At 65.5% G+C, this 57,671-nt stretch carries 44 protein-coding genes (2 of these 44 running past the window's edge); 18 read left to right on the top strand and 26 right to left on the bottom strand.

The genetic code is table 11. From position 1 onward, the window contains the following. Positions 1-386 carry the start of an MFS transporter gene (locus ACWTPI_RS02515; RefSeq protein ID WP_454730889.1) on the bottom strand. Its footprint begins 961 nt before the window's first position, so 386 of the gene's 1,347 nt are visible here — the first part of the coding sequence; the start codon lies at positions 384-386; the stop codon falls past the left edge of the window. Between the two features lie 178 nt (positions 387-564). Between ACWTPI_RS02515 and pdxR the strand changes: the two genes are divergently transcribed. Further along, a complete protein-coding gene (gene pdxR / locus ACWTPI_RS02510; RefSeq protein ID WP_059410428.1) occupies positions 565-2,055 on the top strand; it encodes a MocR-like pyridoxine biosynthesis transcription factor PdxR in 1,491 nt (496 codons plus the stop codon). 25 nt (positions 2,056-2,080) lie between these two features. Here pdxR and ACWTPI_RS02505 read toward each other — a convergent pair whose 3' ends face one another. The 3 genes from ACWTPI_RS02505 to uvrA (ACWTPI_RS02495) form a co-directional block, all read right to left on the bottom strand. Next, entirely contained in the window at positions 2,081-3,409 is a 1,329-nt protein-coding gene (locus tag ACWTPI_RS02505) for an aspartate aminotransferase family protein (protein WP_029043988.1), read from the bottom strand. After that, complete coding sequence (locus tag ACWTPI_RS02500) at positions 3,402-4,484, bottom strand: phosphotransferase (protein WP_454732437.1); 1,083 nt, start codon at positions 4,482-4,484, stop codon at positions 3,402-3,404. Before ACWTPI_RS02500 ends, ACWTPI_RS02505 begins: the two co-directional genes overlap by 8 nt. A 258-nt stretch (positions 4,485-4,742) precedes the next feature. Then, entirely contained in the window at positions 4,743-10,637 is a 5,895-nt protein-coding gene (gene uvrA / locus ACWTPI_RS02495) for an excinuclease ABC subunit UvrA (protein ID WP_454730888.1), read from the bottom strand. 282 nt (positions 10,638-10,919) lie between these two features. On the opposite strand from uvrA (ACWTPI_RS02495), the gene ACWTPI_RS02490 reads away from it, so the two are divergent. The 3 genes from ACWTPI_RS02490 to ACWTPI_RS02480 all read left to right on the top strand — a co-directional run bounded on the left by ACWTPI_RS02490 (position 10,920) and on the right by ACWTPI_RS02480 (position 14,687). Then, complete coding sequence (locus ACWTPI_RS02490; protein WP_454730887.1) at positions 10,920-12,545, top strand: thiamine pyrophosphate-binding protein; 1,626 nt, start codon at positions 10,920-10,922, stop codon at positions 12,543-12,545. A 57-nt stretch (positions 12,546-12,602) separates the two neighbouring features. After that, positions 12,603-13,562 (top strand): LysR family transcriptional regulator, encoded by a 960-nt coding sequence (locus ACWTPI_RS02485; protein WP_020204811.1) that lies wholly within the window; start codon positions 12,603-12,605, stop codon positions 13,560-13,562. A 141-nt stretch (positions 13,563-13,703) separates the two neighbouring features. Beyond that, a complete protein-coding gene (locus ACWTPI_RS02480) occupies positions 13,704-14,687 on the top strand; it encodes a Bug family tripartite tricarboxylate transporter substrate binding protein (protein WP_059410424.1) in 984 nt (327 codons plus the stop codon). 63 nt (positions 14,688-14,750) lie between these two features. Here the strand turns inward: ACWTPI_RS02480 and ACWTPI_RS02475 are convergent, their stop codons facing one another. After that, entirely contained in the window at positions 14,751-15,299 is a 549-nt protein-coding gene (locus ACWTPI_RS02475) for a molybdopterin-binding protein (RefSeq protein ID WP_156173677.1), read from the bottom strand. 279 nt (positions 15,300-15,578) lie between these two features. Between ACWTPI_RS02475 and ACWTPI_RS02470 the strand changes: the two genes are divergently transcribed. The 4 genes from ACWTPI_RS02470 to ACWTPI_RS02455 all read left to right on the top strand — a co-directional run bounded on the left by ACWTPI_RS02470 (position 15,579) and on the right by ACWTPI_RS02455 (position 20,051). Next, the gene (locus ACWTPI_RS02470) at positions 15,579-17,198 is read left to right on the top strand and encodes an MFS transporter (RefSeq protein WP_029043991.1); all 1,620 of its coding nucleotides are present in this window, start codon (positions 15,579-15,581) and stop codon (positions 17,196-17,198) included. A 158-nt stretch (positions 17,199-17,356) separates the two neighbouring features. Next, complete coding sequence (locus ACWTPI_RS02465; protein ID WP_020204815.1) at positions 17,357-17,569, top strand: hypothetical protein; 213 nt, start codon at positions 17,357-17,359, stop codon at positions 17,567-17,569. 492 nt (positions 17,570-18,061) lie between these two features. After that, a complete protein-coding gene (locus tag ACWTPI_RS02460; RefSeq protein ID WP_020204816.1) occupies positions 18,062-18,865 on the top strand; it encodes a family 1 encapsulin nanocompartment shell protein in 804 nt (267 codons plus the stop codon). 148 nt (positions 18,866-19,013) lie between these two features. After that, the gene (locus tag ACWTPI_RS02455) at positions 19,014-20,051 is read left to right on the top strand and encodes a Dyp-type peroxidase (protein WP_454732436.1); all 1,038 of its coding nucleotides are present in this window, start codon (positions 19,014-19,016) and stop codon (positions 20,049-20,051) included. 58 nt (positions 20,052-20,109) lie between these two features. On the opposite strand, the gene ACWTPI_RS02450 is transcribed toward ACWTPI_RS02455, so the two are convergent. From ACWTPI_RS02450 to pcaC, 3 genes are all read right to left on the bottom strand, one after another. Beyond that, entirely contained in the window at positions 20,110-21,084 is a 975-nt protein-coding gene (locus ACWTPI_RS02450) for a tripartite tricarboxylate transporter substrate-binding protein (RefSeq protein WP_029043992.1), read from the bottom strand. A gap of 181 nt (positions 21,085-21,265) precedes the next feature. After that, a complete protein-coding gene (locus tag ACWTPI_RS02445) occupies positions 21,266-22,129 on the bottom strand; it encodes an NAD(P)-dependent oxidoreductase (RefSeq protein WP_454730886.1) in 864 nt (287 codons plus the stop codon). A 10-nt stretch (positions 22,130-22,139) separates the two neighbouring features. Beyond that, positions 22,140-22,517, bottom strand: coding sequence for a 4-carboxymuconolactone decarboxylase (gene pcaC / locus ACWTPI_RS02440; RefSeq protein WP_020204820.1), 378 nt, complete (start codon positions 22,515-22,517; stop codon positions 22,140-22,142). Positions 22,518-22,640: 123 nt separating this feature from the next. Between pcaC and ACWTPI_RS02435 the strand changes: the two genes are divergently transcribed. Then, positions 22,641-23,315: a GntR family transcriptional regulator gene (locus ACWTPI_RS02435; RefSeq protein ID WP_020204821.1), complete on the top strand. Its 675-nt coding sequence runs from the start codon at positions 22,641-22,643 to the stop codon at positions 23,313-23,315. Between the two features lie 64 nt (positions 23,316-23,379). Here the strand turns inward: ACWTPI_RS02435 and ACWTPI_RS02430 are convergent, their stop codons facing one another. The 4 genes from ACWTPI_RS02430 to ACWTPI_RS02415 form a co-directional block, all read right to left on the bottom strand. Then, positions 23,380-24,411: a porin gene (locus ACWTPI_RS02430; RefSeq protein WP_454732435.1), complete on the bottom strand. Its 1,032-nt coding sequence runs from the start codon at positions 24,409-24,411 to the stop codon at positions 23,380-23,382. A gap of 145 nt (positions 24,412-24,556) precedes the next feature. After that, complete coding sequence (locus ACWTPI_RS02425; protein ID WP_454730885.1) at positions 24,557-25,558, bottom strand: Bug family tripartite tricarboxylate transporter substrate binding protein; 1,002 nt, start codon at positions 25,556-25,558, stop codon at positions 24,557-24,559. A gap of 31 nt (positions 25,559-25,589) precedes the next feature. Further along, complete coding sequence (locus tag ACWTPI_RS02420) at positions 25,590-25,757, bottom strand: hypothetical protein (protein WP_454730884.1); 168 nt, start codon at positions 25,755-25,757, stop codon at positions 25,590-25,592. Next, positions 25,754-26,983, bottom strand: a complete 1,230-nt coding sequence (locus ACWTPI_RS02415; protein WP_020204824.1) for a CaiB/BaiF CoA transferase family protein — start codon at positions 26,981-26,983, stop codon at positions 25,754-25,756. Before ACWTPI_RS02415 ends, ACWTPI_RS02420 begins: the two co-directional genes overlap by 4 nt. Before the next feature lie 195 nt (positions 26,984-27,178). On the opposite strand from ACWTPI_RS02415, the gene ACWTPI_RS02410 reads away from it, so the two are divergent. From ACWTPI_RS02410 to ACWTPI_RS02390, 5 genes are all read left to right on the top strand, one after another. Beyond that, positions 27,179-28,135, top strand: a complete 957-nt coding sequence (locus ACWTPI_RS02410; protein ID WP_020204825.1) for a LysR family transcriptional regulator — start codon at positions 27,179-27,181, stop codon at positions 28,133-28,135. Positions 28,136-28,335: 200 nt separating this feature from the next. Beyond that, positions 28,336-29,589 carry an alkyl sulfatase dimerization domain-containing protein gene (locus ACWTPI_RS02405; protein ID WP_454730883.1) on the top strand — a complete coding sequence of 418 codons (1,254 nt, stop codon included), beginning with the start codon at positions 28,336-28,338 and terminating at the stop codon, positions 29,587-29,589. Between the two features lie 10 nt (positions 29,590-29,599). Next, the gene (locus ACWTPI_RS02400; RefSeq protein WP_454730882.1) at positions 29,600-30,613 is read left to right on the top strand and encodes a Bug family tripartite tricarboxylate transporter substrate binding protein; all 1,014 of its coding nucleotides are present in this window, start codon (positions 29,600-29,602) and stop codon (positions 30,611-30,613) included. 21 nt (positions 30,614-30,634) lie between these two features. Further along, entirely contained in the window at positions 30,635-31,933 is a 1,299-nt protein-coding gene (locus tag ACWTPI_RS02395; RefSeq protein WP_454730881.1) for a DUF1254 domain-containing protein, read from the top strand. A 754-nt stretch (positions 31,934-32,687) separates the two neighbouring features. Then, positions 32,688-33,449, top strand: coding sequence for a hypothetical protein (locus tag ACWTPI_RS02390; RefSeq protein ID WP_454730880.1), 762 nt, complete (start codon positions 32,688-32,690; stop codon positions 33,447-33,449). On the opposite strand, the gene ACWTPI_RS02385 is transcribed toward ACWTPI_RS02390, so the two are convergent. From ACWTPI_RS02385 to ACWTPI_RS02370, 4 genes are all read right to left on the bottom strand, one after another. Continuing rightward, on the bottom strand, positions 33,446-33,868 hold the full coding sequence (locus tag ACWTPI_RS02385; RefSeq protein WP_454730879.1) for a hypothetical protein: 423 nt from the start codon (positions 33,866-33,868) through the stop codon (positions 33,446-33,448). The two genes, ACWTPI_RS02390 and ACWTPI_RS02385, sit on opposite strands and share 4 nt — an antisense overlap. Positions 33,869-34,092: 224 nt before the next feature. Next, positions 34,093-34,563, bottom strand: a complete 471-nt coding sequence (locus ACWTPI_RS02380; RefSeq protein WP_454730878.1) for a toll/interleukin-1 receptor domain-containing protein — start codon at positions 34,561-34,563, stop codon at positions 34,093-34,095. A 793-nt stretch (positions 34,564-35,356) separates the two neighbouring features. Beyond that, complete coding sequence (locus ACWTPI_RS02375) at positions 35,357-36,070, bottom strand: caspase family protein (protein WP_454730877.1); 714 nt, start codon at positions 36,068-36,070, stop codon at positions 35,357-35,359. 19 nt (positions 36,071-36,089) lie between these two features. Next, positions 36,090-36,944, bottom strand: coding sequence for a hypothetical protein (locus tag ACWTPI_RS02370; protein WP_454730876.1), 855 nt, complete (start codon positions 36,942-36,944; stop codon positions 36,090-36,092). Between the two features lie 179 nt (positions 36,945-37,123). Between ACWTPI_RS02370 and ACWTPI_RS02365 the strand changes: the two genes are divergently transcribed. Together ACWTPI_RS02365 and ACWTPI_RS02360 are read left to right on the top strand one after the other, a co-directional pair. Then, positions 37,124-40,183: a DEAD/DEAH box helicase gene (locus ACWTPI_RS02365; protein ID WP_454730875.1), complete on the top strand. Its 3,060-nt coding sequence runs from the start codon at positions 37,124-37,126 to the stop codon at positions 40,181-40,183. A 111-nt stretch (positions 40,184-40,294) separates the two neighbouring features. Next, the gene (locus ACWTPI_RS02360) at positions 40,295-41,245 is read left to right on the top strand and encodes a DUF4238 domain-containing protein (protein WP_454730874.1); all 951 of its coding nucleotides are present in this window, start codon (positions 40,295-40,297) and stop codon (positions 41,243-41,245) included. A 538-nt stretch (positions 41,246-41,783) separates the two neighbouring features. On the opposite strand, the gene ACWTPI_RS02355 is transcribed toward ACWTPI_RS02360, so the two are convergent. The 3 genes from ACWTPI_RS02355 to ACWTPI_RS02345 form a co-directional block, all read right to left on the bottom strand. After that, entirely contained in the window at positions 41,784-42,653 is an 870-nt protein-coding gene (locus ACWTPI_RS02355) for a hypothetical protein (RefSeq protein ID WP_454730873.1), read from the bottom strand. Between the two features lie 18 nt (positions 42,654-42,671). Next, positions 42,672-43,382 carry a hypothetical protein gene (locus tag ACWTPI_RS02350; protein WP_454730872.1) on the bottom strand — a complete coding sequence of 237 codons (711 nt, stop codon included), beginning with the start codon at positions 43,380-43,382 and terminating at the stop codon, positions 42,672-42,674. Between the two features lie 148 nt (positions 43,383-43,530). Beyond that, entirely contained in the window at positions 43,531-43,758 is a 228-nt protein-coding gene (locus ACWTPI_RS02345; RefSeq protein WP_454730871.1) for a hypothetical protein, read from the bottom strand. An 822-nt stretch (positions 43,759-44,580) separates the two neighbouring features. On the opposite strand from ACWTPI_RS02345, the gene ACWTPI_RS02340 reads away from it, so the two are divergent. Beyond that, positions 44,581-44,928 carry a helix-turn-helix domain-containing protein gene (locus tag ACWTPI_RS02340; protein WP_454730870.1) on the top strand — a complete coding sequence of 116 codons (348 nt, stop codon included), beginning with the start codon at positions 44,581-44,583 and terminating at the stop codon, positions 44,926-44,928. Positions 44,929-45,151: 223 nt separating this feature from the next. On the opposite strand, the gene ACWTPI_RS02335 is transcribed toward ACWTPI_RS02340, so the two are convergent. From ACWTPI_RS02335 to ACWTPI_RS02310, 6 genes are all read right to left on the bottom strand, one after another. Next, positions 45,152-45,634, bottom strand: a complete 483-nt coding sequence (locus tag ACWTPI_RS02335) for a hypothetical protein (protein WP_454730869.1) — start codon at positions 45,632-45,634, stop codon at positions 45,152-45,154. Continuing rightward, complete coding sequence (locus ACWTPI_RS02330) at positions 45,627-47,708, bottom strand: integrase (protein ID WP_454730868.1); 2,082 nt, start codon at positions 47,706-47,708, stop codon at positions 45,627-45,629. Before ACWTPI_RS02330 ends, ACWTPI_RS02335 begins: the two co-directional genes overlap by 8 nt. Continuing rightward, on the bottom strand, positions 47,698-49,233 hold the full coding sequence (locus ACWTPI_RS02325; protein WP_454730867.1) for a site-specific integrase: 1,536 nt from the start codon (positions 49,231-49,233) through the stop codon (positions 47,698-47,700). The genes ACWTPI_RS02330 and ACWTPI_RS02325 overlap by 11 nt, the downstream gene beginning before the upstream one ends. Beyond that, positions 49,233-50,516 carry a tyrosine-type recombinase/integrase gene (locus ACWTPI_RS02320; protein ID WP_454730866.1) on the bottom strand — a complete coding sequence of 428 codons (1,284 nt, stop codon included), beginning with the start codon at positions 50,514-50,516 and terminating at the stop codon, positions 49,233-49,235. Before ACWTPI_RS02320 ends, ACWTPI_RS02325 begins: the two co-directional genes overlap by 1 nt. 131 nt (positions 50,517-50,647) lie before the next feature. Then, positions 50,648-51,199 (bottom strand): single-stranded DNA-binding protein, encoded by a 552-nt coding sequence (locus ACWTPI_RS02315; protein ID WP_454730865.1) that lies wholly within the window; start codon positions 51,197-51,199, stop codon positions 50,648-50,650. A 230-nt stretch (positions 51,200-51,429) separates the two neighbouring features. Next, complete coding sequence (locus ACWTPI_RS02310; RefSeq protein WP_454730864.1) at positions 51,430-52,698, bottom strand: MFS transporter; 1,269 nt, start codon at positions 52,696-52,698, stop codon at positions 51,430-51,432. Between the two features lie 411 nt (positions 52,699-53,109). On the opposite strand from ACWTPI_RS02310, the gene uvrA (ACWTPI_RS02305) reads away from it, so the two are divergent. After that, positions 53,110-55,974, top strand: coding sequence for an excinuclease ABC subunit UvrA (uvrA, locus tag ACWTPI_RS02305; protein ID WP_059410413.1), 2,865 nt, complete (start codon positions 53,110-53,112; stop codon positions 55,972-55,974). A gap of 824 nt (positions 55,975-56,798) precedes the next feature. On the opposite strand, the gene ACWTPI_RS02300 is transcribed toward uvrA (ACWTPI_RS02305), so the two are convergent. Then, positions 56,799-57,671, bottom strand: the 3' portion of a protein-coding gene (locus ACWTPI_RS02300; RefSeq protein WP_454730863.1) for a Na/Pi cotransporter family protein. It continues 807 nt past the right edge of the window; 873 of the gene's 1,680 nt are visible here — the last part of the coding sequence; the start codon falls outside the window, past its right edge; the stop codon is at positions 56,799-56,801.

Raw genomic sequence — 57,671 nt, 5'->3', positions numbered from 1 at the left:
CCCACGGCGACGCCCTGGACCAGCCGCAGGATCACCAGCAGGACCGCCGCCGAGATGCCGATGGCGTGATACGACGGCAGCAGCCCGATCAGCGTGGTCGACACGCCCATCAGCAGCAGCGTGATGATCAGCGCTTCGCGGCGGCCCACCTTGTCGCCCAGGTGGCCGAACAGGATGGCGCCGAAGGGCCGCGCCACGAAGCCCACGGCGAAGGTGCCCAGCGACGCGAGCGTGCCCATGAAGTGGTCCTTGGTGGCGAAGAACACGTCGCCGAACACCAGGGCCGACGCGGTGGCGTAGCAGAAAAAGTCGTACCACTCGATGGTGGTCCCGAAGAATGCGGCTGCGGCCGCCCGGAATGGCTGCCGCGTCGTTGTCGTACCCATGTTCTGTCTTCCTTCGTGATTGGTGGTGCCCGTTGCGTCCACACTCGCGGCGCGAGCCGCCGCCGCGAGTCACCGCCGGATGACTGGATCTGTTCGGATGGGTAGGCGGCGATTGACTATAGCAATCGATGGCTATAGCCTATATATCCAAATACGTTTATTTGATGAGGCCATTTCGATGCGCGCCGTGCTGCTTACCGACCTGCTTTCGCAAGCGCTTTCGAGGTCGGGGGAGGAACCGATGCAGCGCCAGATCTACCAGGTGGTGCGGCGCGCGGTGCTCGACCACACGCTGGTCGCCGGGCAGAAGCTGCCCTCCTCGCGCGCGCTGGCGCAGGACCTGGGCATCTCCCGCATCACCGTCTCGCTGGCCTACGACCGCCTGATCGCGGAGAACTATCTCAATGCCAGCAGCGGCAGCGGCACCTTCGTCGCGCCGACCAGCGTGCGGCCGCTCGGCGGCGCGTCCGAGGCGAGCCACGCCAGGCACACGATGGCCCTGTCCCAGCGCGGGCGCATGCTGGAGGACCTGCCCGGCGGCCTGAGCCAGTCCAGCGGCGCCTTCGTGCCCGGCGTGGCCGATGCCTCGATGTTCCCGTTCCACCTGTGGCGGCGGCTGGTGTCCCGGCACATCGGCAAGGGCGACCTCTCGCTGTCGGGGTACGCGGCCGACGGCGGCGGCTTCGCGCCGCTGCGCGCGGCGGTGGCGAGCTACCTGAAGATCTCCCGCTCGGTGGCGTGCGAGCCGGAGCAGGTCATCATCACCTCGGGCACGCACCAGTCCATCGACCTGTGCGCGCGCCTGCTGGCCGACCCCGGCGACATGGCCCTGGTCGAGAACCCGTGCCACTGGGCGTTCCCCACGGTGCTGGCGTCGGCCGGGCTCAGCATCGGCGCCGGCACCGTGGACGAGCACGGGCTGTCGCTGGAAGCGAGCCACGCGCCGCGCCACACGCGCCTGGTCGTCACCAGCCCGTCGCATCACTATCCCACCGGCGTGGTGATGCCGCTGGCGCGCCGGCTGGAGCTGCTGCAGAGCGCGCGCTCGCGCAACCTGTGGGTCATGGAGGACGACTACGACAGCGAGTTCCGCTACGACGGCGCGCCGCTGCCCTCGCTGCAGGGGCTGGACAGCGATGCGCGGGTCATCTACGTGGGCACCTTCAGCAAGGCGATGTTCGCCGGCGTGCGCCTGGGCTACCTGGTGGTGCCCGCGCACCTGGCGCAGACCTTCTCGATGGCCAGCGCCAAGCTCTACCGGCCCGGCCAGCTCCATGCGCAGGCGGCCCTCGCCGACTTCATCGACGAAGGCCACTTCTCCCAGCACATCCGCCGCATGCGGCTCGAATACGCCGAGCGGCAGAACACGCTGCGCGCGTGCCTGACGCGCCGGCTCGGCGGCGCGATCAGCCTGTCGGAGGCGCGCGCCGGCCTGCACCTGTTCATGCGCATGGACCTGAAGACGGGCACCGGCGCCCTGGTGGAAGCGGCCCGGGCGAAGCACATCGTGCTCGGCGCCCCGCGCTTCGTGGCGGCGCGCCCGGACCTGGAAGACCGCTCCGTGGTGCTGGGTTTCGGCGGCGTGCCGCTCGCCGAGATCGCCCCGGGCGTGGAGCGGCTCGCCCGGGTGGTGGAGCAATGCGGCGCGAAGAAGCGCGCGCCGGCCTGAACGCTGAACGCCGGACGCCGGACGCTCAGGCCGCGCGCAGGGCGTGGTCGGCGACCTCCAGCAGCAGGTCGGCGTTGGCGCGGCTGAACGGCAGCAGCGGCCGGATCTTCAGCACGTTGCCGCGCGGGCCGGTGGTGCTGATCAGCACGCCGTTCTCGCGCATCGCGTTGACCACGCGGCCGGCCTCGTCGGCCGCGGCCTGCTTGCCCGCGCGGTCGCGCACCAGCTCCACGCCGATGAACAGGCCCGCGCCGCGCACGTCGCCGATCAGGTCGTGCCGGCGCGCCAGCTCGCCGAAGCCCTGCCGGATGTAGTCGCCGATCGCGGCCGCGTTCTCCTGCAGCCCGTTCTTCTGGATCACGTCCAGCGTCGCCCGGGCGGCCGCGCAGGACACCGGGTTGCCGCCGAACGTGTTGAAGTAGCGCGCCTCGCGGCCGAACGCCGCGATCACTTCCGGCCTGGCCACCAGGCCCGAGACCGGATGCCCGTTGCCCATCGGCTTGCCCATCGTGACGATGTCGGGCACCAGGCCGTGGCGCTGGAAGCCCCACATCGCGGTCCCCGTCCTGGCAAAGCCGGCCTGCACTTCGTCGGCGATGAAGATGCCGCCGGCGCGGCGCATTACCTCGACCGCCTCGCGCAGGAAGCCGGGCGGGTCGGCGAACACGCCGTCGCTCGAGAACAACGTGTCCACGATCAGCGCGGCCGGCCGGATGCCGTGCCGGAGCATGTCGTCGATGGCGTGCTGGACGTCGCGCGCGAACCGCGCCCCCACGGTGTCCGGGTCGCCGAAATAGCTGTCCGGCGCGGGCACGGCGCGCACGTCCGCGCCGAGCGGGACCGACTTGCCCAGCGACGGCGAGATCGCCGCGACGGCGGCGGTGACGCCGTGGTAGGCCAGCTGCGTCACCACCACGCCGGTGCCGCCGGTGTGGCGGCGGGCGATGCGCAGCGCCAGGTCGTTGGCTTCGCTGCCGGTGCAGGCGAACATCGCCTGCGAAAGCTCGGCGGGGAAGGTGGCCAGCAACTGCTCCGCGTAGTCCAGCACGCCTTCGTGCAGATAGCGCGTGTGGGTGTTGAGCGTGGCGGCCTGCCGGGCGATGGCCTCGACCACCTCGGGGCGGCAGTGCCCGACCGATGCCACGTTGTTGTAGGCGTCAAGGTAGGCCTTGCCGGTGTTGTCGTACAGCCAGACGCCCTCGCCGCGGACCATGTGCAGCGGCTCTTCGTAGAAGAGCCGGTATGCCGGCCCCAGCAGCCGCTGCCGGCGCTCGATCAGCGCGCGGTCGATGTCGCCCAGCGTGCCCGACCGCGCGGGGTCGAAGGCGTTGAGCATGGCCTTGTCTTTACTCATGGTGGTTCTCCAGTTCGCCGCCGATCGCCTCTAGCACGGTGTGTTCAGCCTGCCCGCGCGGCAACGCGGCCAGGCGATGAAGGCCGGTCCACGACAGGGCATTGTTGCGCAGGATGTATGCGCTGTTCTCGGGATGCTGCCGCGCGCGCCAGCCGGTGATCAGCACCGTGATCAGCAGCCGCGCGGCGATGAGGTCGGGCAGCACGCCGGCCTCCGCCTCGGTCAGCGGGAGGACGCGGTGGTAGGCCCGGATGCAGTCGAGCGCCGTCGCCAGCGGGTCGGGCGCGTCGGCGAGCTGGTAGGCGCACGCCACGGCGAGGTCGTTGACCAGCGGCGCCTCCACCATGTCGCCGAAATCCAGGATCGCGGTCACGCGCTCGGTGTCGTGCTCGTCCACCAGCACGTTGTAGGCGTTGAGATCGTTATGGATGACCTGCCGGCGCAGGCCCGCGACCCGCTGCGCGGTGGCCTGCTCGTAGTGGTCGAGGAACCGCGTGGCCAGCGCGCGGCGCGGGCCGTCTTCGACCAGGGCCAGCAGCGGACGCAGCTGGGAGACGTGCTGGATGTCCCACAGCAGCCGGTGATTCGAATGCGCGTGGGAAAAGCCCGCCAGGGCCTGGTCGAAGCGCGCCAGGGCGCCGCCGAGGGCCCGGCGCTGCCTGGCGCTGCGCGCCACCTTGTACAGCGGCACGCCGGGCAGGAAGGTGATCAGCCGCACCGCCTGGCGCAGCCCGCCGGCGCCCACCTCGCGCCAGTGGATGCTCTCGCCGCTCCTGGTCGGCAGGATGCCCGGCACCGGCAGCGCCGGCTGTGCACGCATCAGGTGCAGCTGCGCCTGGGTCTGGAAATCCGTTACCCCGGGGTCCTCGGCCGGGTGCGTGACCTTGAGCACGTAGGTGCCGCCATCGCGGCCGTCGAGCCGGAAATTCTGGTCGCGCTCGCTGCTCAGCACCGTCGCGCGGCTGTCGATGCCATACACCTCCGCGGCCAGCGCCTGCACCTGCCGGAGGTCGAGCTTGGGTGTCGACACGGCAAACAGCCCGTCGCCGCCGAGCGGATCCGGCATGCCATGCATGCCGCCTGCCTGCGCCTGCGTTGCCGCCTGGCGCTCAATCGCCTGCCTCATATCTGGATCTATCCGTAGAGTGACCGTGCGCACAACTATAGGGCGCATTGGCGTTACTTTGGATAGCCATTTCCGAGTATTCCATATGGCCACTTTGGCCGCTTTCCGGCAATCCGCCGCCGCGCCGCTCAAGTTGGTGCAGGCGGGCAGGCGGGCGCGGCCCAGGTTGGTGCACGGCGCGGCGCGCCCGCGCCGCCGCGCCGGCCCCTAGGACACCGCGACTTTCCGCGGCCGCGCGGCCTGCGTGCCGGCCGGCGCGGCGACTGCCCGCCCGCGCGCCAGCACCGGCGCCAGCGCCGCCCCGGTATGGCTGGCCTTGACCTTCACCAGCCCTTCCGGATCGGTCGCGGCGACGATGGCGCCGCCGGCCACGCCGCCCTCCGGCCCGAGGTCGATGATCCAGTCGGCCTCGGCGATCACGTCGAGGTCGTGCTCGATCACCACCACGCTGTGGCCGCCGTCGGCGAGCCGGTGCAGCACGCGGATCAGCTTGGCCACGTCGGCCATGTGCAGGCCCACGGTGGGCTCGTCCAGCACGTAGAGCGTGTGCGGCGCCTGCTGGCCGCGCCGCGTGATGTCGTCGCGCACCTTGGACAGCTCCGTCACCAGCTTGATGCGCTGCGCCTCGCCGCCGGACAGCGTGGGCGAGGGCTGGCCCAGCGTGAGGTAGCCCAGGCCCACGTCCTTCATCAGCTGCAGCGGATGGGCGATGTTGGACATGGCGGCGAAGAACTCCACCGCCTCGTCGATCTCCATCGTCAGCACGTCGCCGATGTTCTTGCCGCGCCACGTCACCGCCAGCGTCTCGGGGTTGAAGCGCTGGCCGTGGCAGACGTCGCACGGCACCTTCACGTCGGGCAGGAAGCTCATGCCGATGGTGCGCACGCCCTGGCCTTCGCAGGCCGGGCAGCGGCCGTCGCCGGTGTTGAACGAGAAGCGCGAGGCGGAGTAGCCGCGCGCCTTGGCTTCGAGCGTCTGCGCGAACAGCTTGCGGATGGTGTCCCACACGCCGATGTAGGTGGCCGGGCACGAGCGCGGCGTCTTGCCGATCGGGGTCTGGTCCACTTCCAGCACGCGGTCGATGCTCTCGAAGCCGGTGACGGCGTCGCAGCCCTGCCAGTCGTGCGCGACGTCGAGCTTGCGGCGCGGCTCGGCGCGCGCGGCGCTGCGCGTGCGCGCGGCATTGGCGGCATCGGCGCCGGCGGCCTTGCGCGCGCGGCGCGTGGCCGGCGACGACATCACCGAGCGGCCCACCGCGTCGAGCAGGTTGGTCATCAGCACGTCGCGCGCGAGCGTGGACTTGCCCGAGCCGGACACGCCGGTGATCGCCACCAGCCGCCCGAGCGGGATGCCGGCGGTGACGCCGCGCAGGTTGTGCAGCGAGGCGCCGTGCACGGTCAGCCATTGCGCCGGCACCGCCTCGCGGCCCTTGCCTTCGGGGCGCACCGCGCGGCGCGGCTGCAGCGGATGCAGGATCGGGTGCGCGAGGAACTGGCCGGTCAGCGAGTCGGGGCTGGCCGACAGCGCCGCCACCCCGCCCTGCGCCACCAGCGTGCCGCCGCGCTTGCCGGCGCCGGGGCCGATGTCGATGATGTGGTCGGCGCGGCGGATGGTGTCCTCGTCGTGCTCCACCACCACCAGCGTGTTGCCCTTCTCGCCGAGCTTGCGCAGCGCGTCGAGCAGGATCTGGTTGTCGCGCGGGTGCAGGCCGATGGTGGGCTCGTCGAGCACGTAGCACACGCCCTGCAGGTTGCTGCCGAGCTGCGCGGCGAGGCGGATGCGCTGCGCCTCGCCGCCCGAGAGGCTGGGCGCGGCGCGGTCCAGGCTGAGGTAGCCCAGGCCCACTTCCTCGAGGAACTGCAGGCGGCTGCGGATCTCGCTGACCACGTCGCGCGCGATCTCGGCGTCGCGTCCGGCCAGGCGCAGCGTCTGCACCCAGCGGTGGGTGTCGGACACGGTCCACCGCGCCACGTCGGTGATGGCGTGCGCGTCGAACGTGACCGCGCGCGCCACCGGGTTCAGGCGCGTGCCGCCGCAGTCGGGGCACGGCAGGTCGGCCACGTCGTCGGGCTCTTGCTGCTCGGACGGCAGGGTCTGCTCGCGGCCGCGGTTGTCGTCGGCCATCACGGTGTCGTCGAAGGCGGCGCGCTGCTCGCGCGTGAGCGTGAGGCCGGTGCCAACGCAGCTCGGGCACCAGCCGTGCTTGCTGTTGTACGAGAACAGGCGCGGGTCCAGCTCGGGATAGCTGGTGCTGCACACCGGGCAGGCGCGCTTGGTGGAGAACACCGTGGTGGCGCCGATGCCGCGCGTGCCGCCGTTGCCCATCGCGTGGCCGAGGCCGTCGAGCGGCGCCAGCAGGTGCATCACGCCCTTGCCGGCTTCGAGCGCCTGGCCGAGCAGCGCGCGCAGCGCGGCCTCGTTCTCGGCCGAGACCTTGATGTCGCCGACCGGCAGCTCGATGGTGTGCTCGCGGAAGCGGTCCAGGCGCGGCCACGGATCGACCGGCAGGAATTCGCCGTCCACGCGCAGGTGCGTGTTGCCGCGCGCCTTGGCCCACTTGGCGAGGTCGGTGTAGACGCCCTTGCGGTTGACCACCAGCGGCGCCAGCAAACCCACGTGCTGGCCCTTGTAGTCGCGCAGCAGCTGCGCGGCGATGGACTCGGGGCTCTGCGAAGTGACCGGCGTGCCGTCGTGGATGCAGTGCTGGATGCCCAGCTTCACGTACATCAGGCGCAGGAAGTGCCAGACCTCGGAGGTGGTCGCCACCGTGCTCTTGCGCCCGCCGCGCGACAGGCGCTGCTCGATCGCCACCGTGGGCGGGATGCCGTACACCGCGTCCACCTCGGGCCGCCCGGCCGGCTGCACGATCGAGCGCGCGTAGGCGTTGAGCGATTCGAGATAGCGGCGCTGCCCTTCGTGGAACAGGATGTCGAAGGCCAGCGTGGACTTGCCCGAGCCGGACACGCCCGTGACCACGTTGAACTTGCCGTGCGGGATGTCGACGTTGAGCGCCTTGAGGTTGTGCTCGTGCGCGTTGACGATGCGCACCACGTCCACGCCTTCCACCGCGCGGCGCTCGCGCGCGGCGCGCAGCGCGGCCTGCAGCGGCACGCCTTCGTCGTCGAGCGCGAAGGCGTGGCCGATGGCGCGGTCGTAGTGCAGCAGCGCCTGCCCGGTGTGGGACGCCGCGCACTGCCGCACGTCCTGCGGCGTGCCCACGCACAGCACCTCGCCGCCGGCGTCGCCGCCCTCGGGGCCGAGGTCGATGATCCAGTCGGCCGCGCGCACCACATCGAGGTTGTGCTCGATCACGATCAGCGAGTGGCCGCCGTCGAGCAGCTTGCCGAACGCGCGCATCAGCTTGGCGATGTCGTCGAAGTGCAGCCCGGTGGTGGGCTCGTCGAACATGAACAGCCGGCCTTCGTGCGGCAGCGGCTTGTTGCGCGACGCCATGCCGCCGTGCGCGGTCTCGGCCAGGTAGCCGGCTAGCTTGAGGCGCTGGGCCTCGCCGCCCGACAGCGTCGGCACCGGCTGGCCCAGCTTGACGTATTCCAGGCCCACGTCGACGATCGGCTGGAGCACGCGCAGCACCGCGGCGTCGCCGGCGAAATACGCCACCGCCTCGCTCACGGTCAGCTCCAGCACGTCGGCCACGCTGAGCGGGCGCGGCGGCTGGCCCGGCAGCGCGCGCTCGATCTTCACCTCGAGGATCTCGGCGCGGTAGCGGCGCCCGTCGCAGTCGGGGCAGCGCAGGTAGACGTCGGAGAGGAACTGCATCTCGACGTGCTCGAAGCCGGAGCCGCCGCACGTGGGGCAGCGCCCGTCGCCCGAGTTGAAGCTGAACATGCCAGCGGTGTAGCTGCGCTGCAGCGCCATCGGCGCCTTGGCGAACAGCTTGCGGATCTCGTCGAACGCGCCCACGTAGCTGGCCGGGTTGGAGCGCGCGGTCTTGCCGATCGGCGACTGGTCGACGAACACCACGTCGCTGACCTGCCCGGCGCCTTCCAGCCGGCGGAACGCGCCGGGCGCGTCGGTGGACTTGCCGAAGTGGCGCGCCATCGCCGGGTAGAGCACGTCCTGCAGCAGCGTGGACTTGCCCGAGCCGGACACGCCGGTCACGCACACCAGGCGCTGCAGCGGGATCGCCACGGTGACGTCGCGCAGGTTGTGCTCGGTGGCGCCTTCCAGCACGATGCGCGGCGTGGCGGCGTCCACCGGGCGCGGCGCCCACGCGGACAGGTCGGTCACCTGGCGGCGCCCGGCGAGGTATTCGCCGGTGAGCGTGCCGGCGGCGCGGATGTCGCCCGGCGTGCCGTCATAGATGATGTTGCCGCCGCGCTCGCCGGGGCCGGGACCCATGTCGATCAGGCGGTCGGCCGCGAGCATCACGGACGGGTCGTGCTCCACCACCACCAGCGTGTTGCCGGCGTCGCGCAGGCGCCGCATGGCCTCGACGATGCGGTTGAGGTCGCGCGGGTGCAGGCCGATGCTGGGCTCGTCGAGCACGAACAGCGTCTTCACCAGCGAGGTGCCGAGCGCCGTGGTCAGGTTGATGCGCTGCACCTCGCCGCCGGACAGCGTGCGGCTCTGGCGGTCCAGCGTGAGGTAGCCCAGGCCCACGTCGCACAGGTACTTCAGGCGCGTGCGCACCTCGGCCAGCAGCAGCTTGAGCGCGTCGTCGAGCATCAGGCTCGGCAGCGTGAGCTCGTCGAAGAACTGGCGGATGCGCCCGATCGGCATCAGCATCAGGTCGTGCACGGTCAGGCCCGGCAGCGCCTCGAGCTGGCCGCGGTCCCAGTCCACGCCGCGCGGCAGGAAGCGCCGCGCCGGCTCGCACACGGCGTCGGCGCCGGCCTTGCCGCCCAGGCGCCACAGCAGCGCCTCGGTCTTCAGGCGCGCGCCGCCGCAGGTCTCGCATGGGGTGTAGCTGCGGTACTTCGACAGCAGCACGCGGATGTGCATCTTGTAGGCCTTCGACTCCAGGTAGTCGAAGAAGCGCTTGACGCCGTACCAGTGCGTGTTCCACTTGCCGTTCCAGTCGGGCGAGCCGTCGATGACCCAGGCGCGCTCGGCCGCGGTCAGGCTGGACCACGGCACGTCGCGCGGGATGCCGGCGCGGGCGGCGTAGCGCATCAGGTCGTCCTGGCATTCCTTCCAGGCCGGCGTCTGCATCGGCTTGATGGCGCCGTCGCGCAGGCTCTTGCGCTCGTCCGGGATCACCAGCCCGAGGTCGACGCCGATCACGCGGCCGAAGCCGCGGCAGGTCTCGCACGCGCCGTAGGCGGAGTTGAACGAGAACAGCGCGGGCTGCGGGTCGGCGTAGCGGATGTCGCTCTCGGGGCTGTGCAGGCCGGTGGAGAAGCGCCACACCTGCGGCCCGGCCGCCTCGTCGGCGGCGTTGAGCACGTAGACGTTGACGCGGCCGCCGCCGCGCTTGAGCGAGGCCTCGATGGCCTCCAGCGCGCGCGCCTTCTCCGTGGTGCCGAGGCGGAAGCGGTCGGCCACCACGTCGAGCACCTTGCGCGGGCCGGTCGGCGACGCGACCACGCGCTGCGCCTGCACGCGCGTGTAGCCGCTGACCGACAGCCATTGCGCGATCTCGGCCTCGGTGGTGGTCTCGGGCAGCTCCACCGGGAACGTCACCACCAGGCGCGGATCGTCCTGCGCGGCGCGCGCCTGCAATTCGGCATAAATCGTCTCGGGCGAATCGTGGCGCACCGGCTGCGCGGTCTTGCGGTCGAACAGCTCGGCCGCGCGCGCGTAGAGCAGCTTGAGGTGGTCGTTGAGCTCGGTCATGGTGCCGACCGTGGAGCGCGAGCTGCGCACCGGGTTGGTCTGGTCGATGGCGATCGCCGGCGGCACGCCGTCCACGCGGTCCACCTGCGGCCGGTCCATGCGGTCGAGGAACTGGCGCGCGTAGGCGCTGAAGGTCTCGACGTAGCGGCGCTGGCCCTCGGCGTAGAGCGTGTCGAACACCAGGCTCGACTTGCCCGACCCGGACGGCCCCGTCACCACGGTCATTTCGCCGGTGTGCAGGTCGAGGTCGAGATTCTTGAGATTGTGCTGACGGGCTCCGCGGATGCGGATGACACCGGATGACATGGCTTGCGTCCTCTTGGCTTGCGGTTTGCTGCGGGTGGGCGGGGCGCGGCGGCGAGTGTCGCCGGCGGCACGCAGCATGCGGTATTGGTACGATCAGGCCGCTATCCTATCCCGAAGCACGCGCGCGCGCCCGCTTGCCGGGTGTGGCGCTGACATCTCCTGACAGTACGCTGTCAGGAGAAAACAGGGACGGATACGCCGCCGGGCTGGCAAACTGCGGGCATGGCCGCGCCGCGGGCGGCGCCCGGCCCACACCGAAACCACGAGAACGGAAAAAAAACGATGGCGAAGTCCCCACGCGGCGCCGACGCGCTCGCCGCCACGCTGGCGCGGGCCGGCGTGCGCCGCCTGTTCACCTTGTCCGGCAACCACGTGATGCCGGTCTTCGATGCCTGCCTCGGCGCCGGCATCGCGCTGGTGCACGTGCGCCACGAAGCCGCCGCCGTGCACATGGCCGACGCCTGGGCGCGCCTGACCGGCGAGGTCGGCGTGGCGCTGGTGACCGGCGGCCCCGGCCATGCCAACGCGGTGTCGGCGCTCTACACCGCGCAGATGTCGGAGTCCGCGGTGGTGCTGCTGTCCGGCCACGCGCCGAACCGGCAGCACGGCTTCGGCGCGTTCCAGGAAATGCGCCAGGCCGAGATGGCGGCGCCGGTGTGCAAGGCCGCGTGGACCTGCGCCGGCGCGGATGCGGTCGCCGCCGACATGGCGCTGGCGATGCGCATCGCCGCCGCCGGCCGGCCCGGCCCCGTGCACCTGAGCCTGCCGACCGACGCGCTCGAAGACCTCGTGGGCCCGGCCGGCGCGCCCGCGTCCGTCGCCGCGCCACCCGACGCGCCCGCGTTCGGCGCGGACGACGCGCACGCCGTGCTGGCGCTGCTGGCCGGCGCGCGGCGCCCGCTGATCCTGGCCGGGCCGGCGTGGCTGAGCGCGCGCGGGCGCGCCGCCACCGCGGCGCTGGAAGCCGGCACCGGCATCCCGGTGGCCGGCATGGAAAGCCCGCGCGGCATCGCCGACCCGGGCCTGGGCGCGTTCGCGCAGATGCTGGCGCGCGCCGACTGCGTGCTGCTGCTGGGCAAGCGCCTGGACTTCACGCTGCGCTTCGGCGCCGCGCCCGCGTTCGCGCCGGACTGCGCCTTCCTGCAGATCGACGCCGACGCGGACGAACTCGCGCGCAGCCAGCGCGCCGCCGGCGAGCGCCTGCGCTTCGCGCGGCAGGCCGACGTGGGCAGCGCCATCGCGCAGCTCACGCAACTCGCGGCCGGCAGCCAGGCGCACGCCGCGTGGCGCGGCGAAGTGGACGCCGCGATCCGCTACCGGCCGGCGGCGTGGGACACCGCGGCCGGCGCCGGCGCGCTGCACCCGGTGCAGGCCTGCCGCCCGCTGCAGACCATCCTGGACAGCCACCCCGACGCGGTGCTGGTCTGCGACGGCGGCGAGTTCGGGCAGTGGGCGCAGGCCTGCCTGCACGCGCCGCACCGCCTCGTCAACGGCCCCGCCGGCGCCATCGGTGCGGGCCTGCCGATGGCGCTGGCGGCGCGGCTGGCGCAGCCGGAAGCCCCGGTCATCGCCATGATGGGCGACGGCAGCGCCGGCTTCCACATCGCCGAGTTCGACACCGCGCTGCGCTACGGCCTGCCGTTCGTCGCCGTGGTCGGCAACGACGCGCGCTGGAACGCCGAGTACCAGATCCAGCTGAACAGCTACGGCCGGGACCGGCTGGTCGGCTGCGAGCTGCTGCCCACGCGCTACGACCAGGTGTGCGCTGCCTTCGGCGGGCACGGCGAGCTGGTGCGCGAGGCGGGAGAACTGCTGCCCGCCGTGCGGCGCGCCATCGCCTCGGGCAAGCCGGCCTGCGTCAACGTGCGGATCGAGGGCGTGGCGGCGCCGCTGGTGGCGCGCGGCTAGGCACCGTGCACAATGCGGGCTGCCGCCCCCGAGCAGAAAAACCAGAGACACACAGACATGGAACTTCGGCAGCTACGCTATTTCGTCCAGGTGGTGGAGATGGGCAGCATGGGCCAGGCGGCGCAGAAGCTGGGCGTGGTCACTTCCGCGCTGAGCCAGCAGATCAGCCGGCTGGAGAGCGAGCTGTCCACGCGCCTGCTGCAGCGCACCTCCAGCGGCGCGGTGCCCACCGACGCCGGCCTGGCCTTCTGGCGCCAGGCGCAGCTCGCCATCCGCCATGCCGACGACGCGGTGCGCGCGGCCCAGCTCGCGCGCCTGTCCGGCCACGTCAGCGTGGGCATGGCGCCCAGCACCGTGGCCGTGCTCGGCCTGCCGTTCATGCTGGCCATGCGCGAGCGCTATCCCGACATCCGCCTGCACCTGGTGGAGAACCTGTCCGGCAACCTGGCCGCGATGATCGGCGCGCGCCAGCTCGACCTCGCCGTGCTGTTCCAGGTCGAGGCCGGCCAGCGCTGGAGCGTGACGCCGCTGCTGGAAGAGCGGCTGTTCCTGATCGCGCGCGACGGCCTGCCGGGCGTGCCCGCCGGCGGCCCGCTGGAGCTGGAGCAGCTCGGCGCGCTGCCGCTGATCCTGCCGAGCAGCCCGCACGGCCTGCGCGCGCTGCTCAACCAGGCGTTCGCGCGCGGCCAGCACCAGCCCAACGTGGTGGCCGAGATCGACGGCCTGGCCATGCTGATGGACGCGGTGCGCGCCGGCCTGGGCGCCACCATCCAGCCCGGCGCCGCGGTGGCGCGGCTGCTCGGCGAGCCGCTCGCCATGACCGAGATCGCCGACGGCGGCAACGGCACCCACGGCGGCAATGGCTCCGGCACGGTGTGCCGGCCCAACCTGCTGGTCAGCCTGAGCGACGACGAACTGTCGCCGGCCGGGCTGGCCGCGCGCACCGTGCTGGCCAGCGTGACGCGCGCGCTCGTCACCGAGGGCCGCTGGCCCGGCGCCACCCTTCACGAATCCTGAAGACCCCTTGCCGCAACGTGACTGGCGCCGCCCGGCGGCGCTGCGTACAGTCACGCCAACAGCGCGCCCCGCCGGCGCATGCCCTCGCATTGCCCGGCGCATGACGCACGCACGACAAGAGCCATCCCTCCAGGAGACATCATGCAGTCCACCGCCCGCCGCGCCGCGCTCGCCGGCATCATCGGCACCCTCCTCATGTCCGCCGGCGCCGCGTCGTTCGCGGCGGACCCGTGGCCCGCCAAGCCGGTCACGCTGGTGGTGCCGTTCGCCGCGGGCGGCACCACCGACATCATCGGCCGCACCATCGGCCAGAAGCTCGGCGAGGCGCTGCACCAGCCGGTGGTGGTGGACAACCGCCCCGGCGCGGGCGGCACGCTCGGCGCCGGCATCGTGGCGCGCGCGCAGCCGGACGGCTACACCCTGCTGCTGGCCACCGTGGCGCACACGATGGCGCCCGGCATCTACAAGAGCCTGCCCTACGATTTCATCAGGGACCTCGACCCCGTCGGGCTGGCCGCGCTGACGCCCAACGTGCTGCTGGTCAACCAGTCGATCCCGGCCAAGAACGTGCCGGAGCTGATCGCCTACATCAAGGCGCATCCGGGCAAGGTCAACTACGGCTCGGCCGGCACCGGCAGCACCGAGCACCTGTCCGGCGAGCTGTTCCGCTCGATGACCCACACCGACATCGCCCACGTGCCCTACAAGGGCGGCGCGCCGATGATGACCGACCTGATCGCCGGCCAGATCCAGATGGCCATCGAGACCAGCCCGTCGGCCGCGCCGCACGTGCGCAGCGGCAAGGTCCGCGCGCTGGCGGTGACGACGGCCAAGCGCTCGGGCGCCTACCCCGGCGTGCCCACGCTGGACGAGAGCGGCGTGAAGGGCTTCGAAGTGACCACGTGGTACGCCGTGATGGCGCCGCACGGCACGCCGCCGGCGGTGGAGCAGCGCGTGGCCGCCGAGCTGGCCAAGCTGCTCAAGCAGCCCGACGTGCAGAAGCGCTTCGAGGAACAGGGCGTGACCGCCGGCGACATGACGCCCGCGCAACTGGCCGGCTTCATCCGCGCCGAGACGGTCAAGTGGACCAAGGTGGCGAAGGACTCCGGCGCCAGCGCGGAGTAAGACGGAAAGACCCGGCGCGGCACCCCGCCGCGCCGCCCGCCGCGATGGCGGCGCCCCGAGCGCCTAGCCCGCGGCCTGCCAGCCGCGCACCTCGATGCGGTTCACGGCGCTGGCCTGCCTGGGGCCGAGGCGCAGGTCGCCCAGCGACACCAGCTGCAGGCCGCCGGCGGACGGTGGCAGCGCCACGCCGTCCTGCTCCACCATCACGATGGCGCCCTCGCCCACCGGCGTGTTGTACAACTCGTGCCAGGTGAACAGGCAGGCGTAGCCGTCGCCGGCCAGCGCGGCGATGACCAGCCGCTTGCACACCGCGCGCGGCAGCGACTGCATGCCCGCCGCATCGAGCAGCGCCGTCAGCCGCACGCCGCGCATGCCGCCCAGGTCGCGCACGTGCCGTCCCGAATAGCACTCGATGGTGGCCGGGCCGCTGCGCACGTCGGCCAGCGCGAGCAGCTCGTCGCGGCCGAAGCTGCGGCTGCCCGGCAGCACGCCGGTCACGGCGATGCTGTCGGAGAAATGCCGGACGTCCTGCATATCCTGCGCGTCCTGCGCGTGCGGCGGATGCGCCTGCGGCGCGGTTTCGGTCAGCATGGCGTCTTGCCTCCGTGTCATCTGGGTTCCGCGCGCGGGCCGCGCAACCGGCTCGTAGTATATCGCCGAATATAACGGCAAACCCCGCTGCCGGAACGCCGCGGCATTGCGCGTGCCGCCGGCGCCGCAGGCCGTGGCCAGCGCATGCCCGTTGTGCTTCCTCGCGCCCTTGCCTACCATGCACTCACGCCCCGCGGCGCCGACAGGCGCCGGGCGTCCAGCCGACGGAGGTAGCGACATGACCCCACGTGTACCCGCTTGCCGGCCCGGCGCCCGCGCGGCCCGCCACCGGGCGGCGCCGTGACGGCGGCCGGCGGCGACGCGGGCGCCAGGCCGGCCGGCAGCTTCGCGCCGCTGGCGCAGACCACCTTCGCCGTGCTGTGGGCGGCCACGGTGCTGGGCAACGTGGGCAGCTTCATGCGCGACGTGGCCAGCGCCTGGCTGGCCACCGACCTGTCCGGCTCGCCGGCGGCCGTGGCCACGATCCAGGCCGCGGCGACGCTGCCGGTGTTCCTGCTGGCGATTCCCGCCGGCGTGCTGTCCGACATCCTCGACCGGCGCCGCTTCCTGATCGTGATCCAGGCCGCGCTGGCGCTGGTGAGCGGCACGCTGATGACGCTGGCCTGGCGCGGCGCGCTGACCATCGAGATCCTGGTGGCGATGGCCTTCGCCGGCGGCATCGGCGCGGCCATGATGGGGCCGACCTGGCAGTCGATCGTGCCCGAGCTGGTGCCGCAGCGCGAACTCAAGAACGCGGTGGCGCTCAACGCGCTGGGCGTCAACATCGCGCGCGCCATCGGCCCGGCCGCGGGCGGGCTGCTGCTGGCGGCCTTCGGCGCGGCCGTGACCTATGGCTTCGATCTGGCCAGCTACGTCTTCGTGGTGGCGGCGCTGCTGTGGTGGAAGCGCCCGGCCCGCGCCGACGACCCGCTGCGCGAGCAGTTCTTCGGCGCCTTCCGCGCGGGGCTGCGCTTCACGCGCGCGCACCGCCGGCTGCACGTGGTGCTGGCGCGCTCGGCCTGCCATTTCGCCTTCGGCAGCAGCGTGTGGGCGCTGTTGCCGCTGGTGGCCAAGCAGCTGCTGCACGGCGGCGCGAGCCTCTACGGCATCCTGCTCGGCGCGGTCGGCGCGGGCGCCATCCTCGGCGCGCTGGCCATGCCCGGCCTGCAGCGCCGCCTCGATGCCGACGGCCTGGTGCTGCTGTCCGCGCTCGCCACCGCGGCGGTGATGGCGGCGCTGTCGGCCGCGCCCCCGGTGTGGCTGGCGCTGCCGCTGCTGCTCCTGCTGGGCGCGGCGTGGATCATGGCGCTGACCACGCTCGGCGGCACCGCGCAGGCGATCCTGCCGAACTGGGTGCGCGGCCGCGCGCTGGCGGTGTACCAGATGGTCTTCAACGGCGCGATGGCGGGCGGCAGCCTGCTGTGGGGCTTCGTCGCGCAGGAGCTGGGCGTCGCCCAGGGGCTGATGGCGGCGGCGGCCGGGCTGGCCGTGGCCGGCGTGGCGCTGCACCGGGTCAAGCTGCCGCGCGGCGAGGATGACCTCGTGCCGGCGCACCACTGGCCCGAGCCGGCGCTGGCCGAAGCCGTGGCGCATGACCGCGGCCCGGTGATGGTCCAGATCGCCTACCGCGTCAGCAGCGAGAACCGCGACGGCTTCCTGCGCGCGGTCCATGCGCTGTCCGAGGAACGGCTGCGCGACGGCGCGTTCAACTGGGGCGTGATGGAAGACGCGGCCGATCCCGGCGCGTTCACCGAGTGGTTCCTGGTGGAGTCGTGGGCCGAGCACCTGCGCCAGCACGAGCGCGTGCCGAACGCCGACGCCGACCTCCAGCGCGACGTCAGCCGCTTCCACAGCGGCCCCGGCGCGCCGCAGGTGCGCCACCTGCTGGCGGTGGCGCCGCCGCCACCCGCGGCGACCTGAGGCACCCCGCGCGTGCGCGGCACGCCGCATGCGGAAAACGCAAACGACTGTGTATGCGGCCCGGGCGACGCTGCCCCCGCGCCGAAAGACCTCTATACTGGACTCATGCTGCACCACAGCATTTCGTGGTTCGCGCAGCGCATTCCCAGGAGGCAGGCATGTCACTCTGCGAGCTGTGCATGGCGCAAGTCGACCGCCCCGGCCATTTCCCGCCACATCCGCGGCTCGTCAAGGCCAGTACGTTCCACGCCGGCGCGGGCGGCAACGCGTTCGTCTATCGCTGCCAGGTCTGCGGGCAGACCATCCTGCTGTCCGCCACCACCGAGGACGGGCCGGACCGCTGGACCCATCTCAAGAGCACCGAGCCGTAACGGGCGGGCGCGCCGCAACAAAAAGAGCCGTCCAGCAGACGGCTCCAGTGGTTCCCCGCGATCAATGACCGCCCGGCCGGCTCGCGGCGTCTCTGGGGACGCACGTCCAGCATGATCGGCAAGGCGGCACCGGGCACGGCCACGGCGTGTTCACTGCTTGTCCGCGCCGGCCCGATCCGTTGCGGATTGTGCCGGCGCACGGTGACAGCACGAAGTCGGCACGGTGGCCCGGGCGGCACTCGCGGCAGGCGCGCATGGCGCGGATGGCGTCCCGATAGTGTCCCTTGAGGCACAGCGGAATCGGCCGGAAGCAAGACGATGCGGAAGAAGCCTTGCCGCGCACTTGCCCCGCCCGGGACGTTCATCGAGAATGACCGGGCAGCCACGCCCGGCCGGCACGCCGGCGGCCGTGGCCGGAGGAAGGGAACACGAAACACGCGACGACGGCATGACGATGCGCCTCGTGGCGGCCAGTCAAAGGAAAGCCTTCAAATGAACAATCTTCATCGGGAACTCGCACCGCTGTCCGAAGGTGCGTGGGGACAGATCGAGCAGGAAGCATCCCGCACCCTCAAGCGCTACTTCGCGGCGCGGCGCGTGGTGGACCTGATCGGGCCGAAGGGGCCCGAGCTCGCCGCGGTCGGCACCGGCCACCTGCGGCAGATCGCCGCGCCGGGCGACGGCGTCGAAGCCACCCAGCGCGACGTGCGGGCGCTGGTGGAGCTGCGCGTGCCGTTCGAGCTGTCGCGCGCGGAGATGGACAGCGTCGAGCGCGGCTCGAACAATCCCGACCTGCAGCCGCTCAAGGACGCGGCCCGCAAGCTCGCCGACGCCGAGGACCGCATCGTCTTCGACGGCTACGCGGCGGCCGGCATCCAGGGCATCGCCCAGGGCGCCAGCAATGTCGCGCTGGCCCTGCCGGCCGACATCAGCGGCTATCCGGCCGTGGTGGCGCAGGCGGTGGACCAGCTGCGCCGCGCCGGCGTCGACGGCCCCTACCGGCTGCTGCTCGGCGACCAGCCGTTCACGGCCCTGAGCGGCGCCACCGACAGCGGTTATCCCGTGCTGCGCGACATCCGCGAGCTCGTGGACGGCGACATCATCTGGGCGCCGGCGATGCAAGGCGGCGTGGTGCTCACCGAGCGGGGCGGCGATTTCGAGCTGCACGTCGGCCAGGACGTCTCGATCGGCTACCTTGGCCATACCGACACCACCGTGCGCCTGTACTTCCAGGAAACCCTCACCTTTCTCATGCTGACGGCCGAGGCGGCCGTGGTGCTGGGGCACGCCGGATAGTCGGCAGTCACCGGCAGCGGCCTGCGCGCGGCACGCGGGACCACCGGCCACGGCCGGCGGCCCCGGGCCGCGCCGGCGCCATCGCAAAATTGATCCGCGCGCATCGTTCCGCTATTGTTGGAACCCGATGCAAAAAACACTCCCCGACATGCCCAACCACATTCCCGAGCAGCAAGCCGTCTGCAGTCCGATCACGCGCAGCGCGATCTTCATCGTCGCCGTCATTTCCCCCGGCGACGAACACGCCGAAACGGTGCGCGCGCTGTGCGCCGACATCGCCGCGCTGGTGCGCTCCGTGGGCAAGCGCGTGCCCGCCGGCAACCTCTCGTGCGTGTGCGGATTCGGCTCCGATGCCTGGGACCGGCTGTTCGGCGACCCGCGTCCCGCGGGCCTGCACGCCTTTCGCGAATTCGGCGCCGGCGAACGGCGCGCGGTGGCGACGCCGGGCGACCTGCTCCTGCACATCCGCGCCGAGCAGATGGACCTGTGCTTCGAGCTCGCGACCCAGTTGATGAGCCGGCTCGGCGAGGCCGTCTCGGTGGTGGACGAAGTGCACGGCTTTCGCTACTTCGACATGCGCAGCATGGTGGGCTTCGTCGACGGCACCGAGAACCCGACCGGCACCGAAGCCGTCGACTTCACCATCATCGGCGGCGAGGACGCCGCGTTCGCCGGCGGCAGCTACGTGCTGGTGCAGAAGTACCTGCACGACATGGCCGGCTGGAACAAGCTGCCCGTGGAGACGCAGGAACGGATCATCGGCCGCACGAAACTCTCGGACATCGAGCTCGACGACGCGGTCAAGCCGTCGTCGTCGCACAGCTCGCTCACCACGCTCGAGGAAAACGGCGAAGAGGTGAAGATCCTGCGCGACAACATGCCGTTCGGCCAGCCCGGCAAAGGCGAGTTCGGCACCTACTTCATCGGCTATGCGCGCTCGCCCCGGCCGATCGAGCAGATGCTCGAGAACATGTTCGTGGGGCGGCCGCCCGGCAACTACGACCGGCTGCTCGACTTCAGCAAGGCCGTCACCGGCGGGCTGTTCTTCACGCCGTCGGCCACGCTGCTGGAAGCCCTCGCCGAGCGCCAGGCCGGTGCCGCCGGGGCCAGCCTGCCGTCCGCGGCGCCACGCGAGGACGGCTCGCTGAAGATCGGTTCGCTGAAGGCGGCTTCGGAAGCGGACTGAGACGGCGTTGCCGACAGGGCAGGCTCGCTGCCTGCCTGCGGACAGACCAGCCCGATCGTTATTCCGCGTAGATGCCCGCGGCCTTGATGATCGGCGTCCAGCGCGCGACTTCCGCCTTCGTGCGTTTCCCCAGCGTCGGCGCGTCCAGCCGCGCGGCCGTCGGCACCGCAACGCCCATCTGGGCAAATCTCTGCAATACGGACGGGTCGGCAAGCGCGAAGCGCAACGATTGGTTCAGGCGCTCGATGACGGCCGGCGGCGTGCCCTTCGGCGCGTAGAGGCCATGCCAGACCTCGAGCTCGAAATTCGCCAGGCCCGCTTCGGCGAACGTGGGCACATCCGGCAGGCTCGAAAGGCGCGAACCGGCGGCCAGCGCGTAGGGTTTCAGCAAACCGCTCTTGATGTACGGCCCCGTCGCCACCGGCTGGTCGCACAACAGGTCGACTTGCCCCGCGAGCAGGTCCTGCAGCGCCGGGCCGGTGCCGCGGTACGGCACCATCGTGACTTCGGTGCCGATCGTCTTGGCCAGCAGCATCGCGCAAAGATGCGAGGTCGAGCCGATGCCGGCATGGCCGAAGCGCACTTCTCCCTGCCGTTGCTTGATGGTGGCGATGACTTCCTTCAGGTTCGACGGCGCGAACCCCTTCGCGCCCACCAGGATCATCGGCACGTCGGCCGCCTGGCCGACCGGATCCAGGTCCTTGGTCGAGTCGAAGTTCAGTTTCTTGTACAGCGCCGGCGCGGTGGCGATGCCCATGTTGTGGAACAGAAGCGTGTAGCCGTTCGCCTGCGCGTTGACGACGCGCCCGGTTCCGATGGTCCCGCCAGCGCCGCCCGAGTTCTCGATGACCACCGGCTGCTTGAGGTTGCGCGACATCGCTTCGCCCAAGGCCCGCCCGATCACGTCGGTGGACCCGCCGGGCGCATACGGAATGATGACCTGAACCGGCTTGTTGGGATACGACTGAGCAGCCGCGATGGCTGACGTCAGCGCCATGACAATACCCGTGGCTGCTGCAAGGATGCGTTTCATGATGTCTCCAGTCTGAACGGCGACTTCTGTCGATTCGCCTTGTTTTTTCGGGCCCGCGGCCGTCACGGGGACGAGCGCGGTCCACCGCGCCTTGCGGCGCGGCAAATCCGTACATCGAGGAATTCGGGAAACGCCCGGGCTTTGCGCTGTCCGTCGGAAGCCCTGGCGGCTGGTCCGCAGGCTACGGGTGCTCGACGAAGCGATACATCTCCGTGTGGTCCGCGGCTTTCCCAAGCGCATTGGAAGCTTGCGTGCACAGCGCGTTGACATGCGCGCCCAGCCGCATGTCGGCCTGCACGGCCTCGGCCAGCACGGCCGCGATGGCAACGTCCTTGGCCATCAGTGCCAGCGAGAACCCGGAGTTGAACGCGCCGGAAAGCATGAACTGCTTTGCCTTGTTTTCCGTCGTGTTGTTCTTTCCGGTGGAGCTGTTCAGAACGTCGACCATGATGTTGGGGTCGATGCCAAAACGCTGTCCGGCAATCAGGGCTTCCGCGGTCGCAATCAGGCCGGCGGCCGACACGTAGTTGTTCAGCGCCTTCATCGCATGGCCCGCGCCGATGTCGCCGACACGGGTGAGCGTGGAACCCAGGTGGCCGAGCAATGGCCGCGCGCGGTCGACGTCGGCGGCATCGCCCCCGGCCATGATCGCCAGGGTGCCCGACCTTGCGCGGCTTACCCCGCCGGAAACCGGGGCGTCGATCATGGCCAGGCCCTCGGCCTTGACCGCTGCCGACAACGCCCGCGTGCGCACCGGGTCCGCGGAGCTCATGTCGATGACGAGCGCGCCTTGCCCGAGCACCTTCGTCAGCGCGAGGACCGCCTCGTCGACGATGTCGGAGTTCGGCAGCATCGTCACCACGACATCGCAGTCGCCGAACGCCCGCAGGTCCGCGGCGACGCGCGCCGCCTTGTTCTCGGCGGCGAAACGCTGCCGCGTCTCGGCCACCACGTCATACGCCAGGACGTTCACGCCCGCGGCCGCCAGCCGGCCGGCCATGGGGAAACCCATCATCCCCAGGCCGACGAATCCGATTTGCTTCATGGCCGGCTCCTTAGATGCCCATTTCCTTGAACACTTCGCGGGCAATCCGGAACGAGTCGATCGCCGCCGGCACGCCGCAGTAGATCGCCACCTGCAGGAAGACCTCCTTGATTTCGTCCTTGGTCAGCCCGTTGTTGATGGCGCCGCGCACGTGCAGCTTCAGTTCGTGCGGCCGGTTGAGCGCGGCAATCATCGCGAGGTTCAGGAAGCTGCGGGTGCGGCGCTCGAGGCCGGGGCGGTTCCACACGTCGCCCCAGCAGTACTGCGTGACCAACTCCTGCATGTCGCGATTGAAATCGTCGGCGTTCTTCAGCGAAGCGTCCACGTACTCGCTGCCCAGCACTTCACGACGGGTCTTGAGGCCTTTCTCGAACAGGTCTTGGTTCATGCGTGTCTCCTTTGGTTAACGGCTCCCATCGTAGAGCGCGGCCTTTCATAAGTCAATAAGATTGTCTGACAATCTGTTTGGCGAGAAATCTGGGATAATTTCCCGCAACCAGCATGGCAATCTATGGAAACAGACCTGTACATCAAGCGCGACATGACCACCCTGCGTCAGCAAGTGACGGACAGGTTGCGTCAGGCTATCCTTTCCGGCCGCTTCCTGCCGGGCGCGCGACTCGTGGAACGGGAACTATGCGAGAACCTGGGCGTGAGCCGGCCGCTCCTGCGCGAGGCGCTGCAGCAGCTCCAGGCGGAGGGATTGATTCATCTCATTCCCCACAAGGGCCCGGTGGTGGCAACCATTTCCGCGGAGGAAGCGCGCCAGATCTACGCCGTGCGCGCCTACCTGGAAGCGTGCATCGGGGAAGGCTTCGCGCGCAACGCGACGGACCCGCAGATTTCGCGGCTGAGAGCCGCGCTGCAATACCTGGCCACGCCGCAGGCATCCGCCGACACCGATGCCCTGCTGCTGGGCAAGAACACCTTCTACGCCATCCTGATGGAAGGCTGCGGCAATGAGATTGCCGGGCAAATGCTCACCCAGCTCAACAACCGCATCACCCTTCTGCGCCGCCTGTCTCTCGGGCGCACCGGACGGCTCGCCGAATCCATCAAGGAGCTCGACGCGGTCGTGTCGGCGATCGAGAAGCGGGATGCCGAGACCACCCGCCAGCTGTGCTTCGACCACGTCCTGAGCGCGGCGAAGGCCGCCGAGGATGCGCGCTCCGTGAGCGGCGCCTGAGGCGGACGACGGAACCTGCCGGGCGGAAGTCCGGCAGGCCGCTGGCCTGTGCCGAAGCGTCCTGTCAGAACCTGTGACGCAGGCCCACGCTGAGCGAGCGCGCGTCGTCACCGCTGCCGCGGTCGATGGCAATACTGTTGATCGTCACGCTGCCGCCGGGGCTGTTGTGGACATAGACCGCGCGCAGATAGGCGGTGGTGCGCTTGCTGAGATCGTGGTCCCAGCCGAGCGTCATGCTCCAGGGCCGCTCGCCGCCGCCCAGTATCTGCCGCTTGAGCGCCACCGCCTTGAATGTGCCCTTCTGCGTGACGTTCCAGCTGAACGTGATGCCGTAGTGGCGCGCCACCCGGGTCGTCGTCAGCTTGCTGCCGGCCTGTGCCAGCAACAGGCCCACCTTCACCGGCTTGAAGCGGTACGCGCCACCCAGGAAGTGGTTCGACGTCAGCGCAGTGGGAACCTGCGGCGTGCTGGTGCCCGTGTACATGCCCTGGTAGCCGTAAAACGCGTAGGCGTTACCAGCTTCGTACATCGCGTTCATGCCGAAGTTGGTGCCCGAACGCGGATTGCCCGGCACCTCGCCCGGGGCCACGGCGGCACCGAGCGAGAAGCCGCCCCAGGTCGGCGAGAAGTACTGCACGGCATTGTCGAAGCGCGCGCCATACGCGACCTGCCCGATACCTTGCGACGCCGTGGCGCCCAGCAGGTTGAATGGCGACACCATGCCGTTCAGCAGGAAGGGATCGAGCCGCAGCAAGACATAGAACGACGGCGTGTACTGCCGGCCCAACCGGATCTCGCCCCATGATTCGTTGGAAAGCCCCAACCACGACTGGCGGCCAAACAGGCGGCCATTGCCGAAGAGCTCGGTGCCGGTATCGATGTTGAAACCGGACTCGACCAGGAAGTTGGCCTTGGTGCCTCCGCCCAGGTCCTCGATGCCACGCAGCCCCCAGCGCGACGCCGCCTGCTGGCCTTCGCGCATCCGTACCACGCTTTGCGACCCCTTTGCATATTCGATCGACGCGTCGACCACGCCATACAACTGCGCCGTCATGGCCGCCGCGCCGCCGCAGGCCAGGGCCAGGCCGAGGCCCAGGTTCGTGCCGATCACGATGCCCGATGGCCGTCTGCTTGCTCTGCTCTCTCTCACGCTGCCGTCTCCCGTTCTACGCTGCTGCATCGTTTGTCTCCTTGGTGGCTATTTCAGGTGATGCGGGCCCTGCCAACGCTGAGGGTGCCGCCTACTGCGGTGTCACGCCGGCAAGCTTGACGATGTCGCCCCACGCAGCCAGATCGGCGCGCAGCAGTTGCCCGAGTTCGTCAGGCGTTGAAGGCTTGCCAGGCTTCAGGTACATCGACGCAAAGCGCAGCTGTCCCTCGCGCGATTGCAGGATGCGGTTCACTTCGGCGTTCAGGCGCGAAACGATGGGCGCGGGCAGGCCCCTGGGTCCGAACAGCGCAAGCCAGCTTGCCTGCTCGAACGGCACGCCCTGCTCGCCCATGGTCGACACCTCGGGCGCGGAGAGCATGCGTTCGGGGCCGGATACGGCGATGCCGCGAATGCGGCCCGACTTCAGATGCGGAATGGCAGACAGCGAATCGGTGAAGGCGATGGTCACGTGTCCGGCCGCCAGGTCGCTGGTGCACTGGACGGCAGTCTTGTACGGCACGTGGCGCATGCGGATGCCGGTTTTGGCCTTGAGGTACTCCATCGCCAGATGGCCGCCCGACCCTACGCCCCACGAGCAATAGGCCAGTTCGGTGGGGCTTGCCTCGACATGGGCGATGAGCTCCTTGAGGCTGCGCGCCGGCACGGTGGACGTCACCGCCAGCAGGTTGCCGCCCGGGGCAACCGGCCGGGCAATCGGCGTGAAATCCTTGACGGGGTCATAGGGCAGGCTGGCCGTGGTCCACGGGTTCACGGTCATCGTGGCCGAGTACGTGAACAGCAGCGTGTAGCCATCGGGCTCGGCACGCGCCACCATCTCGCTGGCGATGATGCCGTTGGCACCGGGGCGGTTATCCACCACCACCGGCTGCTTGAACGCCGCCGAGAGCCGTTCCGCCACCAGCCGGGCGGTCTGGTCGGTCACGCTGCCCGCGCCGGACGGCACCAGCATCCGGATCGGACGGTTGGGATACGGTGCGGTCTCGGCATGGGCCGGGGCGATGCCGGACCCCGTGGCCAGCGCCGCCACGATGACCGGCAAGGCCACGCGGACGCCAGATCTCTGACTACGCATATTGCTGTCTCCATCACGGCGCATTGGCCGTTCATGCCAGTACGTTGCCGGCGTGTCGCGAACAGGCGCCGCGCGCGCCTGGTGTGGCCAGGGCCTGGGCGGTGGCCATATCGATGGTGTTGCGCGTCTCGGGGCGGTTCAGCGTGAGCTCCGCCCAGCCTTCGTGGCGAGATGCCGGGACAGTCGGCGCGGTGGTCATGCTGCCGCGCCTTCGCGACGCGGCAACGCCACACCGATCGCGCCGTCGCGGGCCATCGTGTCGATGGCATCGTCGCCATAGCCAAGCTCGCGGAGCACCTCCACCGTGTGCTGGCCGATCCGGGGCACCACCGGGCTGGATGCAGGCGGGGCCGCCTCCATGCGGAACGGCAGGCCCGGCAGCGACAGGTGACCGCCAGCGCCGTCGGCAACAGCCATCAACATTGCGTTGGCGTGCACGTCGGCGCTGACCTCGACCTGGCGATAGTCGCGCACCACGCCCACCACCACCCGATGCCGTTCGAGCAGCGCGCACGCGTCCTCGCCCGAGTACCCGCGCAGCGCGTCATGCAGGATCGCCAGCAAGGCCGGCCGGTTCTGCACGCGCAGCGGGTTGCTGGCAAAGCGGGCATCGCTGGCCAGCCCGGGTTGCCCGATGGCCGTGCACAGCCGCGCCCAGTGTTCGTCGAGATAGGCCGACAGCACGATATGGCCGTCCGCCACGCCAATCACGTCGGCGGCAGGCGCCGCCTTGGGCTGGCTGTTGCCGCTGCGTACCGGCAGCGCGCCCGAGCACTGGTACTCGGCCCAGAGCTGGGCCTGCAGATGCACGCCGACGTTCAGCAGCGACGTCTCGATGGTATCGCCGTGGCCTGTGCGCAAGCGCCGGAACAGCGCCGCCACGATGCCGCTGGATGTCGCCAGCGCCGTGGCGGCATCGATCAGCGCGAAGCCGGCCTTCAGCGGCTGGCCGCCGGCCTCGCCCGTCACGGACATCATGCCGCTTTCGGCCTGCGCGGCGATATCCAGGCCCGGCCGCAGGCGCGACGGCCCGCGCGTGCCGAAGGCGGTGACACTGGCATGGACCAGATCGGGCCGGACGTCCCGCAGCGAGACGGCATCCAGGCCCAGCGACTCCATCGAGCCGGGCCGCGCGTTGTGCAGCACCACGTCGCACGACAACGCCAGCTTGCGGGCGGCCTGCAGCCCCGCCGGACGACGCAGGTCCAGCGCGATGGCGCGCTTGCCGCGGTTGTAGGCCAGGAACATCGGGCTCTGCGGGCTGGTGCCGTCGAAGCGCCGGGCGCCGTCGCCGCGCAGCGGTTCCACCTTGATGACGTCGGCGCCAAGGTCGGCCAGCAGCATCGCCGCCCCCGGTGCGGCGATGAACTGGCCGAATTCGGCCACGCGAATGCCTGCAAGCGGCAGGTCGTTCTGGGTCTTCATCCTGTCTTCCGAATGCATGCCATGACGGCATCGATGGAAACGGATCATGCGGCACGTGCATCGGATGCGGCAGCTTCCCAGATCGCTGCGGCGTGAACCGGCGGTTAGCACCACGGGTAATCCCGTGGCCGCGCGGCTGGCGCTATGCTGGCGGACAGGGCGCCGCCATGAACGCCCGCGACAGGAGACGAACCCATGCGACTAAGCCAGGTACAGGACTTCATCGCCGTGGCCGAGTGCGGCAGCATCCGTGCCGGCGCCAAGGCGCGCGGCGTGTCGGCACCGGCCATCACCAAGAGCATCCGGCTGCTCGAGGAGGAGCTGCATGTGCCGCTGCTGACGCGCACCACGCGCGGCATCGTGCTCTCACGCTATGGCGAGGCGTTCCTGCGCCGGGCCCAGCTCATCGCCAGCGAAGCCCGGAAGGCCACCGACGAGATGGCCCAGATGCTTGGCACGCGCAACGGCGTGGTCCGCATTGGCGTCACGGGCGGCCCGGCGCATCTGCTGCTGCCGGCGGTGCTCAAGCGTTTCCGGTCCCAGCATCCCGACGTGCAGGTCTGCATCGACAGCGGCGTCTATCCGGCCCATCTGTCGAACCTGCGCGCGGGCGCGATGGACATGGCCGTGAGCCCGATTCCCGACGAGGGCATCGAGCGCGAGTTCGTCTGCGAGCCCCTGTACAACAACGATTCCGTGGTGGTGGCGCACCGCGAGCATCCGTTGCGCAACGCCCGATCTCTGCGCGAGCTGGTGGGTTCGGAATGGGTGCTGACCGGGCAGCGGATGCACGGGCCCGGCGCGGCGATCATGGACGCCTTCCGTGCCCGCGACCTGCCGCTGCCCCGCGTGGCGGTACGGTGCGACACCATCGGCATGATCCAGACGCTGCTCGAAGACCGCTCGCTGCTGTGCCTGCTGCCGCGCCAGCTCGTGCCGGGCCGCCTGACCAACGCCAGCCTGGTGGTGCTGCCGATCGAAGACCCGCTGCCCAGCCATGCCGTCAGCCTGGTCTATCGCGCCGATTCGCCGATGACGCCCGTGGCCGAACAGTTCGCGAAGCTGCTGCGCCGTGAAGTGCACTACCTGAGCAAGATGCCCGACAGCCCGCTGCGCCGCCAGGTGCCGCACCCCCCGGAAGCGGTCGGCTAGCCCAGCGCCGCGCCGGCGGGAATTCCCGGCCGGCCACAGGCGATAACCGCCGGTTCACACCTGAAGTTCCGCAACGCCCGCCAGGCCGCGCCAGCGCTGCCCGCGCAGCCGGCGCGCCCGGCCGCACCGGGACTTTCCCCACTGCATATAGTCCCGCGTCTGCGCGTGAATATCCCTTCGCCAACTGGGAGGGGAAACACATGCACACAATCGAGGACCGCCCCGCCGCGCTGATCACCGGCCACGGCATCGACGCCATTGGAGACGGCATCTGGCTGCTGCACGGCCAGGGCCAGAGTTTCGTCGCCGACGTGGGTGGCGGGCTGCTGGTGGTCGACAGCGGCCCTGGCGGCGGCGTGACGGCCGGGATGATCGAAGTGCTGCGCACCCGGACCAGCCTCCCTGTGCTGGCGCTCTGCTACAGCCACGGACACCTGGGCTACAACGCCGGTGTGAAGCAGTGGATCGACCATGCCGCCCAGCGCGGCGAACCGGCGCCACGCGTGCTGGCGCACGTCAACGTACTGGCGCGCCAGAGCCGCTACCGCGAGACCCAGCGCATGCAGGAGCGCATGGCGGAGATCCAGTTCCGGCACGCCAGCGGCGCCCTGGCGGGCAGGCTGCGCCAAAGCGTGCCCACGGAGACGTTCCACGACGGCATCACGGTGGGCCAGGGCGATCGTCGCGCCGAAATCCTGTGGGCCCCCTCGGAGACGGACGATGCCGTAGCCGTGTGGCTGCCGGGCAGTCGGCTGCTGTATGGCGGCCCGGCCGTCATCGACTCCATCCCGAACATCGGCACTCCGTTCCGCACGATGCGCGATACGGTGCGCTGGGCCGAAACGCTGGAACGCCTGGCCGGGCTGCGGCCCGAGACGGTGGCCCGGGAATTCGGGACCACCCTGCACGGCGAGGAGACCTGCCGGCAGGTGCTGCTGCATACGGCGGCCGCGCTGCGCTGGATGCGCGGGGAAGTGGTGCGGCTGATGAACGCCGGCTGCAACGAGCGCCAGATGCTGGCCGCGCTGCAACCACCGGCCGAACTGTTCGAGCAGCCGTGCATGCAGCCGACCTACGGCGATCCGACCTACATCGCACGCGATATCTACCGGTCCGAGAACGGCTGGTGGGACCGCAATGCCACGACGCTGCATCCTGCCGCGCCCGAGGACGTGGCCAGCGAGATCGCGGCGGCAATCGCCGACCACGGCGCCGTGGTGCGGCATGCGTGCGCGCTGGCCGAACGCGGAGATATCCAGCTTGCGCTGCATGTGATCGACCTGCTGGCGCAGGCGCCCGGCGACGCGCCGCCCGTGACGGAAGCCCGCCAACGCAAGGCCCAATGGCTGCGCGCCCGATCAAGACAGGTGCGCAGCTATGTGTCCCGCAGCCTCTATGTGGCGGCCGCGACGGTGCTGGAAAGCGGTTCGGACGACAACTTCGGCATCCACTGAGGAGCCAGCGATGACGCATCCCCTCATGACCGGCGCGGCGCCCGGGCGCAGCCGCCGCGATGCCCTGCGGTGGCTTGCCTGGCTTGGACTGGGCGCGGTCTTGCACCCGGCCCGCGCCGCTGCCACGTGGCCGTCGCGGCCGATCCGGCTGGTCGTGCCGGCGTCGGCCGGCAGCGGCCCCGACCTGTTCGCCCGGCCGCTGGCCGAAGTCATCGGCAGGCGGCTGGGCCAGCCGTTCGTGATCGACAACAAGCCCGGCGCCACCGGCATCATCGGCAATAACATCGTCGCCAAGGCGGCGCCGGACGGCCAGACGCTGCTGTTCACCTACGCGGCCACGGTGGTCATCAACCAGACCTTGCAGCCAAAGATGCCGTACGACGGGCTGCGTGACCTGACGCCGGTGGCCCAGATTGGCGCGGGCGGCAACTTCCTGGTGGTGGTGCCGGCGTTTCCGGCGCGCAATCTGAAGGAGTTCGTCGCCCACGTGCGGGCGCGGCCCGACACCTACGACTACGCGTCGTGGGGCATCGGCTCCGGCGGCCATCTGACGATGGAGGCACTGCGGATGCAGAGCGGCATCCGCATGCGGCATGTGCCCTACAAGTCCGTGCCGCAGATCCTGAACGACATGCAGGGTGGCATCGTGAAGGTGGGATGGGTCGATGCGTCGTCGTCGCTGCCGCTGATCCGGGCCGGCAAGCTGCGCGTGCTGGCCATCAGCGGCACGCGGCGCGGCGCGGCCACGCCAGACGTGCCGACCATGACCGAGCAGGGCTACCCGTTCGACACCGATAGCTGGTACGGCCTGTTCGCGCCGGCCGGTACCCCCGCCGCCATCGTCCATCGGCTCAACGCGGAAGTGAACCAGGCATTGGCCAGCGCCGACATACGGGAGCGCTTCCTGCAAATGAACATGACCGATCCGCCAATCAAGACGCCGGAGCAGTTTGCGCAGACCGTGCGCGACGACGTGGCGGTCTGGGGCAACGTGATTCGCGCCAACCACATCACCGTGGACTAACGACACCATCGAGGAACCGACATGACCACAGACCGCGCCGCACTGGACCAGCGCATCCGCGCAGCCTTTATCTACACCTTTGCGCTGCACGACCTGGCACGCACGCGCTGGCGCTTCACGCAGCACGAGACCACGCACGGCAGGCCAGCCAACCAGCTGCATCACAACCGCGATCTGCTGGACGACCGCGCGCGCCAGGTGACGATGCCGAACAACGACACGCTGTATTCGTTGGCATGGCTCGACCTGTCCGCCGGCCCCGCCACGCTGACGGTTCCCGACATGGGCAGCCGCTACTACAGCGTGGCGCTGATGGATGCCTTCACCAACAATTTCGCCTGCCTGGGCCTGCGCACGAATGGCCCCGGCGCGCACGTGTTCGTCATCGCCGGGCCGGCGCACCACGCCAGCGCGCCGGCCGGGCTGCCCAACGGCGCCGTCCTGGCGCGCGCCCCGTGCAACGACGTCTGGCTGCTGGCGCGCGTGCTCGTCGACGGCCCGTCGGACCTGCCGCAAGTCCATGCGCTGCAGGAACAGATGCGGCTCGGCACAAGCGCCGTGCCGCCCGCACGCCTCCAGACCACGCCCGACGAGACCCGCCCCGCCGCCTACCTGGCGCTGGTCAACGAAGCGCTGGCGCGCAACGGCGTGCCCGCGCATGAACAGGAGATGGTGGCGGGCTTTGCCGACCTGGGCGTCCGCGCCGGCGACCTGGCCGCGTGGGACACGCTGTCGCCGGAGATCCGTGAGGCCTGGACACGCCTGTGGCCCGCGCTGCGCCACGAACTGGAGCACCCGCCCAAGGGCAGCCTCCGCCGGAACGGACCGCGCGGATCCTGGCTCAGCGGCATGGACCACATCGGCAACTTCGGCACCGACTATTTGTACCGCGCCTATATCTCGCTGGTCGGACTCGGCGCGCTGGAGCGCCCGGAAGCCATCTACGCCAGTGCATTGACCGATGGAGACGGCCAGCCGCTCGACGGCGCGCACTGCTACCGGCTGCACGTGCCTGCACGGATGCCCGTGAACGCCTTCTGGTCGCTGTCGATGTACGAGTTCGCGCCGGACGGGCGGCGCTTCTTCACGGCGAATCCGATCCAGCGCTACGCCATCGGCGATCGTACGCCCGGGCTGACGCGAAACGCGGACGGGTCTCTGGATCTCGCCATCCAATGCGCACCGCCCGCGGAAGGCCTCGCCAACTGGCTCCCGGCACCCAAGGGGAGGTTCGCCATGGCCCTGCGCTACTACCATCCGCAACCCGACCTGATCGAACATCGCTTCGTCATGCCGGATACCGAGCGGGTGTCGGCGTAGGTGGCAAACGCAAGACGGTTGTGCGCCAGCGCCGCGCCCGCGCACGGAAGGTCAACGCGACCTTCCAATGCCTGGAGATCGATGGATTGCGCCGCCGCCCGGCGGTAAGGCCACCGCCATGCATGGAGCGCGGCGAGCATGGTGTTCGGTGCCTTGCCGGCGTTCCGAATCTGGGCGGCAACAGATAACGTGGGCAGATAGGCGCGGAGGCCGCGGTGATCGACTAGCACCGGAACCCTTTCACCGCCAGCGAATCTGGTGAATCGAATCCCGAGGGAGCCTTCTCCCACCAGCGAGCGAGTCAGAGTGCGCATGCCACTGCCCCACGGAAACATGACAACGCTTCAAGGTGGAGAGAAACACACGAACATGCAAGAAAAAACTTGCCGCTCAAATGCCAAAAACCCCGCACTCGGCGGGTTCGATGTTTATGGCTTTCCGTTACGGGAGGTCAGAACGGTTCTGTAGCGGAACTACGTAAACATTTCGCGCAAGATGGCCTTGGCGAATGGATTGCGGGGCGTCGAGCCGAACGAACGTAAAGTTCGGCGAGCCGGCATTGCCGTACTGGACAGCGAACTTAGTCGATGCGCAATGTTGCGCGAGTGTTGGCCCATTCTAGCCCTGCTCCTCCTAGGCAGGTTCTGCGAATGCTTGGCTTTTTGGACCAGCTTTCTCAGAATCCCTATAAATCACATTTTCCAATGGCAGAATGCTCCCGTTCCCCGCGCGAACGGAGTTGCCCGTGTCTGCCATGCCTAAAGGAATCGCCCCGTCGTCCCCTCGCGAACTAGTTGAACGCGCCATCGGCAACTGGATGAAGCAGTTGGAGACCTACCCCGGGTGGTCCGACTGGCGCAAGGGGCGCTTCGTGCGAACCCTCTATGACGACGACTTCCCGCTGCCAGAGGACGACACCCATCCAGAGGAATTCGTTTTCGCTCCAGAGATCGAGCAACAGCGCGACCTAGTTGTCCAGTACCTGGGCATCGGGCAAGCCCTTCAAGCCCTTAGGGACTGTGAGTACTATTTCCGCCGGTTTCCCTTTCATGGCCTGCCAGTGAGCAAGCACGAACATCTCACGTACATGTGCGAGATGTACTTCAATCGGTTCTACGAACTCAAGGAACGGATCAAGAGATACCTCAATGCGATGACGAAGGTCGAACCACGTCATGGAATCGATATCGGACAGTTCCTTAAGCAATTCGAGAGGGATTTTGATCAGGAGCTTCGAGAGCGGAACCAGGTGCACCACCACCGCCGCTTCGAGGATCTCGCCATTGACCGCGTCTACCTCGCCCAGGTCATGTCGAATCGGCACGGCAGCTGGAGGGAGGAATCCGAGCGCTTTTATCGCAAGGCTACCAACGAATGGGCGCAGCGCGTTCGGAAGCGAGCCGCCCGAGCGGAGAAGTACGTCGATGCCGTTGCCCAGACGACGTTGGACGGCTGCACCTTCCTCAAAGCCGCGACACCGAGCTCTGATACGCCCGAGACCACTAATTCTGCCTAGGCTTTCCGGTTCAAGGGATCCAGCGGTCGATCCAGATCATCGATGCTGAGTCCGCGCTGCAGACATTGATTGGCAATGCGTTGCCAGCGCTGTAGCCATTGCGCTTCAAGGTTTTCGTACCAGCGGATCTTGGCGCGCAGGCTCTCCACCGTTTGATCGAGATAGGCAAGCTCGTCGCGACGCGCGCGCGATCTGGATTTCCGGCCGCTGTCGGCCAGCGCACGCTTGGCCTCCTGGTATGCGTGCACGATCTCCGGATGACGGCTCAGTGCCTGGCGGGTGTAACCGGAGAACGCTTCGACACGCTCCCATGTCAGCCGCGTGCCCAACTCCCTTCCCTGCCAGCGCTCAAGCTCGGCGATGATACCCGCCTTCTTACGCTCGCTAATCTTTGCGCTCGCCCGGATGCTTGTCGGCATTTCCACACTCCTCCACGTATCGCACCAGATCAGCTTGATGGAATGTTTACGACTTTTCCGTGTCACGAAGCGGTGATCGCAGCCCCAGAAGCAAAAAGCCGGCTCTCGCCGGCTTTCCCCCCGCACACTAGGTGGATTTCGCTTCAGGCTGACAGCGGTCTTTGGAGGGAGACCTGGAGACTAGCGGCAGTCAAAGGTGAAGCAGCCGAAGAAAGCCGTACCTGTCAGCTCCAGATGGCGACCAGCTCGGCAATTTTGGTTGCGACCACCGCCATCGTGTCTTCCGACGTGTCAAGTCCGCTTCGCGAAGCAAGCATGGGGCTGACATCGCGGAGCGCAGTGTACGTAGTGCCGTGCACGATGGGCACGAGACGGTTACTCTGCAGAAGAGTCGAAAGCTCTTTGTCGGCGACGCCCTCTTTCGGAAGGCGTGCCAACAATGCAGGGGTCACCAGGACAAGCCCAATTTTCGAGGCCGCTAAGCCTTTATCGATGGCTCGCATCATCGGCACGCCAAGGCCAAGGTCCTTCTCGCTGAACCAAACCTTGACACCAACCGCCTCGAGCAAATCGTGCAGCTCCTTGGCTGCGCCCCGCCTGTCATCCCAAGCGTGGCAGAGGAAGCAATCCCGAAGGTCCGGTTTCGCCGCCGCTTCTTTTTCAACAGCCTCGCGAATCGGTGTGAGGGACGCCACCTGAGCGGGCGTGTACAGAACGGACGAACCGGCACGCGACCAGCGCGGCCTTGAACTGCCGCCTCCGCTGGACCTGCCACCGCTGCTGTAGCTGCTCCCGCCACCAGAAGAGTAGGACGGGCTGTAGCCACTGTCGTACCCGCTGCCATAGCTACTGCGGTACCCGCCATAGCGGGAACTACATGCGGGGCAGGCTGCTTGCGCGGCTGCCGAGTGGTGCCCTCGAACTGGTGCTGTGCATCGTGCCATTGCTGTGCTATCTCCCTTGTTGTGATGGCTCTAATGATACCGGCAGCAGCCGCTGCGGAGCGGCCACAGCGCAGCTACGCCTGAACGACCGCAGAGGGTCCGTTATGCGACTCTCAGCGGTGGTTAGCACTGGCTCACGTTCCTCGCACGCCATGTCCACCCCGTTGGACGTTGATGATCATTCCCGAGATTTTCGCTCCTTGGACGCCGAAGTTGACACTTTCGCTTCCTGACGGAAATCTCATGCTCCTCCGCAAAACCACGCTTGGATCTCTCCAACGCACCACTGCCCATAAGGTACTGATTAAAAAGAAAAACCCCGCCTTTGAGCGGGGTTGATCTTTACAGTTTTTACTTACACTAAATTAGAACGATTAAGCGGACCAAAAAGTGTAAACATCGGCGCGCGCGCGAGTAGCGGAGCGGTCCTCACACATGCCCTGCGTACAACAATGTCCACAACTCTTGGTTTGGACGCCATTCTGTTTACAGATTTGAAGTGGCCGAGGCTTTGGGCGCCAGCGTGTTCGGTCACCTGGGGTGTTTATGCATCGACGGCGAAGGGGAATCGCGGAAGCGTGCGAGGGAACATTGCTCTCGGATTCTGCTTGTCCCGGGTCTCTCGACGCACCAGGGGAGTCGCGTCCGCATGCACTTCACTGATGGTCGAAATCTGTCCCGCCCCGGCTCGTCGATTCTCTCCAACGCGAATCAGAATCGACGAGTACAGGCCACCCGAATCGGTGGTCTCTTCGGCACCTTCGCCGATTGAGCAGCTATGCATGACCGCGAGTCCCGGTGCACACGCCCGGATATGGTTGTCGAACAGAATCCGGCTGCGTGCTGTGTTGTCGGCTCTATCAAACGTCATGGCCTTCGCGCGAAATTCCTCCGTCACGGGCTTATCAAGATGAACTCGACACGCGTCGATAATGACCGTGTGGCGAGGTGCGCCGTCCTTCAGTTCGTGCTCCTCAATGCTAACGCCGGGGGACAGTTGCAGAAGGGTGGTTTGCTTCGCGTTTGAATATCCACCATGGCCGGCAAATACCACCACCGAATAATCAGCACTCCGAAGTCTGCGCACAGCAGATTGGAGCGACGAACTCGATGGTGATTTGAGCACCTCAATTTCGTTCGAATACCACGCGCCACCGGACGAGCTCTGGAAAAAACGACGATAGTTTTCCATATCGACCAACACGCCCGGAATATCTTTATCGGGGCATCCAACAATCAACGCTCTTCTATTCACCATACTATCCTCAACGTTCTGTTTATCCTTCGGATTTTGTTGATTCAGTTTTCTCGTCGAACTTCGAGATAATCGACGTAGCTAGGCGTTCACCTGTGCCAGCTGCGATTGCTGCGAGAATAGTTACCAACGACAAGTGGTCCCGGGCGAAAGCGCTAAACACCAAGTCTGACCGAACAGCCATGGCGGCGACCAGCCCGGATATTGCCCCGGCGACAATTCGCGAGGTGCCCTCAAGGTAATGGAGCCGTTTCCCCGCGCCAACGTCAAACTCTAGCTTGCCGCTTCGTGCGATAACTGAGAAAAGTGCGCCGATTGCGCCGCCGCAGCCAGAAAGCAGCAGCCAGAATGCATCGACGCCGAAGAAAGCACTAGCCGAATTGCGGAGGCACCAAAATGCAGCAAAGATTATGAGGAACGGGAGAGTGGCCACGGCGCTGGCCTCGACATACCATTGACGGGAACGCTCTTCGCTGCGCGAAGCCATGTATTTCTTTGCGCTTTCAAGCGTTCTTTGCGCCCCGTCGAACTCGCCCTCAAAGCAGAGAACGTAAGCTTCGCCAAGCAGCGTTTTATAGCGAATGACTACGTCTTTATCTAGGTCGTCGCGAGGGCACGCTTCCTCAACAGCGATGTCCGCGAGAATTGACGAGCACCGCTTTCGCAGCGATTCCTCTTTTGCAGACTCACGCTGGTCGTACTCCTCGGTGGTACCCCAGTCAATCCTCAGCTTTTCGTCGATGCCGACACAATAGTCGTTCGTACGTCGGATTTCTATGTGCTGTCGGACGTGGGCCCACTTTTCCTTGTAGTCACCGTTGCTGGCAGCGTGCAACGGCACGACTGCACCATCTGCAGTTCTGACGTCGGCATTCATGTCTCAAAAAACCCTCCCCAATTATATTTTTTTGCTGCGACTATCCTTCGCATCGCAAATTATAATACACCACCCGGAGTGTCCGATGGCCGGGGTGCTAGTTTGACATATCCTTATCAAAACGAAGTGCGCCGATTCGCGCGAGCAATCGTGTAAATCCCGCTTAAGAGGGGAATGCAATGGCTTACAAAGCCGTATTTGTTGGAGTCAACAAGCAGCTCGACCCAACGGTCAACGAGCTACCCGGGGCAAAGCGCGACGCCTTAGCACTCTGGTCGCTGTTCTCCGACACGTTCCCCGGCCTCGGCTCCACGCTTCTCGTCGATGAAGCCGCAACAAGAGACGTGGCGTCTCGAGAAATCCTGCAGGCGTTAGATACAGCGTCGGACGAAGACGTCGTTATCCTCAGTTTTGCGGGGCACGGCACGCCCGATGGCTGCCTCGCGTTCTACGACACCGACAGCACAGACCTTTCCGGCACGACTTTGCCGATGGCAACCCTTGCCGACGCATTCAGGTTGACCAAGGCTAGAGCAGTTCTATTTGTCCTGGATTCGTGTTTTAGCGGACATGCCCCAGCGCGAGTGCTCGAGGTCAATGCAACGCCGCGTAGCGCCTTCTCGCTAGAGAATGTTGCCGGCGATGGGCGAGTGCTTCTCGCAGCATGCACGGCAACCCAATCGGCTTGGGAGCAGCCTGGAACTGGCCACGGCCTGCTGACGGCTGCATTGATTCAAGCCATGGCAGATGGAATGGCGGAGACAGTGAGTTTTCCCGCAATCGCGGATGAGATTATCCAACTCACCCGAGTCGCCGGCGAGAGACTTGGCTATACGCAAACACCCGTGTTCTTAGGGCACGTAGAGGGTGGGTTGGTCTTCCCAAGGCTTAAGCGCGGGGCTAACTTCAATGCCAGCTTCCCCTCGACGAACGTCATTCACATCAATGGGCCGTTTTCGGACCTCCTCGCGCATGGTTTCCCAGAGGCAATTGTTGAGCAGTGGGCCGCACGCTTTCCGGATGGGCTAAACGCGCTTCAGATGCGAGCCGTCAATGAGTACGGCGTCCTGGCTGCCCGTTCACTCATGGTCGTCGCCCCGACTAGCTCGGGAAAGACCATGGTGGGGGAGCTCGCAGCCATTCAGTCGGTCATCGCGGGCCAGAAGGCGGTATTCCTACTGCCGTACCGCGCCATCGTCAATGAAAAATTCGAGGAATTCACCGCCAGGTATGGGGAGGCCGGCCTGCGCGTGGTCCGTTGTTCGGGGGATGCGTCCGACTCGGTCGGCTCTATCCTAACGGGTAGATACGACCTTGCCTTCTTCACCTACGAGATGTTCCTCAGTGTCGCGCTTGGTTCGCCCCACCTGTTGAGCCGTTTAGGCGTTGTGGTGGTCGATGAGGGGCAGTTCATTGCCGACCCACGGCGCGGTATCACGGTCGAGCTGATACTCGCCATGCTTGTTCGGGCCAAGGAGCGCGGCGTATCTCCGCAGCTTGTCTTGCTATCGGCTGTCCTAGGCGAATTGAACGGCTTCAATCAATGGCTGGATGTTCCCGTCCTTCTCTCCAGGGAGCGTCCAGTACCGCTGATTGAGGGGGTTATCGACCGCAACGGCATGTTCCAATACCTGGACGTCGACGGTGCCATCAAGACCGAAGAGATGTTGCCACGGCACGCCATTGTCCAACGAACGAAGGAGCAATCTTCGCAGGACGTGGTTGTCCCATTGGCCCAAAAGCTTGTACCTGTCGGGGAGAAGCTAATTGTCTTCAGAAACTCGCGCGGAAAGGCGCAAGGTTGCGCCAAGTACCTCGCGAGGGAGCTCGGCCTTCGCCCGGCGACAGCAGCACTTGAAGCCTTGCCAAAGCACGGCTTGAGCTCTGCATCTCACGATTTGCGCTTTTGCCTGGAGGGCGGCACTGCCTTTCATAGCGCAAACCTGACGAGAGTTGAGAGAGAAGCCGTCGAGCGGGGGTTCCGTAATGCTGACGGTGGGATTCACGCGCTTGCGTCGACGACAACACTGGCTGCGGGCATCAACACACCGGCATCGACAGTCATCCTTGCCGAAAAGGAGTTCCTCGGTGAAGACGGCCGGCCCTTCACCATCGCCGAATACAAGAACATGGCTGGTCGAGCCGGTCGCTTGGGATTCAAGGAGACAGGAAAGGCCATCATTCTCGCTGACAATCCTATGGAGCGAACCCAACTCTTTGCGCGCTATGTCCAGGGCCAGCCAGAAGACGTGGTTTCTTCGTTCAGGAATGAAAAGCTGGCGACCTGGGTTCTACGCCTTCTCAGCCAGGTTCGTGGAGTGTCGACGGCAGAGATTCCAGGTCTACTCGTCAATACGTTCGGGGGATATGCTGCCTCGCGAGCGAATCCGGCATGGGTACCCTGGGTTGAAGAGCAAATTTCGGCGCTCATCTCCCGACTGCTCCAAGCCAATCTGGCGGAGGAGGAGAACGGAGTGATTCATCTCACCCTTCTTGGCCAGGCAGTGGGAGCATCATCGCTGTCATTCGAGTCTGGGCTGCGCCTCGTTGAGCTTGTGAGGGGTGTGGACTGGGCGACTACGCCATCAGTCTACGTGCTGTGTCTGCTTCAGGTCTTGGAGGAATTGGACGCGGTAAATGCGCCTACCTTGAAACGCGGCACCACTGAGGCGGTTCGAGTAAGCCAAACTACGCAACGGTTCGGCTTGCGTGCCGCGCAACTTCTGCAGAGGTTCGGTGCCGACCAACATCAGTTTTGGAAGCGATGTAAAAGAGCGTGCGTTATCTATGATTGGATAGACGGTGTTGCCGTTGACGAAATTGAGCGCCGTTACACGACGAACCAATTCTGGGCGGCCATCAGTTTTGGCGACATCGTGAACATCACAGACACGACTCGCTATCATCTGCGTTCCGCCCGTGGCATCCTTACAGCACTGTTTCTCGACAACCCCGAACTGCTGACGTCGGTTGAAGAGCTGATTCCTCGTCTAGAGTTTGGTCTCCCGACGCGGGGACTTCCTTTGCTCGACCTACCGATAGAGCTCAACCGTGGTCAGCTTCTCGCATTGATTGAGCGTGAGGCGCTCAATTCGGAGGCGGTATCTGCCATGCCCGACGATGCACTGACCCAGTGTATTGGGGCCGAAAGCACGGCGCAACTGCGGGAAGTACATCGCCAACTTGCCGACGCGGCGCTCGGCGCTGCGTCGGCAGACTCCAAGTATGTCCGGAACTAATTCAAGGGAGGGGGTTCCCCCGCTCACTCCGGACTACATCATGCAATCTGATGCCCGAGCGAGTGGGGGAACCCCACCTCCACGCTTGCAATTCCAAACTCACTCATTTCGATGACTATCAAGAAGCGGCATCACTACGTGCCGAAGGCATACCTGAAAGCCTTTGCTGATGCCGCGGGCCGCGTCCTTGTCTACCGTAAGGACGAACCGAGCAAGGTCTTGCATGTCGCCCCGGACGGAACCGGCTTCGAGCGGTACTACTACTCTCAGCCAACGCCTGATGGTGGGGTTGACCACAATCTGCTTGAAGACCTGTTCTCGCAAACGGAAGGGCTATGGCCTGCGGTCGTCGAACGTCTCAGCCGCGGAGAGAACGTCAACGACTCGCTACTGCTCATCTTCGAATTCATGCTTCTTCAGCGAGTTCGGGTGCCGGCTAGCAGAGATGCAACAGAAGCGAGGTTGGCAGCGCAGGTTCACCAGGCGATGCTCGACATGTTTGCCGAAGGGAAGCTGCTTCCGCCGCCTCCCGAGTTAGCGGGCCGACTTGACGAAGTCGTCGTTTCCATCGACCCTCACAAGTCCATTCATGGCATGGTCGATGACGTGTTCGCGGCCCGTAATGTGTTCGAGAGCATTGGTCTCTTTGCAATTCAGAATCGGACCAACGTGCCCTTCCTAACAAGCGACAACCCAGTTATATGGTTCGACCCATCGGTTCCGGTAGACGAACTTCAGCCGTACACGGTCCCAACTGGCGGTCCAATAATGCTCTTCTTCCCCGTGAGCCCGACCACACTGCTAGTCGGAGCAAGCGACCAAAAAACTAGGTTCTCGGAACACGGGCTTATGTACGGTGAGGTAGCGGACGAGGACTGGGTCTTCCGAGTCAATCTCGAGGTCTGCAGATTTGCCTACAAGGCCGTCTACGCCAGCAAGCCCGGGCTTGAAGAGATGATTGAAGCATTCGCGGACGAATCGCCTGTGTGGCAGCGGGAAGGGGGAACCGGCAGGCTAGCGTTTGGAAAGCGGCAGACGAAGCCTAAGTGGGGGGCGAAGTAAAGGGAGCAGAGCGTAGAGGACGATATTGGTCGTGCTATTACCGGCAATATTTTGCCGGTAATAGACGAAATCACGTTCAACAGGCAAAATTCTACCTGTTATTACGACTACAGCCAGCGAGGTGTGGAGGATGCGATGCGAGCAATAGGTCACGCGCCCAGAAACCTAACGCCAGAGGAAATGGAAGCCGAGCTAGGGGAGCGGCTGAAAACCCTGCGCGTACACCGCAATCTGGACCAAGCCACGCTGTCAATGCGTGCGGGTATCAGCGTGCGGGCGTTGCGGAACCTCGAATGCGGCAACGGTTCATCGTTGCATACCCTCATCGTGGTCCTCCGAACTCTCGGACGGGAGCAATGGCTTGAGACCATAGCTCCTGTCCCGACTATCAATCCACTGATGCTTACACGAGAAGCGAAACCACGCCAACGCGCCAGCAAACCGAGACTCAAGCGGTCGGTGCTTCCGCCAGCGCCATAACATCCGGTTTTCAAACCTAGCAACGTCCCAACCCTAGCGGGTCGGATACCGCCTCTCTCTATGTCTTTGCAGGAATTGCTGCTGAGAATTGGCCCATCAGCGTTGATGCCTGAGTCTTCGACACAAGACTCCGGTTCCAGACCATGACCTGTTGCAATTGATAGTCCAGCGCTCCGACGCCATTGGGCCGGAATAAGAACAGTACCCCGTGGAGTGTGGCCTTGATATGCTGGAACTTCGCAGCTCGAGTTCGTATTTCCTCAGAATCGCCAGCATTTGTGTCTTGGAATAGGCCGAACACACCACGCCGACAATGCTCTGGCACGTCGGGGTCGCCGTACATCGCGAGTTTGCAGTCGAACCCGTCTGGCATTCCCAGAAGAATGTCCGAAATACATATAACGACGATGTTGACAACTCCTGGCACGACCTTCAGGAACTTGACTGGAGTACCGTCCGACTTTTGAACCTTCGAGAGAATGGTGGACTGCAGGCGGAAGATTTCTTCCGCCTCGTCATCGCCGTGCTTCATGGCCACATAGTTCTGACCCGCCGCCAACTGTTTCGCAATATCATCGGCGGTAGACTTATCCTGCTGTTGTAGTCGCAGCTCAAAGAAGACTGCATCGCCTGTCGCCCCAGCCAACCTAAAATCGATTGAGCTGGTTTGCCCTGAATCCTGCCTGACTTCATATTCCAGAGGCATGCCAGCGGTCTCAAACTGATAGGCGAAGGTTGCCTCCAGCAAGAATGCGAGAAAGTTGCTCTTATCGTTTGCCCGAGCAAGCGTGTTGAACAGCGCACCATAGCGTCCGGTTACCTCCAGCGCATGAAGCTTAGCCAAGAGGCCGTCAACTTGGTCGTCCGGTTGGTCGGCCCCGCCAGAGGCTTTAATTGCAGCTTCGAGAATTGGACGGTCGATGGGCATAGCTTTCTCTCATTGAGCCTACACTAAGAATTCCCCTAGCGGAGTCACACCGATAACGTCAGACGACGGTATCAATTGGCGCAGGCACGCCTCGGATTCGTAGAGATGAGCGTCTGGATGAACCGTTGCGTGATAGTGACTCAGCACCGCACGTGACATCGCGTATGCGGCCCTGAGGGCATCCCCTGGAAGAGCCACCTCAACGACGACCGGACGCCCAATTGCCTCCAGCTTCGGCGCTATTGTCAAATGCTGTTTGAGAGGCATGAAGATTGCCTCACCACCGAAGAATCGGAAAAACGTCTCGGTCCCTTTCGTCTTGATTAAGGAGCGGGATAGGCATGCCCAAACGAGGCCGTCTCGTACACTGCGTTGACCATGATGCTCGAAGTAGGTCTCCCACGCAGCCATGATGTCGGCTATTTCCATTGCGGTGAAGTGGTCACGGAATGTCGCCAGGAACTCAGCCTGATGGGCTGCTACGTCGGTTGGGCGAAGGCCGTGTGCCTCAAAAAAGCCAGGCGACGGTTCCTTAGTGCAGTGATACCCGTGGATGCGCTGCTGCTTCAGATACACCTCAAGTTCGTCGGCGATAGCGCGAACAGAGCGGCTCTCTAGAACGGCATCCAAGAACTCGCGCTGCTCGAACAGTTGCCGATGTTCGGCTAAGCGCGCAACAAATTCGGCGGGCAGCGCGGCTACAGAGTCAAGGCGTAGGGGTAGCGACATGGCAAAAGTATTGCACGGACTCGGATGCGCATGTGGCTCTGCTTCTTCTGGCGAGTCCTGATAGCGAGTCTTAGATAGCCCGCTACTTGTCCTCTTGCCAAAGGACGGCAGCTAGGCCGCTCGCCGAACCAGACTGCCCTGGCGGACATTAGCCCATGTCCTCGTGAACCTCGGCCAGCCACTCCCGAATGTACTGCTGCGCGCATTCGTCGCTAATGTCGCGCACGGAGTCGAGAAGTAAGAAGTTGCGTACGAGCTCTCCGGGTTCACGACCGAAATGGTAGGCGATGTATGCGTGACCGCCGTGACGCGTCCCATCGTAGTCAACGAAAAGCGTCGAGTTGGGCCGGTCCAGAATAATTAAGGGATGTTCCATTGTTGGCGGCTCCCTTCGACGCTGTCGTTCCCGACGTCGGTTGTTTGCAAAGTGGTGGGGGAGTAATGCAGTCGTCGCAGTACACATGCCTCCAATAGTCGTCTCTTAGTACGCCGGGGCGGCCACAGCATTCACACGTGGTTTGAGCACTCAGTTCAGCATGCTCAATGGAATATCGAATGCAGAGCGAAGCCTGACCATGGAACAAGTAGCCACTCGCCATCGATATTCGCAACCTCCCCTCTGTTTCGCGAATTTCACGGCAAAACGGAATGAGGGGGGAAACATCAAGGGGCGCGGATGCTCCCCAACGCAGTCGGCGGTCCAGGGATGCCATTTCCCAAGTCGCGTCAGCTGGCTCGCACCATATGTCACGGAGGTGCTGCTCAATTTCCTGCGCAGCCGCCTCAATAATCGGATACCACCCCCTGCCGCATTGAATGCCTAGTAGCGCAAGGGTTGACGGGTAGGCTTCGGGATAATGAACTGACCGGAAGAACAACGGGTACTTTGAGAAGAGCCGCCGTTGTGGCTCCGGCCATTGCCATGCGTCCTCATGGTTGAGGACGCCGGACGAAGGATTTGGGCGACGGCCCGTCCCGTAGCCGCTCATTGATGGACCTCTTTCAACATTTCTTGCCCGGCAGGCTCGCGCTTCCATGGAGACTAGGAGCGGCGAGCTGTTGCAATGCAATCTACAGTTTAGCCGTTGCCTAAGGCTTGAACGAAGTCCCCGCGGGGCATCAACGGTCAAGCATCCAGCGGCCCAAATTCTACGAATTTCGTAGAGAAACAGCAAGCCATTTCTACGATATTCGTAGGATGACTAAGAAGGAGCCAGCGACACTTTTCGGACGCCGTCTGCGGGAGGCGAGGCGACGAGCCGATATTCCACAGGACCGACTAGGTGTCCAAATCGGCCTTGACGAAGGGACCGCAAGTGCTCGAATGAGCCGCTACGAAACGGGCACGCACGAGCCTCCGTTTGGCATCGCTCTGAAACTGGCACAAGCGCTCCAGTTGCCAGCTGCATACTTCTACTGCGAGGACGATGAGCTTGCCGAGCTGCTACTCGCTTGGGCGCGTCTCTCGAGGAAGGAACATAGCCACATCAAGTCCCTGATTGAGACCCTGTTGGCCCGCAAACACGGCTATGCCGATGAACAGTGACATCATCGATTGGGATGCTCACCCTCCGTTTAGTCAACGATGGTCCTTGAGTCCCAGCGTCGCCCAGCAGGCTGGCAGTATCACGAAGTATCGCCACTTTTGAGAAGTTTTATTTCGCGTGATACTCGGTGATACCGCCGAGCGGAACTCTCGCGGCACACCCTGTAAAGTGGTCGCGTCTATCACTAGCGCTCCTAGCAGTCGCTCGTACCGGCCCCAGCGGTCAATCACCCTGGCGCCTAGAGAGAGGCTTCGTCTTTGGCGGCCGCGTTTGCTCTCGGTCGACTCTCGGCAGCGGCTGGCTTAGAAACTGGGCATCCAGGCCACGGTTGCTCGCGTTGTATGCCCATACAACAAACTGCTCCAATAGTCGTTCGTTCTCAGCCTTGAGCCTCGCGTTTTCGGCCTCCAATCGCTGGTAGCGCTCCAAGAGCGCTTGCGCTTCCGTGGCGCCGAGCCCTGCAGAGCCTTGTTTCTTGCTGCGAGGCAGCCCTGTGAGGCGTTCCTTCGTTAATTGGAACGCCTGTTTGATACGCGCATGCTGACTGAGCGCCTGCCTGGTGTATCGAGCCTTCAGGCGGGTCTCGACGGTCTCAATGAGGAGTTCCCATGAGAGCTTTCCATCCCAGCCGTCCAGTAGGCGAGCGATGGCCTCTATGTCTTGGTCCCCCAGATTTCGCGCTCGGGATTTCGATGTTCTAGGCATCGACTTTCTCCATCATGGTGAGCAAGTTGCGCATGGCTTGCGTTGACGTAGCCTCATCCGCTAAGGATGCCGTCTCATGTCCCAGAGCAGCACGAGCCTCCGCGGCCTGCTCAATTCGAGATGGGACCGGGAGGTTCGATAGCTGGATGATGGCGCCTCTGGAGACCTTGGGGTCATCGAGGATGACGCACAACTGCGTCAGCCTCTCGACGGCCAACCTATGGTGTTCCACCCAGCGGCTGGCGCCAAAATAGCCATCACCCTGGGCTTGTTCTGCTGCGGCAAGGTTCTCTCTGGCAGTTTCGAGTTCCGCGCGAATTCTGGCGGTCCGCATCTCATCCCCTTTGATACACACCTGCTCATGGCAGTTGAGGCAATCCGCATGCAACTGGCAAGGAGCCATTGTGTAGTCATGAATGCAGACACCAAACTCCGTGGTGTGAGCAGTTGGGACTTTAAGCCGGGCAAACTCATCGCGATGAATCACTATCCGCTTAGGGAGCTCAGCCAGCGGACCGAATACCTGGCAGTCATCGCCAAGGGCATTTCGAATCTTAAGTACCAGCTCGTCGGCGGACACGTGGTCGTAAGCCGCATTTTGATGAATGTTCTTGCGTCCAGACCATTTTGCAATGTCGAGCTGGCTCAGCCCTCCGGCCTGCGCCAGGGTGTTCAGATAATGCCGAAACTGGTGTGTCGTGACTTTGATTGGACTCCCGTCAGGCTCCGTAAATCCGTAGCGCTCAAAGATGGTCACGTGGTGACTGCCATTTTTTGGTCCAAGCCTATTATTGACTTGATTTACGTTTACCGCCTCGACAATTCCCACCCACGATGCCCTGTCTGCTGCAAAGTCATTTCTCTTAGCAACAAATAATGCATCACTAAATTTCAGCTCCAACTCAGCATTAAGCCAGGGAAACCCCCGAGGCAGCTGCGACAAAATAAATCGCTCGATGTCCGAGAACCGAGCGTAATGCTTTCCTTCGACGCAGACTGTTTCGATACCCTTGCTTTTGTACCACCCGTTGATGACACTACGGTCCGTCTCCTTTCCAAATAGAATGAAACCGACCTCGGAGTTTCTTAACAAGGCTTTTCCACGCAAATACTCATACTCAGGCAGAATATAGACCCTATTGGGGTTATCTTCATACCAGCGCGCTACCTCCCGGGCGTGCCTTGTGTATTTTCGAATCTTGTTGAGCGCCTCACTCACGACCTCCTTCATCGAGGGCACAATCCATTTCACCATCGGGTCTGCACCCTTTGCAGGCCACCACCGAAGACCATAGGCCTCAGAACCATCTGCATTCCGCTGGTGAACTTCACAATCGGTTGGCAGCATCAGCACCTCATTAATGCGGTCTGGCGCCGCACAAAGGAGTGCCGCAATAGAGGAAACCAGCACAAAAGTGGTTTCGTCAGCAAGCCGAAATATCTTTGGCAAGGCATCCAAGGCGGCCTCCGATGGCAGCTTTGAGGCACGCTCTTCATCAAACTGCTGGCCCACGCGTCCTTGAGTTCTCTGTCGCGTTATAGGACTCTTCCAACTATTAGCTGGGATTGCGGTTAGACGATGTCTCTCCAAAAAGGCTGCAATCCTTTGAAGATGCCCCCCTATACTAACAGCACTGCCCCGGTAATTCTCCACGGTTATCTGCGCCGCTCGATTCAATATCGCGGCATCAATGCGAACAGGGGTAACTTCCCCTCCCTCCGTCAACGCCTCGTGAACCATCCGCAATGCGGCCAGCACAGGACCGAAGCTCGTCAGCGGCCGCATCGCATTTGTATAACGAATATATGCCTTAGCAAATGACTTGTAAGGTTCGGTCATCGCCTGCGGCTCTGGCAAGTCTAAGGAGGAGTAGGTATAAAATCGCAGCCTGGTACGTTTGTTCCCCATGCCTTTCAGGTTCACGTGGTCAGAAATATCCCGTTCGTCAGCATCAAATGCCAGGTCGTTTCCGTACGTGGTTAGCTGGTTACGGCATAGTTGGATGAACTGCTCCAAGTTACTTTCCGCGTCCCTTTCCGCTCGAGGGGTAAATAGGATGAGTTCAGCACTCATGGGCTTTCTCCAAATCCACCTCTCTTATTACTTGGCATTGACGAATGACCTCGGCAACGGCCAAGATGGTTCGGTCGTTAATCGAGGCAATCCGCTTGTCGGCAACCACGAGCTTGCGCTCACGCTCGGCCAACAAGTGGTTCAGGACAGCTTCATGCGGCCCGTCGAGCCAGGCCTGGAAGCTCTGGCAGGTGTAGCAAGCTATGGGTGCCGAGAACCCACAAAAGCCGTGGCTGCCGCAGCTCCCCATTGGCTGGCAACTACGTTCGATACGTGGGTCGAAGACTCTGCTCGATGGGTCGCTTCCGCGGGTAGCAGCCGACTCGTCGGCAATGACGACGCCAGCAAACGCTTGCGCCAACGGAGCCAGTGCCATGGCAACGGCCTTGTCGATGCGCTCAACGATTTCCGGAGTTGATTGCACGTACACGCCGACGTTTTGGGTATCGGTATGGTCCAGCAGTTCAGCGATGACCAGCTCGCCGTGCCCTTCCCGCGCGGCCCTGGTGCCCAAGGTTCTTCGAAATCTGGTGGCAGTAATATGAATAAGGTCGCCAGTGCGCTCGGAAAATACCTCGAGCTTCCCCAGAATTCTTACGAGCTTATTGGCGAGCGAAGTAGCCGTCAGGTGATACTCCATTCCGACGGGCTGTTGGTCAGTCTCATTTGCAGGAAAAAGAGGTGCTTGTCGAGGGTCTTCGAGCTTCCCTTCAAATGATTTCTCAACCTCGGTCGCATACTCATACAGCAACTGGCCAATCTGCGGCGTTATAAGGCGTTCCTTGAACTCCAGCCGCGCAGCTTTCCGTTGCTTGGCACGGGGAACCTTTAGGCAGTAATTATGCGAGCCATCCTGGGCTCGCAGGACGTTGACATCGCACAATTTTAGCAGGGCATATTGAGCCGGCCTCTGTCCAAGAAGCATAAACAACCACGCCAGAAGATAATCATCCTTGGCAACTGAGCCAGAGGCAAAGGCGTGATTCAGTGCGACCTGTATGGATTCGAGCTCAATGTCCGTGAACGGCCCGTTGTGCGGGTCCATCGTCAAGACCGCCGCCCCCTTCTGATTACCTTTCAGCCTGAGCTCGTTAAGCAGGGCAATCGCTTGGGAAGTGACACCGTGATAACCAAGCGAGTGCCATTTCTTAAGGAAACCTGCCAGCGCACCCAGGTACCATTTCCGACCTCCAAGAGCCGAATGGTAGTTCAGTAAGTCAATTTCTGATACTTCGTGTAGCGGTTCAATTCGACCCTCGGCAAGATGCTTGAATAGATGTTCGGCTCGCTGAAACATATTGTCCAGGTGCCGCAGAGATTTGTTTTCTGCGTACCAGATTAACGCCTTCTGAAAGCCATGTACGAACATCGGCGTTGCCGCACCAATTAGTCGTGCAAAGTTAATACTGGCGGCAGCATGCCCCTCTCGAATTATCCACCGTACCTGACTAGGGTCAAACAAAGCTCCACCACGAGTCCGAACGACAGGAGATTTTGTTTTTATGCTTATGGGTAGTGCGGTCATCAGATGTCGTTCTTATTGGTCATTTCAGACTGAAGTTGCAGGGATACTTCATTGGCCCGCTGGCGCACATGCCGCCGGGTGTAATTGACCGCCGTACCCGACGTTTCAGACCATCCCATGAGGAAAGAGCGCATCTTCTGCTCGTCAGCTTCCGGCGTCTTCATTTGGTCCATGGCCTGAGAGAAATTGTCATTCCAAGTGTGCCGCAGCACGTGGGGAGACAAATCATCCGGCAATTCTGGAATATGTGTGCGTAGGAAAGCGAAGCACTTGTTCAATGCACTCAGGGACATAGGTGCCCCGGTCTTGTCGGCCACAAAAAGATACTCATGCTTCCGAGCGCCTACCAGATGCCGACGCGCGTGAATTACATAATCGTGGGTCAGTCGGCAGAGGTCTGGGGAGATAGGCAACACGCGGTCCCGAGTTTTAACCGTCGGCTGTTCATTTCGGGGGTCCTCTGGTGCATCCGCCCTGCGGACGATGGTGACGGTTTCCTTCCGGAAGTCAATGTCCGAGACCTTCACATTCAGCAGCTCACCGCGGCGTAGGCCGAAGGAATATAACCACCGGAAGACCAGCTCATTCCTTAACTTGGCGAATTTCCCTGCCCAAGGATTCTCTGGGGAACTCCTGGCAGTTACCGACAAAAGGCGGGTCGCGGTCTCACGCGGTAAGCCTTCTCGGGCGGACACGACGTTCCTGCTGCGGTGGTCGGGAGCCCGGGCCAGCAGCGTTTCGATGACCATCTGCCGAGCGGATTCGAAAGCCTGAAACCTCGAGCTACTGGCATGCAGCTTCAACAGATGTGCCTTGGCCAACCAGGACACATAGTCAGCAATCCCGCGGACCCGATTGGCTGCCGATTCAGCAACAACCATTTTGGGCCTCGCATTCGTACGAAGCTGGCGCAACCGCTCTAAGGACTGCACCCGCGAGGGTTTCGCCCCAGCTTCGGCTTTCTGATTGCCAGCTGCAATCATGTCGGCCAGACAGAGGGAACAAGCATTTGCCAAAGACTCAATCTCGGCTAGGTCGGCAATGCGGCCTTCCTGAAAGCGAGCCTCGATGTCGATGCCTTCCTTCTCGAGGAAGAGCAGCAGCAGCATGATATGGCGCAGCGACTGCTCGATGGTGTTCGCTGCGAGATTGCGCCCTCGGAGCTGAGTCAGTGAATAAATCGTCGGCTCAAATAGCGGCGCTCCAACCCTTGTGTCGATGAGCACAGGCAACCGCTCCCCCGAGGACAACCTCAGAGTTCTCACGGCGTAGGGGTTGGTCATTGTTTACACTCTCCATAGGTGAACACTATGAAAAGTATAGGATAGCTAACAAAAAAATGTAAACAATGAAAAAAGCCCCACCAAATCAATGGTGAGGCTTGAGTTATTTACTTTCCTGAACCTGTTCCGGGCTAGAACGGAATATCGTCGTCCATGTCCTCGAAGCCGTTCGACGGCGCCGGCTGCGGACGCCGCGCCGCGCCGCCGCCCTGCTGGCCACCGCCACCGCCGGCAGCCTGGCCGCCGCGCGCGCCATAGCCACCACCGCCGCCGCCACCGCCGCTCGACTCGCGGCCGCCGCCGTAGCCGCCGCCCATGTCGTCACCGCCGCCACCGCCGCCCATGCCCTGGCGCGAGCCCAGCATCTGCATCTGATCGGCGACGATTTCGGTGCTGTATTTTTCCGCGCCGGACTGGTCGGTCCACTTGCGGGTGCGGATGCGCCCTTCGATATAGACCTGCGAGCCCTTCTTCAGGTACTGGCCGGCGATCTCGGCCAGCTTGCCGAAGAAGGCGATGCGGTGCCACTCGGTGGCTTCCTTGAACTCGCCGCTCTGCTTGTCCTTGTAGCGGTCGGTGGTCGCCAGGCGGATGTTGGTCACGGCGTCGCCGCTGGGCATGTAGCGGGTTTCGGGGTCCGCGCCCAGGTTGCCGACGAGGATGACTTTATTGATCGATGCCATGTGAGTGTTCTCCCAGGGCCACGCCCTCTGCTGCAAGCGGCGTGGCGATGCCTTGACTGATGCGCAAACAAATGCGCTGGAAAAAAATGCGCGTAAACGAATAACGCGCCCCCGGCCATTGAGTCGGGCGCGCGGTCATGCTAACGCCAAATTGCGGCGAAAAGCGTTAATAAGTGATGCGGGAAACCCTTGCGGGCCCACCTCCGTCATCGCCGGCGTTGCCGCCGGCTTCAGGCGGCGACGGCCGGCGCACTGCTTTTCCGCGCCGGGGGCGACTTCATGTTCCAGGCGATTATAAGCCAGAGGAGCAGCACCACCGCACAGCCGAGGAACACGGCGCTGCGGCCTTCGTGCTTGAGCAGCCAGCCGCCGACCGCGCCGCCGAGGAACAGGCCCAGCGCCTGGGTGGTGTTGTACACGCCGAGCGCGGCTCCGCGCGCGGCGGCGGCGTAGCGCGACACCAGCGAGGGCTGCATGGCTTCGAGCACGTTGAAGGCGACGAAGAACAGCAGCAGCACCGCGACGATGCCCCACAGGCCGTGCACGGCGGCGAACAGCAGCTGCACGGCGGTCATCAGTCCGACCGCGCACAGCAGCACGGGACGCACCTTGCCGTAGCGCTCGGCGGCCATCATCGGCCCGAGCATCAGCACGAAGGACACCAGCACCACCGGCAGGTAGACCTTCCAGTGCTGGTCCAGCGGCATGCCGGCGTCGCTGAGCATGGCCGGCACCACCATGAACATGGCGACCTGGGAGGCGTGCAGCGCGAGCACGCCCACGTTGAGCCGCAGCAGGTCGGGGTTGGCCAGCACGGCGCGGAACGGCATGCGCACCGGATGCGGCGGCGGCGGCGCGGGCACCAGGAACAGCGTGACCAGGATGGCGAGCACGCCGAGCACCGACATCAGCGTGAAGATGCCCGGCATGCCGATGCCGTGCAGCAGCGGCGAGGCAATCACCAGCGACAGCGCGAAGGTCAGGCCGATGCTGCCGCCGACCAGGGCCATCGCCTTGGTGCGGTGCTGCTCGCGGGTCAGGTCGGCGATGCAGGCGGTGATGGCCGCGGAGATCGCGCCCATGCCCTGCAGCGCGCGCCCGGCGATGATGCCGTTGAGCGTGTCCGCGTTCGCCGCCACCAGCCCGCCGGCGACGAACAGCAGCAGCCCGGCGACCATGACCGGCTTGCGGCCGACGCGGTCGGACAGCCAGCCCAGCGGGATATGGAGGAAGGCCTGCATCAGGCCGTAGATGCCCATCGCCAGGCCCACGCGCTGGGCGTCGTGCCCATCGGGCAGCCCGGCCGCGTATTCGGCGAACACCGGCAGGATCAGGAACAGGCCGAGCATGCGCAGCGCGAAGATGCTGGCGAGCGAGATGCTGGCCCGCAGTTCCATGCGGGTCATGCGGTCGCGCCCGGCGGCCGGCGCGCTGGCGCCGTCGGCCTTGGAATCGTCGGCCTTGGCCGCATCTTGGGAGGAGCTATGGATCGACGACATTGCGATCGTGGGAATTTCCGAGACTGGTTGCCGGACCGGCCCGCGCGGCGTGCCGGATGCGCGCGCCGCGCGCCAGGCTGCCGCGCGGCCTCACCGGAGGCACCGTCCGGAGCGCCGCCGCGGCCCCCTGCAGGGACACTGCTGGAACGCCTCGGGGGCACCGCGCAAACCCGTGGCAAACCCGCAAAAAAGGCCTCCCGCAGGTGCTGCCGGACAGGGGCTGGCAACCCCGGAAACCGAAGTTCGGTATATTAACAGGTTTGCTTCGCCGCGCTTCGGGCGCCGCAACGGGCGCCGCGCGGCCCGGGGCGGGCCGCCGGAGCCGCGCCTGGCATGCTTTTTTCTTGGAAATTCCGTGAGACCGGCCTGTCGACCTGACCGGCGGCCCCGCCTGGCGAAGACAATCGGTATATGGAAGAAATCAGAATCCGTGGTGCCCGTACCCACAACCTGAAGAACATCAATCTCGACCTGCCGCGCAACAAGCTGATCGTGATCACCGGGCTGTCCGGTTCGGGCAAGTCGTCGCTGGCCTTCGACACCCTGTACGCGGAGGGCCAGCGCCGCTACGTGGAGTCGCTGTCGGCCTACGCGCGCCAGTTCCTGCAACTGATGGAGAAGCCCGACGTGGACCTGATCGAGGGCCTGTCGCCCGCGATCTCCATCGAACAGAAGGCAACCAGCCACAACCCCCGCTCCACGGTCGGCACCGTCACCGAGATCCACGACTACCTGCGCCTGCTGTTCGCGCGCGCCGGCACGCCCTACTGCCCCGACCACAACCTGGCGCTGCAGGCGCAGAGCGTGTCGCAGATGGTGGACGCGGCGCTGGCGCTGCCGGAAGACACCAAGCTGATGATCCTGGCGCCGGTGGTGGCCAACCGCAAGGGCGAGCACTCCGACCTGTTCGACACCATGCAGGCGCAGGGTTTCGTGCGTTTCCGCATCCGCTCGGGCGGCGGCACCACGCACGAGGCGCCGGCGGTGGTCTACGAGGTGGACGCGCTGCCCAAGCTGAAGAAGACCGAGAAGCATTCGATCGACGTGGTGGTCGACCGCGTCAAGGTGCGCGCCGACATCAAGCAGCGCCTGGCGGAATCGTTCGAGACCGCGCTGCGGCTGGCCGACGGCCGCGCCGTGGCGCTGGAGATCGACAGCGGCCAGGAGCACGTGTTCAGCTCCAAGTTCGCCTGCCCGATCTGCTCGTACTCGCTGCAGGAGCTCGAGCCGCGCCTGTTCTCGTTCAACAACCCGATGGGCGCCTGCCCGAGCTGCGACGGCCTGGGCCAGATCACCTTCTTCGATCCCAAGCGCGTGGTGGCCTTCCCCAACCTGTCGCTGGCCTCGGGCGCGATCAAGGGCTGGGACCGCCGCAACCAGTTCTACTTCCAGATGCTGCAAAGCCTGGCGGCCTACTACGACTTCGAACTGGAAACGGCCTTCGAGGACCTGCCGGCCGAGGTGCAGGAAGTGGTGCTGCACGGCTCGGGCGAGGTGGAGATCCCGTTCACCTACATGAACGAGCGCGGCCGCACCACGGTGCGCGAGCACGCTTTCGAGGGCATCATCCCCAACCTGGAGCGGCGCTACCGCGAGACCGACTCGGTCGCGGTGCGCGAGGAACTGGCCAAGTACCAGAACAACCAGGCCTGCCCGGCCTGCCACGGCACGCGGCTGCGCACCGAGGCGCGCCACGTCAAGCTCGGCGAGAACGACCAGGCGCGCGCGATCTTCGAGATCAACGGCTGGCCGCTGCGCGACGCGCTGACGTACTTCCTCACGCTCGACATGCACGGCGCCAAGCGCGAGATCGCCGACAAGATCGTCAAGGAAATCACCGCGCGGCTGAACTTCCTCAACAACGTCGGGCTGGACTATCTCTCGCTCGAGCGCAGCGCAGACACGCTCTCGGGCGGCGAGGCGCAGCGCATCCGCCTGGCCTCGCAGATCGGCTCGGGCCTGACCGGCGTGATGTACGTGCTCGACGAGCCGTCGATCGGCCTGCACCAGCGCGACAACGACCGCCTGATCGGCACGCTCAAGCACCTGCGCGACATCGGCAACTCGGTGCTGGTGGTGGAGCACGACGAGGACATGATCCGCGCCAGCGACTACGTGGTCGACATCGGCCCCGGCGCGGGCGTGCACGGCGGCATGATCGTGGCCGAGGGCACGCCGGCGCAGATCGAGCAGTCGCCTAACTCGCTGACCGGGCAGTACATGTCCGGCGCGCGCCGCATCGAGGTGCCGCCCACGCGCACCGCGCCCGACGACGACAAGCTGCTGCGCATCGTCAACGCCACCGGCAACAACCTGCGCAACGTCAGCGCGGAAATCCCGGTGGGCCTGCTGACCTGCGTGACCGGCGTGTCCGGCTCGGGCAAGTCCACGCTGATCAACGACACGCTCTACCACGCGGTGGCGCGCCACCTGTACGGCTCCACGGCGGAGCCCGCGCCGCACGACCGCATCGAGGGGCTGGAACACTTCGACAAGGTCATCAACGTCGACCAGAGCCCGATCGGCCGCACCCCGCGCTCCAACCCCGCCACCTACACCGGCCTGTTCACGCCCATCCGCGAACTGTTCGCCGGCGTGCCCGCCGCCAAGGAACGCGGCTACGACCCGGGCCGCTTCTCGTTCAACGTCAAGGGCGGGCGCTGCGAAGCCTGCCAGGGCGACGGCGTGCTCAAGGTGGAAATGCACTTCCTGCCGGACGTGTACGTGCCGTGCGACGTGTGCCACGGCAAGCGCTACAACCGCGAGACGCTGGAGGTGCTCTACAAGGGCAAGAACATCCACGAAACGCTGGACATGACCGTGGAGCAGGCGCACGAGTTCTTCAGCGCGGTGCCGGTGGTGCGGCGCAAGCTCAAGACGCTGCTCGACGTGGGCCTGGGCTATATCCGCCTGGGGCAGTCCGCCACCACGCTGTCCGGCGGCGAAGCGCAGCGCGTGAAGCTGTCGCTGGAACTGTCCAAGCGCGACACCGGCCGCACGCTCTACATCCTCGACGAGCCCACCACCGGCTTGCATTTCCACGACATCGAACTGCTGCTCAAGGTCATCCACAAGCTGCGCGACCAGGGGAATACGGTGGTCATCATCGAACACAACCTGGACGTCATCAAGACCGCCGACTGGCTGCTCGACATGGGGCCGGAGGGTGGCGCCGGCGGCGGACAGGTGATTGCCAAGGGGACGCCGGAGACGGTGGCGAAGAGTCGGGCTAGTTTTACGGGGAAGTATTTGGCGCCGTTGTTGGCGAAGGGGTGAGGGATCCTTGTCCGGGCTGTTGTGGGCCTTGAGGCTCGGGCGGTTGTTGGTGCTTGAATCCAACGGCCATATGACATCCCCGCTGCGCGGGGCTGCCAGTCACTTTCTTTTGTCTGAAAAGAAAGTAACCAAAGAAAGCAGACCCCTTGCAGGGGGGCTGGGCGCTCAGACCTTATGGTTGGTGGTGGTTTCGTGGTGCGCGCGTTGGCTTCGATGAGACTGCTGACGCTACCGGTTTGCTCGCCTGCGGCGTCGCAAACGAAATTGGATTCGTGGTGGCGCTGCATGATGGCGTTGGTCCAGGCCCTTCGGGCTGCTGCCGCGACCGGGGCGGATGGGCTCGTCATAGAGATGGTGCTGGTTTCGTGGTGGGCGCGGTGGTCCCTATTCGAGCGCGTACCCGCCAACACCCGCGCCCCGGTCCACCACGCCCACCACGAAAACACGAGGGTGCTACGCCGTGACCGCCAAAACCGGTAACGGCAGATGCCCGAACCAGCAGTGCGCCCGTCATCATAGGTCTGACCCCGAAATCAACACCGCCAGTCAGATCGTGGTCGCTCGCACCGGTAACGGCAGGATGCCAGCAGAACCACGAACCCCACGACGAAACCAGCAACCTAAGCAATCCCAACGTTTCTGCCCCTGCCGGCCAGGCAGCCCGCTTTCTTTGCCTACTTTCTTTTCGGGGAAAAGAAAGTAGGTCGCTCCGGGGGAGCGAAAGCCTTTGACTTTGAGGTTGACTTTGACTTTAGGCTTTTGACTTTGACTTTAAGCAGTTGACGTTAGGCAGTTGACGTTAAACCTTCCCCCCCCCATCAACCTCAAACCCCCGCCGACACCACCCCCACCGGCGGCTCCCCATCATCCTCCTTCATCCGGCTCCGATTCAGCACCCCCGCTTCCTCCAGCACCGGATACGCCGTGGCGCAGAACAGCGAATTGAGCCGCTTGAGATTGCTGATGATGTCGAGATGCAGCGAGCTGGTCTCGATGCTCTCCGCGGTCTGCACCGCAATGCGCTGCAGGTGGTTGCGCGCGAACCGGCGCTCCAGTTCGCGGAAGGTGGCTTTCTCGCTCATGAGCTGCTGCGCGCTCTTGAGGTCGCCGGAGAGGAACACCGACAACCCCAGCCGCAGGTTCGCCACCACGCGCGCGTGCATCTGCGCGATTTCCTCCATGCCCGCTTCCGAGAACGCCAGGTTGTGGGCGATCTTCTTCTCGCGCGCGTCGAGCAGGATGCGCTCGATGATGTCGCCGGCATGCTCGAGGTTGATGGTGAGCGAGATGATCTCGGTCCAGCGGCGGCCGTCGCGCTCGTCCAGCGCTTCCAGGCTGATCTGGGTGAGGTAGAGCTTGATCGCGGTGTAGAGGTCGTCGACCTCGTCGTCGATGCGGCAGGTGGCGGTGGCCAGCTTGGCGTCGTTGGTGCGCAGCACGCGCAGCATGTTGTCGAGCATCTGCTCGATGCGGTCGCCGATGCGCAGCACTTCGCGCGCGGCGTTGGACAGCGCCAGCGTGGGCGTGGTCAGCGCCGCGGCGTCGAGGTGGCGCGGCGTGACCTGGCTGTCGCCGGTGTTGCGTCCCGGCAGCACCGCTTCGCACAGGCGCGCGAGCGGGCCGGTGGCGCCCAGCAGCAGCACCGCCAGCGCCACGTTGAAGAGCAGGTGGAAGTTGACCACCAGCCGCTGCGGGTC

Source organism: Cupriavidus ulmosensis (genome assembly GCF_977008105.1).
The sequence above is the reverse complement of the archived record's forward strand: the minus strand, read 5'-3'. Positions and strand labels throughout refer to the sequence as shown.

Bases quoted from the DNA above. Each gene is read 5' to 3' on its own strand.
- ACWTPI_RS02370 (WP_454730876.1), bottom strand. From the start codon at position 36,944: ATGAATGCCGACGTCAGAACTGCAGATGGTGCAGTCGTGCCGTTGCAC.
- ACWTPI_RS02435 (WP_020204821.1), top strand. From the start codon at position 22,641: ATGGAAACAGACCTGTACATCAAGCGCGACATGACCACCCTGCGTCAG.
- ACWTPI_RS02375 (WP_454730877.1), bottom strand. From the start codon at position 36,070: ATGGTGAATAGAAGAGCGTTGATTGTTGGATGCCCCGATAAAGATATT.
- ACWTPI_RS02475 (WP_156173677.1), bottom strand. From the start codon at position 15,299: ATGACACGGAGGCAAGACGCCATGCTGACCGAAACCGCGCCGCAGGCG.
- ACWTPI_RS02405 (WP_454730883.1), top strand. From the start codon at position 28,336: ATGCACACAATCGAGGACCGCCCCGCCGCGCTGATCACCGGCCACGGC.
- ACWTPI_RS02350 (WP_454730872.1), bottom strand. From the start codon at position 43,382: ATGTCGCTACCCCTACGCCTTGACTCTGTAGCCGCGCTGCCCGCCGAA.
- ACWTPI_RS02325 (WP_454730867.1), bottom strand. From the start codon at position 49,233: ATGACCGCACTACCCATAAGCATAAAAACAAAATCTCCTGTCGTTCGG.
- ACWTPI_RS02400 (WP_454730882.1), top strand. From the start codon at position 29,600: ATGACGCATCCCCTCATGACCGGCGCGGCGCCCGGGCGCAGCCGCCGC.
- ACWTPI_RS02360 (WP_454730874.1), top strand. From the start codon at position 40,295: ATGACTATCAAGAAGCGGCATCACTACGTGCCGAAGGCATACCTGAAA.
- ACWTPI_RS02365 (WP_454730875.1), top strand. From the start codon at position 37,124: ATGGCTTACAAAGCCGTATTTGTTGGAGTCAACAAGCAGCTCGACCCA.
- ACWTPI_RS02335 (WP_454730869.1), bottom strand. From the start codon at position 45,634: ATGCCTAGAACATCGAAATCCCGAGCGCGAAATCTGGGGGACCAAGAC.
- ACWTPI_RS02480 (WP_059410424.1), top strand. From the start codon at position 13,704: ATGCAGTCCACCGCCCGCCGCGCCGCGCTCGCCGGCATCATCGGCACC.
- ACWTPI_RS02315 (WP_454730865.1), bottom strand. From the start codon at position 51,199: ATGGCATCGATCAATAAAGTCATCCTCGTCGGCAACCTGGGCGCGGAC.
- ACWTPI_RS02505 (WP_029043988.1), bottom strand. From the start codon at position 3,409: ATGAGTAAAGACAAGGCCATGCTCAACGCCTTCGACCCCGCGCGGTCG.
- ACWTPI_RS02415 (WP_020204824.1), bottom strand. From the start codon at position 26,983: ATGAAGACCCAGAACGACCTGCCGCTTGCAGGCATTCGCGTGGCCGAA.
- ACWTPI_RS02310 (WP_454730864.1), bottom strand. From the start codon at position 52,698: ATGTCGTCGATCCATAGCTCCTCCCAAGATGCGGCCAAGGCCGACGAT.
- uvrA (WP_059410413.1), top strand. From the start codon at position 53,110: ATGGAAGAAATCAGAATCCGTGGTGCCCGTACCCACAACCTGAAGAAC.
- ACWTPI_RS02455 (WP_454732436.1), top strand. From the start codon at position 19,014: ATGCCCAACCACATTCCCGAGCAGCAAGCCGTCTGCAGTCCGATCACG.
- ACWTPI_RS02420 (WP_454730884.1), bottom strand. From the start codon at position 25,757: ATGACCACCGCGCCGACTGTCCCGGCATCTCGCCACGAAGGCTGGGCG.
- ACWTPI_RS02485 (WP_020204811.1), top strand. From the start codon at position 12,603: ATGGAACTTCGGCAGCTACGCTATTTCGTCCAGGTGGTGGAGATGGGC.
- ACWTPI_RS02340 (WP_454730870.1), top strand. From the start codon at position 44,581: ATGACTAAGAAGGAGCCAGCGACACTTTTCGGACGCCGTCTGCGGGAG.
- ACWTPI_RS02345 (WP_454730871.1), bottom strand. From the start codon at position 43,758: ATGGAACATCCCTTAATTATTCTGGACCGGCCCAACTCGACGCTTTTC.
- uvrA (WP_454730888.1), bottom strand. From the start codon at position 10,637: ATGTCATCCGGTGTCATCCGCATCCGCGGAGCCCGTCAGCACAATCTC.
- ACWTPI_RS02395 (WP_454730881.1), top strand. From the start codon at position 30,635: ATGACCACAGACCGCGCCGCACTGGACCAGCGCATCCGCGCAGCCTTT.
- ACWTPI_RS02450 (WP_029043992.1), bottom strand. From the start codon at position 21,084: ATGAAACGCATCCTTGCAGCAGCCACGGGTATTGTCATGGCGCTGACG.
- ACWTPI_RS02385 (WP_454730879.1), bottom strand. From the start codon at position 33,868: ATGCCGACAAGCATCCGGGCGAGCGCAAAGATTAGCGAGCGTAAGAAG.
- ACWTPI_RS02465 (WP_020204815.1), top strand. From the start codon at position 17,357: ATGTCACTCTGCGAGCTGTGCATGGCGCAAGTCGACCGCCCCGGCCAT.
- ACWTPI_RS02460 (WP_020204816.1), top strand. From the start codon at position 18,062: ATGAACAATCTTCATCGGGAACTCGCACCGCTGTCCGAAGGTGCGTGG.
- pcaC (WP_020204820.1), bottom strand. From the start codon at position 22,517: ATGAACCAAGACCTGTTCGAGAAAGGCCTCAAGACCCGTCGTGAAGTG.
- ACWTPI_RS02500 (WP_454732437.1), bottom strand. From the start codon at position 4,484: ATGCATGGCATGCCGGATCCGCTCGGCGGCGACGGGCTGTTTGCCGTG.
- ACWTPI_RS02425 (WP_454730885.1), bottom strand. From the start codon at position 25,558: ATGCGTAGTCAGAGATCTGGCGTCCGCGTGGCCTTGCCGGTCATCGTG.
- ACWTPI_RS02390 (WP_454730880.1), top strand. From the start codon at position 32,688: ATGCCTAAAGGAATCGCCCCGTCGTCCCCTCGCGAACTAGTTGAACGC.
- ACWTPI_RS02330 (WP_454730868.1), bottom strand. From the start codon at position 47,708: ATGAGTGCTGAACTCATCCTATTTACCCCTCGAGCGGAAAGGGACGCG.
- ACWTPI_RS02355 (WP_454730873.1), bottom strand. From the start codon at position 42,653: ATGCCCATCGACCGTCCAATTCTCGAAGCTGCAATTAAAGCCTCTGGC.
- ACWTPI_RS02410 (WP_020204825.1), top strand. From the start codon at position 27,179: ATGCGACTAAGCCAGGTACAGGACTTCATCGCCGTGGCCGAGTGCGGC.
- ACWTPI_RS02445 (WP_454730886.1), bottom strand. From the start codon at position 22,129: ATGAAGCAAATCGGATTCGTCGGCCTGGGGATGATGGGTTTCCCCATG.
- pdxR (WP_059410428.1), top strand. From the start codon at position 565: ATGCGCGCCGTGCTGCTTACCGACCTGCTTTCGCAAGCGCTTTCGAGG.
- ACWTPI_RS02320 (WP_454730866.1), bottom strand. From the start codon at position 50,516: ATGACCAACCCCTACGCCGTGAGAACTCTGAGGTTGTCCTCGGGGGAG.
- ACWTPI_RS02490 (WP_454730887.1), top strand. From the start codon at position 10,920: ATGGCGAAGTCCCCACGCGGCGCCGACGCGCTCGCCGCCACGCTGGCG.